The following is a 57,671-nucleotide window of genomic DNA, read 5'->3' on the forward strand; positions in this document are numbered from 1 at the left end:
GGGTTTAAACGGGTTTCTTTAAAATAGCAAAAAAGGAGAAATCAGGAATCAAACTCAATGGCAAAATCCGTCCTTCCACCCCTCAGCCACCACTTACTAAAAAAATTTCGGCAAATTCTTCTAATACCCCCCCCCGAGGAAAAACATGCTTGTTCCTAGGGTGTTTGAAAGCGATTTAAACAATTTGCTTTCAAATGTTGGGTCTGTACCTGGTTTAACTTTAAGAAGCATCGTACTTGTATATCTTGCCCAGCCGGTATCTAAATGAACCATCCCCAAGTTTTTTTCCAACCCCCGGGGCCGGCCATAAGAATTTAAAAAAAACATTCGCTTTATTCAGTTCGAAAAAGGTGATTCGCAGAATCAACAGAAGGGCTGGGTATAAAAAGTTGTGATTGATTAAAATAAATGATAATCATCACTATAACGAACGCGGCTATAAAATATGAAAAGTCTTTTAAGAAGTATCTGAGAAAGGTTTTCGGGAAATGCCGGGTACATACACTATTTTTTATACCGGCACTAATTGAAGGAGGATGCAAAGCACAAATAGCTGTAAAGGAAGATGTTAAAACAAATTAATAAACATAGGACTGTTCGACAACGAACACTGTGTTTTAAATTTGATACAAAAGAACCGGTATTTATTTGATTTTTAAGATTAGCCGGAAGCCAGGAAAAGGTTACTTCTTAACAAATTGAAGCGAAGCCGAATTCATACAATACCTAAGTCCTGTTGGCTTCGGTCCGTCTTCAAAAACGTGGCCTAAGTGACTTCCACAATTACTGCAATGCACTTCTCTTCGAACCATACCAAACGTCATATCTCTGTTCTCTTCAACAGCTTTTTTATGTAATGGCTGGTAAAAGCTTGGCCAACCTGTTCCGCTCTCAAACTTAGTGTTGCTGCTAAATAGCGCTTGTCCACAGCCGATGCAATTGTACAACCCTTTTTCATGGTTACCATGGTAGGCATTATTAAAAGGCGACTCTGTGCCTTCCTTTCGTGCCACCCGGTATTGTTCATCTGTCAATTGCTTTTTCCATTCTTCATCAGTTTTAGTTACAGCAAATTTCTTATGCTGCGCTTGAGAACAGGATGCTATAAATAGCACAAGACTCAATAATTGAAAAAGAGCTTTCATGTGTAGTTTGTTTTAATGTTTATACAAGCCTAACCAATACAGAAAGGTTTTTTTTAAAGGCGAGCTTCATTTAAGCCGCGGTTAAAGCGGTACTTATAGTTTGATTGCTTGAGACTTTTATTAACGAGCCGTCAATCTTAATCAAACTTTCGTTGTGTCACTCCCTTGTACTTCATCTTTCTAATTCAACTTTTTTCACATTTCACTTGCCCCCCTTCCTAAATCTAAGCAAAATTGGCCCAGGCTTCAAGGGCAAATTCTACAGCAAATGATCTATCTGTTACCCTTGCTCAAAAATTCGTAATCGTCGTTCTTTACACTTTATTCTTTTTAAAAAAGCCGACACAAAAATATGTAGTACAAGGGTGTGACACAACCCAGGATGAATGAATACCTACTGTTTAGTTCATTAAGAATAGAAAAGTGCAATGTGAATAACTTTAATTTTTTCAGGTGGCATTTACGGAAAATATTAAATTAGGTTTTTCGTTTTAACCTTAGATTTAGTTCTCTTCTTCAAACCATATGTAGTGAATATATTCCTGGTAGTCTTTCTATTGCTTGCTTTTATATGCTGTGTACCAAAAAAGGTAAAAGCAGGCGACACCCTGCTGTACAACAATAAATACTCGGTTGCGTGCCACAACTGTTATCAAAAAAAATATTCCTCCAGCCTTGAAGAAGCCCTTGCTTATACATCTACGCTGGAACTGGATATTTGGGACTCTCAATACTTCGTTGGTAAAAAAAAGTGCTCGGGCAACGATTGGTTTGTAAAGCATAGTCTTTTTCAAAAAGGCAATAAAAATTGTGCAGGAGGTTCTCTTAGTAAATGCCTGCTGGAAATTGAACAATGGACAAGAAAGAATCCGGAGCATGAAGTGCTTACTATTTATATTGATAAAAAGGAAGATTGGGGAAGCGAAAAGTCTCAAAGGCGCCCACAGGATTTAGACAACCTCATCGCCTCTATTTTTCCATCAGACAAGATTCACTCTCCAAAGGAGGTGTTACAAGAAAATGACAACCTGCGAAATTCGGTGCAGGGTTGCAACTGGCCGTCGACGGACGAGCTAAAGGGAAAAATAGTTTTTGTAATAACGGACGCAACCATACTTACCAGAAAAAATAGAGTGCTTAATAAGTACCTGGACAGACAACAGAATAATTCGTTGTGCTTTGTTGCCCCCCGGATAAAGAAGAAAAGTGAAATAATTAAACCAAGAGGCTTATCTGATGAAAATATCTCAAATGTCATTTTCTATAACCTCGGTTATAAGCACTCAGGGTTGTCTTCTGCCATAAGTTCGAGTAACTATATTAATAGGGTTTACAATTCTCCTGAAACATTAGCCAGCATTAATGCCCTGGCGGACCGGAAGGTAAATTTTATTGCGCTTCACAACTATAAATTGCGTGGCTGCCAAACGGCGGTAACTGAGGGAGCAGGAAAGTGATTAGTGGTGCTTACCTGTCTCTAACAAACCTTTTTACAATAATAGACTGAAACGTTTGGTTCGGTGCTATCAATTTTTCAAAAGCAAAGATGCCAACGATTGCACAGGCAATACCTGCAAGCACATCAAGAATATAATGGTGATTGCTATAAACGGCAGCAAACCATATACCTACTACAACGACAGCAAAGAAAATATTTATAACACCCAGCCTGTTTTTAATTCCATAATATAAAACGATTATATTGTATGCAGAGTGTAACGACGGCATTGCAGCAAATACATTAGAGCTTTTAGCATATAATGCATTAAAAATACCTGCATGAAAGAATTCATCAAAACGGTACAAGCCGGCAGTATTACCTGGAGTATGAGGATTAAACTTAAACCCGTAATGCTGAACATACCACGGCGGTGCAGCAGGGTATAAATAATAGCCCGCAAAACCAACCAGGTTTACCAACAGAAAAGTTAATGCGAAGTACATAAACTGCTCGCGTCGTTTTGTAAAAAAAAGATATCCGGCAAAAAAGAGAGGAACGGGTACCCAACACAAATAGAAAATACCACTTAGTATATCAAGCGAAGTGTAGGTGTTTTGTTGCCAGTATTCGTTGGGCGTAAGCAACTGCCCTTTTACATCAATTCCAAACAGGTTTTTTTCGGCGTTATACAGACTTTCAATATGAACAGTATTGTAGTTATAATTTGGAAATGCCTTCATGTAGTCGAAAACTATCCAAAAAATAATAAAAACAGAAAACCCGGTAATAAACTTCCGGGTTGAAAATGAGAGATAGTACAGTACATTAAAGATTAAAACCAGCACTAACTGCTCTGGCTTATAACCTATCAAAACTTTTGATAACAGCAGATACGATAAAGATATTGTTGAAGTTAGGAGAATATCTTTTTTGGCAAATAACCCTGAATATGTTGCCGCCTTAGCCGGTTGGTACATTATTTCTTCTTTGGAAAATCGGAGTCTAATATTTTATCCCATAATACAGAACTCACCCCGTAACCTTTTGTTGGGTCGTCGTAATGATGAAGCATATGATGTTGCTTTATTTTCTTCCAAAAGGAACTTTTAAAATTAGCATGATGAATGGCATAATGCGTCATATCATATACCAGGTATCCTAAAATAAAACCAGGAAAAAATGCATACAGGTTTACTTTAGCCAGCAACAAAGAAAACAGAAAATAAAAGAGTGCAGCTAAAGGAATACTTACCGAAGGAACCATTACCAACCTTTTGGAATCCCTTGGATAATCATGGTGTACCCCGTGAAAAATAAAATGAAGTCTTAAGCCCCACCCTGATTTTGGAAGATAGTGGAACAGGTAGCGGTGTAAGACGTATTCGGTAGCTGTCCAGACAAAAATTCCTAAAATGAAATATCCGATAAAAGCTGCAGGCGTTATATCATTTAGAATTGCTCGGTAAATAAAAAAAACAACCGCAGGCCCAAAAATAAATAAGGGCACCGAAAAATGAATTTTAGAAAGGCCCTCCAAAAAATCATTTTTAAACATCCTCACAGACTCTCTTGAATTAGACACATAATTCTTCTTCATATAAAACCAATTGATAATACTTATATTTTTCTTCTTTCTGTCACCTCTTTACCATTTGATGGATCTACACCTTTTATCTCAACGTATTCTACATTAGGTGCCCAAAATGAACCGCCATTTATTTTAACAAAGATACGATTGATGATAGCTTGTTTTTGATTAATTGTACCATAGACATTGTATCTATTGTTAGGTCCCTTCATCAGTAACATAGGGAATTTTTTATAAGAAACAAAATTTAGCTCGTACTTATCTTGCGAGATCAGTGTGCTTTTTATGCCGTATGCAAATTTCTTTTGTACGAAATTCAGCTCCTCTTTTTGACCTTTCTCGGTATATCTTATCCAATATACTTGCACCGGCTCCTCGGTATTAAGAACATTGTTATTGTAATTCAACTCGCAAATTATAGTGTTCGTATTAGCGGTTCTCTGTAAATAAAAGAGTTGATTGGGGCCAGCGGCAGGCACAGGAAATCTTTCTTGTGCACCAACGATAAGTGTAGTAGAGCATACAAGAAGTAGTAAAAGAGAAATCGCCTTTTTATACATTACCCTGTTCATTTTTATTTTTATCTTTTAAATCCAACGCTTTTTTGGCAGCATATAATCTTCTGAATGCAGTAATATTTGTAAGAACAGCCATAATAGTTATGGGCAATGTAAAAACGGTCATTGTTTCAAAAACATGAAAAGGAAGGCCTGGCACAAAAAGTTTAAAATTGCCGCCAATGGCATGGGCAGTTAGGCCGCAGGCAATAGCCGAAACACCAATTAAAACAACCCGTTCTGGTCTCTGCATCAGCCCACCCTTGTTTTGAATACCCAACCCCTCACTTCTCGCACGCGTATAACTCACCATCATCGACCCGATGAGGGCTATAAATGCAAATAAAGAACTGATGAAATAATGATGGGCAACAAGATAATAACAGATACCAAGAAACATGATTAGTTCACTATATCTATCTAAGACTGAGTCGAATAATGCGCCAAAGGTCGAGCTCATGTTTCCCAGCCGTGCCACCTGGCCGTCGAGCATGTCAAACAAACCCGCAAAAAGAACCAGGGCGCCGGCCCATCCAACATATCTAAAATCTGCGCGGCCGCCTTCCTCGGCGCCTGATATAAAAATAACTGCTACACCTATGTTCAACACTAATCCAATAGTAGTAACAGCATTTGGCGTAAGGCCTAGTTTTATTAACCTCCTTACCAGGGGATCAATTATTTTATAAATCGTCTTTTGAAGTTTATCCCTTAACTCTTGTTTTGCCATATTTCTAAAAATCAAATTTTACCCTTGTTCTAATTCCCCGACTCTGTTACGTAATGATACTTTGAATAAGTAAGCCTTTTGACGAAATCAAACCTCAAAAGCTTAAAGCTATTTTGCCATCCCTTTGCTCCTCTGATCTAAGGGGATTTGTTTAAAGTGTATAGGGGCGAGCGCACCACCTTTGCCGATAAAAAATTTAATCGTCGATACATTAAGATCGGGATTGTTTTTATCAAGCACCCCTCCGTATAAAACTTTAGCAAGCCCCACTTTCCACCACTTTAATTTTGCAACAAAGGTATTTTATTTAAGAAGAACCCCTTAAAATGCTAGTCAATGCTAACAGCTGCATAATGGTTGCTTGCAAATTGTAAAAAAGCGAGCAGTAGCAACGGCAGCGGGCAAAAACAGCACTAAAGTAATTTTACCAAAAATCTTTTTCCTTATTCAATCAATTATTTTTAAAAACATATTTTTTTTGTAGCACGTAGTTGTAACAAAAACCTACGATCAGCGATACAAAAAGTTTTGCAAATACATAATGAACTTTTAGCAACTTGGTCATAATGTACATACCGCCTGTATTTAAAATCAAGTTACCGGTCCAAACAAGACCGTATCGAAAAGCTTGTTGATGCACCTTTCTTTTTCTTGATTCAAAAACCCAGGTTCTACCTATGAAAAAATTAAGAACGCCGCCGCAGACAGTTCCGGTTGTACTTGCAATAACAACATCAACGCGAAAAAAATTTACTAAAAAAATAGTGATTAGGTAATCAAAAAATGAAGCAATCGAAGAGGAAATATTCGCCTTAAGAAACGTGAGCATTTTTTTATAACAACGTTGCGCCTTCTGACAAAAGCTTTTAAGAAAATTAGTGTTGGTTTAACCGGCCTTTGTTTTTCAAGGCCTCATAGTTGCGACGCTCCGTTTGTATGTCGTACTACTATCGACCTTTCATTTAATTTATACAGCTTTTGATGACTGCAGAAATTGTATACCACCGTAAAGAGCCTTTTAACCAGCTAATTTTGACTCTTTGTGGATGTAAAATGCAAAAAAAAGAATTAGGATCTCAAACAATACATCTACTTTTTAAAACAAAACTAACAGCAGTAGCTTTCATACAACGGGGTATCGTTCTAAACGGTAGAATAACGTTCTAAAAGGTTTAATTGTTTTAAACAGGTTATAGGAAACATAACGGTTTAAGCATTAATTGCACAGAAATAAATAAAACGTACAAGAGTGCGACGCAACAAAAGCCAGAAGTAGCAATGCCGCCCGGTTCAAAAAAAAAACCCTGACGAAAACTATTAAAACAACTTACACTCAACTATTACCATCAGCAAGGCATGTGCATATAAGCCCGCCAATACATCATCTGCCATTACCCCCCACCCTTTCGGCAACGCTTCCATTTTTTTAATAAATAGCGGTTTAGCAATATCAAAGAATCTGAAAAGCACAAGCCCGGTCAACACATATTGAAGTGTTACCGGCAAAAAAATTAAAGTAACTATCATTCCGGCTACTTCGTCAATCACCACTTTGCTACTGTCTTTACCCCAAACCTTGTCAACTACGTTTCCTGACCATACGCCTGCAACGCAGACCACTGTTGCTAAAAAAATCTGAAAAGTAATTGTAAAAGCTTTTTCAGGTATTATAAGCCATATTAGACAAAGTACGACTGAAGCTACTGTTCCTCCGCCCTTTCCTACATACCCAATTCCAAAAAAAGTCGCAATTAGTTTATGTAGTTTAATCATAAAGTATGAAAAAGGTGTGCATCGCGTTATCAGGCGATCTCTGAAATATCAATAGTTTTTCTAACAATTATAACCACTGGTTTTGCTTGTACCACCCAAGCGTTTCTTTAAGCCCCTGTTGCAGGTTGTAAGAAGGATTGTAATGTAAATTGGTTTTTGCTTTTTCTATATCGCAGCACCAGTTTATTGCCGTTAACTCGTTTAACTTTTCGAGGTTTATAGCAGGGGTTTTACCTAACATTCCGTAAGTCTTTTCTAATACCAGTGCAAATCCTTTAACGACCGGCAAAGGCAAATGAACCTTGATTGTCTTTTTATTCAATACACTTTTTGTAATGTTTGCCATTTCGTAACGATTATAACAATTTCCATCTGTAATATTATAGGCACCATTGGCGGCATCCGAAGTAAACAACGCATTAACCGATAGGGCAGCAAGATCTTTTACATATACAAAGCTTAACTGCTGTGGTATGTGTCCAATATATGGTTCGAAGCCTTTGCTAAATGTTCTTAGGATGATAAAGATGTCTTTATCTCGTGATCCATACACGGCTGTTGGTCTTAATATTATTAATGGAAGTGCGAGCTTCTTTAGCTGTTCTTCAGCAAGTAATTTGCTTTGTCCATAAGCTGTAACAGGGTGGGGATTTTTATGTTCGGTAATAAGCTCCTGTGTCTGGTCTGAAGGGCCGAGCGCTGCAAGGCTACTGATAAAAACAATCTTCTTTAGATGGCCAGCATTTGCAGCTGCATTGGCAAGATTAAGCGTATATGTAGCATTGACTGTATTGTATTCTTCCTGGTTTTTAGCTTTAGTAGTTCCGGCCGCATGGATGATGAAGTCGTACTCTTTTTCTTTCAGCTCTTTTTGAAGACTTTCTACGGAGTTGAAGTTGAGATGGATATAGTTGATTTTGTGCGAGGATAAGTGCTTAATATCACTTGTTTTTCTAACTGCGGCATATACATCCAAACCTTTTGCAAGAGCTGCTTCAATTAAATGAAACCCTACAAAACCACTTGCACCAGTTATCAGGACCTTTTGCTTCATAGTGCTTTTTCATAAATACGGTACTTCTTATACACTTTACCATTAATATTCTGCATCGCCTTATTCATCATTTCATTTGTTTCAAGTATCCACGAAGCCTCGCCTCCTTTTATTTTTTTCTCACCCGCCTTTTTTATGATTTGAGCATAAAAGCAAGCTTCGATACCCATTAAACGGTAATCCTCCACTACACCCAGCGTTATTATTCGTACAAAATCAATTTTCTTTAATCCTAAAAGCAGCTTAAAAATACCTGTAGGAAAAAGTCTTCCTTTTTTAATCTTTTTTTGAATTTGATTAACGTCGGGTACAGCAAGGGCAAACCCGATCATTTTATTTTGGTGTTCTGCTACCAGGCAAAAGTCTGGATCTAAAATCATTTTTAGATCTTTTGCGAGGTAATTAAATTCATTTTCGGTGGCGGGTACAAATCCTAGGTTGCTATCCCACGCCGAATTATATATCTCTCTTACTTTGGCTACTTCGTTCTTAAAATCTTTTACATTGATCTTACGTATGGTAATGCCTTTTTGCTCCAGCCTTTTCATTAATGCCTCCTGAAGCCTTACAGCCCTGTCGCTTACCGTATCTGTTCTTAGCTCATAAGCAAACAAATCAACTTGCTTATGCAAACCGTTTTGTTCGTATAGCTTTATGTAATAAGGCTGGTTATAAGTCATCATTGCCACGGCGGGCTTATCAAAACCGTCAATTAAAACACCTACTGTTTCGTTCGTGGATGGATTAACGGGACCGATCATTGTAGAAACCCCTTTCGCCCGCAACCACTTTTCGGCTTCTTCAAATAAAGCCTTCGCAATGGTGATATTATCGACGCAGTCGAAAAATCCAAAGAAACCGTCGTTGGCTTTGTTGAATGTATTATGGTTGTTGTTAAGAATTGCAGCTATTCTTCCCTTCACCTTTTTATCTTCATCTAAGGCTATGAAGCATTGGAGAGAAGAATGTTCATGAAAAGGATGCTTACCCGGCGTTAATATGTCTCTCTGTGCAATAAAAAGTTCAGGAACATAATTTGGATCATTTGCATAGAGATCGTGAGGAAAATCAATAAAAGCAGCAAGCTGTTTTTTTGACGTTACCGGGTCAATTCTTATCATAATTCGAACTTTTGCTTCATCCTTGGTATCTCCAGACGAGCAGCAACTTTAGTTAGTTTTTCTACCGCCTCTTCAATTTGAGAAAATGAATGCGTTGCCATTAAAGAAAAGCGGATAAGAGAAGCATCGGATGGAACCGCAGGAGAAACAACAGGATTTACAAATATTCCGTCTTCCTGCAGCATCTTAGTAAGCATAAAAGTTTTATAATTATCTCTTACATAAACAGGAATAATAGGGCTTTCAGTTGGACCAAGTTCAAAGCCTTCCTCTAATAACAACTGCTTTGCATAGTGTGTATTAGCCCAAAGTTGCTCTATCCGTTCCGGCTCTGCCTGTATTATTTCCAACGCGGCTAACACGCTTGCTACTGAAGCCGGTGTCATACTGGCGCTAAAAATTAAAGAACGGGCTTTATGTTTTAAATAGTCTATGATAACTTCATCGCCAGCAACGAAACCTCCCAATGATGCAAGGGACTTGCTAAAGGTGCCACCTATAAGATCTACTTTATCTGTAACTCCAAAATGCGATGCAGTTCCCGATCCATTTTCACCGATAACACCAAGACTATGTGCGTCATCTACCATTATGTTTGCGCCATACTTTTCTGCGATGTCTACTATTTCAGGCAGCTTTACAAAATCACCTTCCATACTAAATATACCATCAACCACAATTAGCTTTATGGCTTCTGCTGGCAAAGCAGCTAGTTTTTGCTCAAGGTCTCCCATATCGTTGTGGCGATATTTAATGGTTCTTGAAAAAGAAAGCCTGCAACCATCAATTATTGAAGCATGATCATATTCATCAAGAATAAGATAATCGGTTCTTCCGGTAACACAAGACAAAACACCAAGGTTTACCTGGAAGCCCGTACTAAATAGTAGTGCAGATTCTTTATTTACATATTTTGCAAGCTTCTGCTCTAGCTCGATGTGTATATCAAGTGTACCATTTAAAAAACGCGAACCGGCACATCCGGTTCCATATTTATCTATCGCTTTTTTGGCGGCTTCTTCTATCTTAGGATGGTTGGTCAAGCCCAGGTACGAGTTTGAACCAAACATCAGTACTCTTTTGCCGTTCAGCACAACTTCGGTATCCTGTCCACACTGTATCACTCTAAAATAAGGGTAAATACCTTGTTGTTTAATCAAAGCAGCATCTTTAAACTGCTCTATCTTCTTATGTAGTTTTTTCTGCATTATCCAATATTTAAGAAGCCTTGCACATTTTTCTATTAAAGTATAATATTAAACATCGTTTGCCATTTTATTAAAGAATGAAAGAGGGTGTTGTCTTTCATATAACAAGTGGTATAAAACTTAAAACTAATGATTATAACTGTTTATTCCTGCTTTTAAGACTTTAAGTTATTTTCACTCTATCCACACTTTCATCCTTTAATTCCGTCAACCATTATATCTACAAGCAGGTCCGGTCCGTTCTCACAATTTCGTACAAAGCTCGATGCAGTCAATGGTAATTCAATACCTCTAAAAGCTGCTACAAGTGTAAATGAAAACAACTCAATATCTCTTTCTTCCAATTTTTTAAATTCCCCCGTCTGTACCCCGTCTTTTAGAATTTCTCTTATTAAATCTATTTGCGTTTCATCGTGTTTTTGTTTCAGTTTCAAAACCACGCCGATGTGGTTAAAGATATCTTCGTATACTACCGAACTCAAATTATGAAACTTCTCCATTACTCTTGACCGCGTTCTTGAATATGCTTTTAGTTTATCCTTTCCTGTCATAGCCACATTAATGGCCTGCTTTGTAAGACGTAAAAGATTTTTCAATTCTTCCTCCACTACTGCCTCAAAAATTTCAGTTTTCCCCTGGAAATAATAATACAAGCTACTTTTCCCCTTGCCTAAGGAGTTAGCTATATCCTCCATGGTTGTCTTCTTCAATCCATGCTGAGCAAATAAAGTTTTGGCAGTAGAAAGTATTTCCCTGACCATAAACTCATCTTTTGCAACTTGTTCCAGCATTTTCGACTATTTGATAAAAACGGTCCAAAAGTAGAATGAAAAACTTAATTAAAAAATAATTTTGGAAAGGGCGTCACAATAAGAAACAATCGGCAGTACCGGCAATAAAATAACATAGCATTATTGCATGCTGGTAAACGATAGAACTTATGGTACTAAGACTATACAACAAGCACCTGATTGAAAAAAAAGTTCTCTTACTTATTCTTCAACGGCTCTAATAAATAATCCAAACCGTTTATTTTTATTTCATACATTGTTGCCAGCAGCACTCCTAACTTTCCTTTCGGAAATCCTTTTCGCTGAAACCATTCAAGGTATGAAACCGGTAGCCTATGCATAAGTACGTCCTTGTATTTACCAAAAGGCATTTTTACTGTTACAAGTTGCAAAAGTACTTCTCCGTTAGGTTGAGATTCTTCCATTTTTTATAGAGCGAGATGTGTTTGGAGGAGTAAAACAATACCTGGTGTCACCTTCTGGTTTATGAGGGAACTATAAAGTGCTATTCTTCTTCATAAAATTCCATCAGGGAGCCGAAGTACACTTCATCCCAACCTTCAATAATATCTTCAAATGCTGTGTCGGGAATATTTATATGTCGTAACTCTACCGACGTTCCACTTTTATGTGGATGAAGTTTTATGGTTACAATTGACTCTTCCTCCTGGTCTCCAAAGTACCATTCCTGCACAATTTTTTTTCCATCTTCAAATTCCAAATTTCTTCCTGCAATACTTTCGTTCCATAACGAAAACTCCGAGCCAGGCTCGGTTGACATTTCTGCTTTCTGCCCGCTCCATAGTTGTATAGTTGCAGGATTGGTGAGTGCAAGGTAAACTTCTGAAGGCTGAGCGGGAATGAGGTAATATTTCTTAAAGTCTTTCATTTTATATTTAAAAGATGCGAACCTTCGGTCTAATTTTTAAGCCCCGCAATATTACTACTATTTCACTTTTGTTGCGTCGCACGCTTGTACGTTTTATGGTATTGCAACTTTTTCAGCCTAACTTTTATTCCCGTATTTTTAAACAACTAATGCCTACTGAAAGTATGACTAAACTCATTTCTGCAATCTTATTGCTGTTTACATCAGCTTTATCTGCACAGCAAAAAAAACCTGAAGGTATCTCCGCAGAGCGTGCGAAAATAGCACGCGAAATGGATAATTCGATAAGAACAGAACTTTTAAACAAATGGTACCCTCAATCTGTGGATAGCTTACATGGAGGTTTCCTTTCCACATTTACTTATGATTTTAAACCAACCGGCACGCAGGACAAAATGATTGTAAGCCAGGGCCGTCATGTTTGGACAAATGCAAAAGCGGCCGAAGCCTACCCTTCGGTCCCTTATTATAAACCGGCAGCTGCACATGGGTTTAAATTTCTAAGAGATAAGATGTGGGACAAAACGTATGGCGGTTTCTACAACCTGGTTGACCGCCAGGGAAATGATAAAAGTGACCAACGCAAACCAAAAGAAGCTTATGGCAATGCATTTGGCATTTATGCACTTTCAGCCTATTATAAAGTCTCGCGAGATACCAGCGCTCTTAATCTTGTAAAAAAAGCATTTTTGTGGATGGAACAACATAGCCACGATCCAATCTATAAAGGTTATTACCAACATTTGCAAAGAGACGGAACACCGGTAGTGAGAGATAATACAGTGGCCTCCACTGCTGACCTCGGATATAAAGATCAAAATACTTCAATTCATCTGCTCGAAGCGTTCACAGAATTATACAGTGTTTGGCCCGATGAGCTCGTAAAGCAGCGTTTGCAGGAAATGCTTTTTTTGATAAGAGATGTAATTACTACAAAAAAAGGCAACCTTGTACTTTTCTTTAAGCCCGACTGGACCCCTGTTTCTTTCAGCGACTCTACTGAGGCTTCAATATTAAAACACAGAAACCTGGATCATGTATCATTTGGACATGATGTAGAAACTGCCTTTTTGATGCTTGAAGCATCGCATGCGTTAGGGTTAAAGAATGATAAGGCAACTATGAGAGTTGCTAAACGAATGGTAGATCACGCATTACGAAATGGGTGGGACAGTACGGTAGGAGGATTTTACGATGAAGGCTATTATTTTAAAGGGCAGCAGAATATTAAAATAATATTAGACACAAAAAATTGGTGGGCACAAGCGGAAGGATTAAATACTTTACTTCTAATGGCCGATCATTTTCCAAACGATGAAATGCATTATTTCGATAAGTTTAAACAGCTATGGCAATACACGCAAACCTACCTGATAGACCATAAGTATGGCGACTGGTACGAGGGCGGGCTGGACAAACAACCGGCAAAGCAAACCGCATTAAAAGGGCATATATGGAAAGCGACCTATCACCATTACAGGTCTTTGTCTCATTGCATTGAACGTTTAAAGGGAAACGGGGAAAAATTTAATTAGAAGCTTTTGTATGAAATGTGGTAGGAGACGCACGACGTAGAACCCTGGTAGTCCTACTACCTATTTTTTTGCAATCCGATTTACTGTAAATACCTTTTTGAAGGCGCCAAATGCAACCGTTTTGGTATCGTTTTTAAACTTGTATTTAATACGCTTTAAAAATATCCAGTCATCTATTTCTACCAACTTACTTGTCAAATCCATAAACTGCTCGTAATAAATGGGTCTATCAGTTGTAGGAGTTAATGGGCCCCATACAGATTTTACCGCTTCAATAATACAAGTGCGATCGTCAGGCTTTGATGAATAGGCAGCAAAAAGTGTAAAAATTATTAATAGTAAAACGATAATCTTTTTCATCAAGGCTGTTTGAACAAATATCAAACATTATGAGTGTAGCTGAATTTAAAATCTCTGATTTTTGTTTTTCACCTCAGGGAAAATAATTTTAGAAAGTTTGATGTTTATTCGGACACGTATCTTAACCCGACAATAGAAGCTACTAAAGTTGTAATAAAGAATAAGCGCCAGAAGTCTGCAGGTTCTTTAAAAAAGATAATGCCGACAATCACAGTTCCTACTGCACCAATTCCTGTCCAAACAGCATAGGCAGTTCCGATGGGAAGCGTTTGAGTCGCTTTGTATAATAAGAACATACTAATAGAAAGGCTTACAAAAAAACCGGCCATCCATAGGGTTGCTGTAGTTCCGGTAGTCTCTTTAGCCTTGCCGAGGCAGCTTGCAAATGCGGTTTCAAAAAGCCCCCCGAGAATTAATAATATCCAATGCATTAAAACAATTTGTTTGAATTTGTATTATACGAATGATTTTTGACGTAAAATTAAAATAAGTTGCTGAAGTGTTTATTCCTCAAAAAGATAAACAAAGATTTGGCGTACAAGTGAGTGACACAACGATGTTGAGAAGAGTTAAAAAAGTTGGCTTAAGAAATATTAAAAAACTTATTTCAGAAAAAAACTACTTTTTACCCGGCACTTTCTGGGTTGTCTTTACCTCGGTAGCATCGGTTTTTTGAATTGATTGGCCGCCGTTTTCTACTTCTACTAATTTAGTTGTAACAGCGTAGTGATTTGGATGTATTTCGGACCCATACTTTATAGCATAAGCCTTTGTAAACTCGGCTCCAAAATACAAGATGATCGACGAATAGTAAATCCAAAGCAATAAAATAACCATAGAGCCAGCGGTACCATATGTAGTTCCTATGTCGCTTTTGCTGATATAAAAGGATATGGCAAACTTGCCCAGCATAAATAACAAGGAAGTGGCAATAGCGCCGGCGATAACATCCTTCCATTTAATTTTAGCATCGGGTAAAACCTTGAATATGACTCCAAAAATTAAGGTAGTGACTGCAAGCGTGATAGCCACGTTTACAATATAAAATACCACTACTGTAACATCAGGAAAATACGCTCTTAACCTTTCGCTAAAACCGTCGATGATAGCAGTAACCCCTAGTGATACCAGTAACAAAAACCCAAGGCTAACAATTACAGAAAATGAAAGAAAACGGTTTTGTAACATTTTTAGCCACCCTCTTTTTGGTTTGGGCTTTAGCCCCCAAATACCATTAATTGAATCCTGAATTTCTGCAAACACTGTAGTAGCTCCAACAAGAAGTGTAATAGCCCCGATAATAGCAGCTATCTTACTTTTACCGGCAAGGGAAGCATTTTTGATGATTTCCTGTAACTGCCCGGCGGTGTCGGCGCCAACAAAGCCGGTGAGCGTATTGTAGATCTTTCCTTCAACAGCTTCGCGCCCCAGAAAAAGTCCGCATAAAGAGATGATGACTACCAGCAACGGCCCCATTGAGAAAATGGTATAGTATGCTAACGAACCGCTTAGTTTAGTTACCTTATCGTCACCAAAGCCGGTAAATGCATTTTTTAATACTTCAAACAATCCTTTAGCAGTGATTTTTTTCCTCATAATCGTTCTTTGCAGCATTACTGCAAAAAAGCTACCATACAAATATTAAAATAATTAATTTAAAATAGCAGTTGCTTTGAGGAAGAATAGTGGCAAAAAACCTGTAAGTAATGTAAGAAATCTGTTGGTTTGTAAAGCTATCGCTAGTAGAACTCTTTTTCAATATCCTTTTTAATTTCATCTGAACAATGCTCAATGAACTTTCGGGCAATGACATCCATCTCCGAAAAATCAATTGGTTTTGTAAGAAAGCCGGCATTATATTTTGCGGCAAATTCTTTATCGCGCTTTTGAGAAGAAGTGGTAAATAATATAGAAGGAATTTCCTCGAAACGCTTCATCTGCCTGATTTCTACCAGCGCTTCTTTGCCATCCATTCTTGGCATGTTGATGTCGAGTATGATGAGGCAAGGGGCAGGATCGTCTGAGGAAAGATTTTTTAAAAACGATAAAGCTTCAAATCCATCTTCAACTGTTACTAACTCAACATTTCTGGAATATTCAGAAAAGGCCTCTCGTACCAGTTGAATATCATCTGTATCATCATCCGCATACAAAACAATGTTCTTAGCTGACGTTTGAGTTGTCATTTTTTTAAAGTTTAGGGGCAAACAAAAATATAAAAACAATTCCGTTGTTTATTATATAACAGAAAAAACAAATAAGAATTCTTTGACATTGCATTACGTACTTGACCTTATCAATTTCCTGTTAACCCCCCAGGGGTTAGTACTTCCGGCAGCAAGAAGGCATCGCCCACTTCAACCCTAACTGTTATTATAACAGCAAATGCCACTTATTTTTAAAAAATATTAGTAGCAGCTTAATCATCCTTCTAAAATTCCTTTATGGAAATGGGTTCGGAAATAGCAGGTACGGGAATACTGAAACTAAAAATCGGTGAATGATGAATAGTAAAATAAATAAAAACTGGCCTGATAAAATTTAGTTTTCTACAGGTATTTGTATACTTTTCTAACTCGACCCAAAATCAACCCTTACTTCTTAACCAATTCTTTCTATGCTCGTAATTATCAGCGATCTTCATTTAACTGATGGAAGCTCAGGTGAAATAATCAGTGACTCGGCGTTTAGGTTATTTAAAAACAGGATAAGTGATATGGCATACGATGCCTCGTGGAGATGCGATAAAGACAACAGGGAATATTATAAACCAATAGAGCAGTTAGACATTATTTTATTAGGAGATATTCTTGATATGATAAGATCAGAGCAATGGAACGAAGCTTTAGATACATTAATGCCATGGACGAAAGAGAGGCAGGATGATTTTTTTGAAAATGTTGAAAAAATAGGATCTGCTGTTCTTGATTTCAATGCTGCTTCTTTTAGTATCCTAAAAGGTCTTTCAGAAGGTGATTTATTAATTCCAAAGGAAATGGCGAGTGCGAGCGAAGACGAAAAAGCTATAAAAAAAATAAAGTATAAGGCAACCGATGAAAAGGTCTCTATAAGGGTGAATATCTATTACATGATCGGCAATCATGACTGGTTTTTTTATATTAAAGACGATCGTATAAACAGCATACGAAACAAAGTAATAGATGCACTTGGCCTGGCTAATGAAAAAAACAAGCCTTTTCCATATGCTTACAACGATAGTAAAGCAGTACAGGAAATACAGGAAGCCCACAGGGTATTTGCCGAGCACGGTGACCGTTTTGATAAAAGCAATTACCAGCCGCCACATCGTGATGCATCTTCAGTAGGGGATGTAGTTGTTATTAAGATGCTAAATGAAATCCCAAAAAAAATAGAAGAATACATTAGAAAAAGTCCTAAAAGTGCCGGCACTGAGAAAGAAATAACAATCTTTATAAAACAACTGCGGGAAATAGACAACCTAAGACCATACAGTCTTGCACCGGCATGGATAACACAGGTATTAAAAGAAACAAAACTTGATAGCGACGTAGTTAATAAAGCGATAAGTGAAGCCCTGGAGTCGGTAATAGAGGGTTTTTGTCATAACGAAATAATATCAGAAAATTATTGGTTAAGTTTAAAAATGAAACTGGCAGGAATGGTTGCTGATCTCTTCAGCATCGAATCTCTAGGTAATGTAATCGGTCATTTGGGTTTCAGCAGAGACCAGTTTGAGTCTTATAAGCAACATGCAATAGAGATTTCGAAAGATGAAGAAAAAGATTTTTTTGTAATGGGTCATACCCATTATGCTGAAGTTGTTCCTATGAACTCTTATATGGACAATAATAAAGAAAAAAGAAGTAAAATTTATTTGAATACGGGCACGTGGAGATCGGTTCACTTTCAGGGGCAGGCTGACAAAGACAGCTTTGTTAGCTACAAAACGATGTCTATAGCAGGATTTTTTTTACCAGACGAACGTAAAGGGAGAGCTTTCGAATTCTGGACCGGTTATTTAGCCCTATAGTATTATTCTAATAAACGATTATAACATCATCGCGGGAACATGGTCAGGAATGATCAACGTTCCTTTTGTTTTAGCAACTATCTCATCCACAGACACCCCCGGTGCTCTTTCACGTAGCACAAAACCTTCGGTCGTAACATCTACAACAGCCAGGTCAGTAACTATCTTTTTCACGCAACGTACTCCGGTGAGGGGAAGCGTGCAAGCAGGCAACAATTTGCTTTCACCTTTAGGGTTGGTATGTTGCATGGCAACAATTATATTTTTTGCACTTGCTACCAGGTCCATCGCTCCCCCCATGCCCTTAACCATCTTACCTGGAATTTTCCAATTAGCAATGTCTCCTGTTTCACTTACTTCCATAGCACCCAAAACAGTTAGATCCATCTTGCCTGCCCTTATCATTCCAAAGCTCTCTGCGCTGTCAAAAAAAGCGCCTCCGGGTATAACAGTCACCGTCTCCTTTCCTGCGTTTATAAGATCTGCATCAATTTCGTCTTCAATGGGGTAAGGTCCCATGCCCAAAATTCCATTTTCACTTTGAAATATTACCGTCATGCCTGCTGGTATATAATTGCTTACCAAAGTTGGAATGCCTATTCCCAAGTTCACATACATTCCATCCTGCAACTCTTGGGCTATCCGTCGGGCAATACCAAATTTATCTAAACTCACGTGTACTTATTTAGTGTTTAAAAAGCCGTGCTTGTCGAGCAGGTTTTTATGCTGCGCATCTAACTCGGCGGCCATAACAGGATTAACTGTAGCAATTTTTTCTACGTCCTGCTTAACTAACCCGGCTATGCGGCCAATCCCTTCAGCATGTAAACCGCTTTCTATATAGGCATTTTCATCTCCTGTTTCTTTGTCGCTTTCTATATCTTCTGCATCATCCAGCAACAGTAATGCGCTAATGATTGCGAACCATTGTTCTGCTATCCTTTCGAATAAAGAAGGCGAAAAATCCAGGGCACTTAAAGAAAATAAAAAAACATCCCCTCTGTGCAAAGATTTAAAAGGCGTTGCTAGCCTATTGAAAATGTTATCTTTTTTACCTTCAAAATATTCGCTGACACTATTTAACCACAGGGCGTTTACAGAAACCTCTTTTACCAACTCTTCACATTTTCTAATTGCCTCTTCTGCAGAAATCTTTTTTATTTCCTCTAGTGCGCTTACATGGCCAATGCCCTCCATTGTACTTATAAATTCTTCCGAAAGTAACTTTCCCTTATCAAGCCCTAACTTATACAATAAGTCAACAATAAGTGGAATAAACAAATAACCCGGTGCCGGCCTTAAATATAACAGCTTCTCATGCCAGTACAAGTTGTTTGCAGGTGGTTCTCTATCTACAAAAAAACGTGCTATTGTATCATCAACTCCATACTTCGTGACCAAATACTTTGTAGAAATAAACATTGTCTTTACTGTTGATTGTTAAAACGAACTGTTCTTCGCTCTATTCGTTTTTCATAATTCTTACCTTCAAAAATTCGATGCACATATATTCCTGCAACGTGTATTTCGTCTGGGTCCAGTTCTCCCGGAGCAACCAGGTGTTCCACTTCAGCAATGGTTATACTTCCAGCCTTTGCCATAGATGTAGAAAAATTACGGGTAGTTTTACGAAAGACGAGGTTGCCTAAAGTGTCCCCTTTCCACGCTTTTACCATTGCAAAGTCTGCATGTAAAGCATGCTCCATCAAATACATCTTTCCATTAAACTCGCGGCTCTCTTTACCTTCAGCTACTTCAGTACCATAACCAGCGGGTGTAAAAAAAGCAGGTATTCCCATTGCTGCCATTTGTATGCGCGTTGCCAGCGTGCCTTGTGGAATCAATTCCACCTCTAGCTCGCCACTTAAAAGTTGCCTTTCAAATTCCGCATTCTCTCCAACATAGCTGCTCATCATTTTTTTAATCTGCCTTGTCTGCAACAACATTCCGAGGCCGAAGTTATCAATACCGGCGTTATTCGAAATGCATTTCAGCTGTCTTACATTTTTAGTTACCAGTGCGTTTATGCAATTTTCGGGTATCCCGCACAAGCCAAATCCGCCTACCATTATTGTACTTTCATCGCCAACATCTTCAATTGCATCATCAGCATTTTTAAATACTTTATTCATAAATACAATTTATACTGCAGAGTAGTAGCGTGAAGAATTCGTTTTGATTTCAAACAATAATTTTCAATTTAGCTGCGGTTGCGTCGCACCCTTGTACGTTTCCTCTTACTTGAGCTTTAGCCTTGTTTGCTAAAAACACGAACAACTAAAAAAGGCGAAAATCCTATTTTCCTATTTAATTGCTTTCTCTGGTTTAACTCTTTCTTCTATTTTCTTGCGATCCACTTCTGCGTACAACGAATCAAATAACCCCTTTTGAAGATCCGGATGCTGTTGATAGTACTTATAGCTTGAATAAAACTCCTTTCTGGAAGTCTTGTTTACTTTAAACACCTGCTCATACAAAGTACTTCGTTTCTTTTTGACGTCAACTGTAGAGTCTTTGACAACAAAACTATTTACGAATTCGTCAATACGAATGAGATCATACACGATCTTCTGCATTTTTTCGGGCCGAAGTATCTCTTTAGGTACAGGGCTTGATGTACAACCAAAAAAAATAATCAAAAAAGAGATGATCGTAATCTTTCTCATTTTAATTCCTGTTGGTATTTCGATGCGTTTGCTACATCCAGCTTTTGTAAAGCCTCTATTGCCCTTAATTTATCCTGCGGCGAAGCCTTTTTAAATATTTGAATAAGTTCCTGTGATTTGCCAATCATGAAGAATTGCACGATCATCGAATTCGGATTATCCTGGTTAATGCTTTGCAGTTGCGCTAAAGAATTAAGAATTTTAGTTCTTCCCTCCACCTGGTTTTCATACATAAAATCCAAGCCGTGCCTGTAGTAATTATAAATTACATCATGAACCAGGTTGAACCGTGTATTTAATAAATTCTCGGCCAACCAGTACCTGTTCCGTGAGCCGTCGAAGGCCTTCCAGCCACTAATATTTCTATTCTCAGGGGCATTATTAACTATGTTCTGTGCTTTCTGAAAATATACATCGCCTCCCTTCGGTCCAAAAGAGTCATGATCCAATCCAAGAATAATATTAACGTAATAAGCGAAAGTGGCAGTCAGGTTACTTGCCAATGCATCAGATCCTTGCACGCGGCTTTCATTAAATTCTACCGGCTGATACTCTACATATCTAAAGGTAACATCTGCATCTTGAAAATTGATAAGGGCGGTAGAATATGAAGAGTTATAAACAGGCCGTGCCGCTTGTATTGTCAAACTAGCCTTATAAACGTTTGTCTCAACTACACTTTCAATATTTAACAAAAAACTACATTCAATTCTCTCTTGCGGCTGCACAATATCCGACGTCCATTTACGGTTATTGATAAAATTTGTAAGCTGCGATTGAAGAGTCTGAAATACTTTTTTATCTACTGTATTAGGTACACGGCTGGCTACCACTGTTACTTTTGCCTGCAATTCCTGCCCATCGCTTACCAGGTGCAAGACAGCTATAAACAGCAGCAATAAAAGACTATTCTTTTTCATTCAGCTTTTTAATAATTAAATCTACAATATCAATTGCCACCAACTTTTTGCTTTTGGCTTCAAACTCAAAAACATGTCCTGCTTTATCAAACATGGTTACTTTGTTAGTATCTTTTCCAAACCCCGCAGATGCATCTCTCAAGCTATTTAATACTATTAAATCTGCATTTTTAAATAACAGCTTCTTCTTAGCATTCTCGTGTTCGTTTTCTGTTTCCAAGGCAAACCCCACAAGAAACTGGTTATCATTTTTTAAAGCCCCTAGCGATTTTAAAATATCTTTTGTCTTAATCAATTCAAGGTGAAGCTCGTCCTCTTTTTTCTTAATTTTTTCTTTCGCAACTAACTTAGGTGTGTAATCTGCTACTGCAGCAGCCATTACAGTAATATCAGTTGATGGAAATAACGCCTCAACAAACCCATTCATTTCATTTGCTGAAGTAATCCTTGTAATCTCTATACCCTTATAACAAACATCAATACTAACAGGGCCACAAACCATATGAACATCTGCTCCTCTTTCATAAAAAGCCTCCGCTATAGCTACCCCCATTTTCCCACTCGAATAGTTTCCAATGAACCTCACCGGATCAATCGCCTCATAAGTCGGGCCCGCCGTTATCAAAACTTTTTTGCCTCTTAAATCATTACTTCTAAAATACTTTTCACTCAGATAGGTAACAATATTCTCCGGTTCTGCCATCCTTCCCTCACCATATAACCCACTTGCCAACTCACCTTTTCCAACAGAAATAACCGAGTGACCAAATCCCTCCAATGTTTTAATATTTCTAGTAGTAGCAGGATGACGCCACATATCCTCGTCCATTGCCGGGGCTACTACTACCGGGCAAGTGGCAGAGAGATAAGTGGCAAGCAACAAATTATCACAAATTCCGTTAGCCATCTTTGCCAAACTATTACAACTTAAGGGAGCAATCAACATGACATCTGCCCACCTTCCTAACATTACATGATTTGACCAGGTATCTTCATCAGCTATTTCATATAGTACCTTGTTTCTACTTAAAGTAGTTAGTGTAAGAGATGAAACAAACTCTTTTGCCGCAGGCGTCATCACCACTCTTACTTCAGCGCCGGCTATAACCAACAAACGAACAATAAATACAGATTTATAGGCAGCAATACTGCCTGTTATTCCTAAAAGTATTTTTTTGCTGTTGAGCATTTATTAGTTTTAATAAAAAACGACAGTTTAATAACTGCCGTTTTTTATTAAGGTTCGATGAATATTATTAGCTGAAAAGATCTGAGTCATTCTTGCGATAATAGATTTTATTATCCATAAACTCGTGTGTTGCAAGAATGGCAGGGTTTGGCATTTTCTCGTACGCTCTTGAAATCTCAATCTGCTCTTTATTCTCGTGCACTTCCTCCAAACTATCTGTATGAGTGGCAAATTCTTCAAGTTTATTATGCAACTCTTCTTTTAAAGCTATGTTTATTTGATTGGCTCTTTTAGAAATTATAGCAATAGACTCATATAAATTACCTGTTCTACCTTTAATATCAACCAGACTTTTCGTTTCAACAACGCTCGCTGTATTTGTACTAAGCTGCCTTCTTAGTTTGCTCATTTTTTAAATTTATATTATTTAAAGATTGTGTTTTATAAAAATCAACCGTTTTTGCAAGTTTACTTTCAGGAAACCTGTCTATGAAATCGGTGCATTCAGAAACTACTTTATCATACCTCTCTGACTGCCTTTCTTCTATACTGTTATTAGCATAAAGGTAATACGATTTAATTACCATTAATTTATATTCATCACCTTTACCAGTATCAGGGTAATTATCTATCAAAGCACTAAAAGCTATCGCCGCAGCTTTATAAAATCCAAGGTTATAATAAAGCTCAGCACTTTTAAAATCTTTTACTTCCAGTTTCGCCCTCGCCTCGTCTATTATAGACGTAGCTTCAGCTACGCGGGCAGAAAGAGGATGAGTGTTAATAAAGGCCTGCATTTGTCCCATAGCTTTAGTAGTGTTTGTTTGGTCTAATTCAGCTTTAGGAGATTGTTTGTGATAGCAAAAAGCACGCATAAAATCTGCCTCTTCAGCCTTTGTACTGTTTGGAAAAGTCTCGACAAATGTTTTGAACAAATTCTCGGAGGTAACATAGTCTTTCAAATAGTACGCTGAGTAAGCATATTTATAGTAAAGGTCTTCGAAGCGTGCGGTACCCTTAAAAACAGGAAAAAGATCTTCAAATAGAAGTTGCGCGTTATTGTACTTTTTTTGAGCATAATAGTTTTCAGCCATCTTCAACTTATACTCATTATCTGTGCTCTTAAGAGTCTTTGAGAGCTTATTGGAACACGAAGAAAAAATGATGATAAGAAATAGTACGTAAGCGTATTTAGCCATAAATAGATAATAATAAATCGAAAACAGGCAAATTAGACAAGGAAAGATTTAAAGCAATAAAAGCTCTAGTTAATAATTCTATAATAAAAAAACACTCTACAGAGTGTTTTTTTATTATAGTTACTAATTTATTCTTCTACTTAATTTTCTGAAGATTTGGATGAGGTGCAGGAACTGCATTAGGACCTTCTTCAGTTGTTCCCATAAGGTCTACTGTATTTGGATCACCTTCTGTTCCGTATTCAAAAATAATTCTGGTATTAGATATTCCCTGCCTGTCAACCAGGTAACGGATTATTGCACTTACCCTATCCCAGCTTAACTGTTGGGCAGCTTTACTTGAAGCTCCATGACCCGAAACCCTAACCTTACAGGTTGGATTAGCTTTTAATTGATTAGCTACATTACTAAGGATGGATTGTGCTTCGCGCGATAGTTTAACGCCACTTCCATTAAATTGAACACTAGGTAGATCTGTGATCCTACAATCGTTTGGACCACCTGTTTTTACGAGATCTCTAAGTTCTTTACAGCACTCAGGCTCGGGACAATTACCGATGCCATCTTCGTCCACCGGGAAACAGTTTTGAAGAGTAAGCAGCTCCTTATCCCTATAATCAGGCACCCCGTCGCCGTCAGTATCTTTAGAGACGCCATGTGTATCCACCGGTGCACCCGGAGGTGTATTAGGCTCTAAGTCAAATTGATCGGTAACTCCGTCACCATCGGCATCATCCAATCTCACTTTTGGAAGCTTCATATGTTTTGGGTTGTTCAACTCACTATACGCAAACTCCAAAGGATTCATCCACCACAGTGGCGGGATACGTCTTTTCGAATTCCCCAGGTTTTGATTAACACTAAGTGATAAAAAACCTATGTTATCCCATTCGGAAGTAAAAACAGGATTTACCAAATCTCCACTCTGACGAAACCAACCGTCAACATAGTCGTCCCTGGTCATAATACGTTTGTATTCTAAGCCTAAAGACGTCTTTTTAGCAATTCTATACTCTGCACCAAAACCCGCGCTAAAAGAATGCCGAAGATTATAATTCCCGAATGTAGGCCTTCTGTCATTTGTCAATGCAACAGTCTCGTAACTACCGTCTAGCATATTTCTTAACTGATCCCTGATTTCGGTTCTAGGTGCAGAAATACTAACTGTCTGAAAAGGATATGGAGATCCGTTTGCATCAACTACATCCATTTTTGTCTCATACGCAAAAGCAGTATAACCAGCTAACAAGTATGTGTTCCAGCGACTCTGCCGGTTATGAAACATTATGTTGTTCAAAGAAACCAAAGCCTCTAATGAAGGGACGATTGCTGTTGTGTGATAATTGTGAATATACCCACCGGTTTGTGTAAGATAATTTTGCTGAAGAAAAGGATGGTTGTTGAAATTCCTGTTCCGCTGATAATCAAGCCCTTGCATATTATAATAACCAAGTGAAGCCTTTATTGAAACAACATAACCCATCGCCTTTCTAATAGAAATACCTCCCCCCCATGCATAACTACTTAACCCCGAACCTGCACCTTTGAAGGCCATAGGACCGTCACCATCAACATACGGCAATCCTACAAAAACACCTAATTGCCACATGTCACGTGGTTTAGCTGGAAAACTGCTGTTATTGTTTAAAAAGTCAGATTGTTGGGCCTGGTTTCGTGGGGCTATGTAGGAGGTATCTAAGTAGTTGTGGGTTCCGCCAAGTTGCGAAAAACCAATAGCCGTTATCAATAAAAAACCAGTTAATAATGTAGATATTTTTCTCATAGAGTTAAAAATGGTTGCTGTATTAATTTTTTCAGGACTATAACCTACTGACTGAGAGAACAAAGAAACTGAAAAAGTTGCAATAACGTTAAAGATTATTAGAATTTGACAAAAAAATGCCCTTCGTAAACGAAGGGCATTTCTAAATATTGTGCGCGATGAGAATTATCTGCCTTTCAAGTTTGGATGAGGAGCAGGAACTGTGTTTGGTCCTGTCTCTTTAGTACCCATTAGATCAACAGTATTTAGATCACCTTCTTCTCCATAGGAGAAGATAAATCTGTCTTCACTAATACCTTGTCTTTCTACTAAATATCTAATAACACTATTTACTCTATCCCAACTTAATTGCTGCGCACGTTTGTCACTTGCTCCATGTCCTATCACTCTAACTCTACAATCTGGAGTTGCTTTAATTTGTGCAGCCGCACTTGCTAATAATGTCATTGCATCTTTGCTAAGTGTTGCTCTTCCTGCTCTGAACTGAATACTTGGCAAATTACCAATATTACAAGCAGCTCCTACAAGACCGCTATCAATTCTTGCTCTTAATTCTGTGCAACAAGCTGGTTCAGGACAATTACCTACACCATCAGCATCAACAGGGAAACATTTCTGAGCAGTAAGAAGCTCTTTGTCTTTGTAATCCGGAACACCGTCTGCATCCGTATCTTTTGCTACTCCACGTGCATCAACCGGAGCACCTGCTGGAGTGTTAGGCTCCATATCAAATTGGTCAGTCACACCATCGCCATCAGCATCAGGAAGAACAGGCGTTGGCAATTTCATGTGTTGAGGGCGGTTAATTTCGTTATAAACAAAATTATTTGCATTTGACCACCATAAAGGTTGTACTCTTCTTGCAGTACTACCAAGATTTAGATTCAATCTAGCACTGGTAAAACTGTACATATCAAAATTTCTGCTATTGGGGGCTTCATAACCATCTAAGAAATCATAGTTTACAAAAGTAAACCTCTGCTCCAATCCTATATTTACTTTAGGGCTCAACTTAAACGCTATTCCGGCACCTGCACTTCCACCTGGAAGTAATGCCCAACCTTTTCTTCCAGCCACTTCACTTCCTCCAAACGTTCTGAAGATACCTGTTTGATTGCTTGCAAAACCTCTACCATAGAAAGTTCCGTAAGCCCCGTCAATCTGGGTATTAGCAGTACCTCTAGTGAACACCTTAGTAGCTATCAGGTCAAGTCCACCTAATACATATACATTAGTCTTTGGATTCCCACGATAGTGGCTATTAGGATTTAATGATGCGATTACATCCACTGCTGCAGAATGTTTCCAGTTTTGAAACGCACGAACCGCAGGTTGTGTTTGACTTTGAGGAAAATTTGGATACCCTTGAGCATACCCGCCAAAATAACCGAATCGGAATGAAAACGTATGAGAAACAGCCTTTCTTAAAGTTATTGCTCCACCTACATTCATTTTAGGTCTTATATCACCAACCACCATATTGTTACCACCTGCAAAACCTAGTTCCCACATGCTTCTTGGTTTAGCTGGATAAGGATACTGGTTATTCAAAAACTCACTCTGCTGAGGGAGGCTCTTTGTAGGAATTTTGGAAGAGTCTCTCCAATCGTACCCTGCATCGTTTTGCTGTCCAAAGGCTGCAGAGGAAAATAGGCTGATTAAGCCTAGCATTAAAATGTACTTGTTACTTGCCATAGAAGTGTTTTATATTTTTTGTAATAGGATATATTGTTAAGATTCCCGGCAAAAATATGCTTTGAGAATGAATAAACAAATAATTACGATTTCTTTTTAAATTATAAAAAAATTATACCAGTCTTAAAATGAATTCATTAGACGCCATTTATAAAGGAATATTCAGGTTCTCCTGTAGAAGATTTTTCCCATTGGTTAAACAATTACTTTCAGGTTTACTGTTAATAGGAATACAATTAACTTGCGGGCAACTATTGAAATGGAATTAGCTGCAAAAATAATATCTGGGGAGTTAAGAGAGTTTGAACTTCATTTTAAACGGGCCGTTAAGAGCAATGTATCATTACTCGACAAGATCATGCAGTTTATCGTAAAAAGAAAGGGTAAACAACTAAGGCCAATGTTTGTTCTATTAAGCGCAAAATTGGGAGGGGAGATAAATGATAAGTCATATAGAGCAGCTTCATTAGTAGAGTTACTTCATACCGCTACTTTAGTACACGATGATGTGGTAGATGAGTCATTAGAAAGAAGAGGTTTCTTTTCTATCAATGCGTTATGGAAAAACAAAATAGCAGTAATAGTAGGCGACTACCTGCTATCCAAAGGACTTCTACTATCTCTTGACAACGGCGATTTTCAAATGTTGCAAATATTGTCAAACGCCATTAAATTGATGAGTGAAGGAGAGCTTTTACAGCTGGAAAAAGCGCGTAATCTGAATTTAAAAGAAGACGTCTACTTTGAAATAATTAAGAACAAAACAGCATCTTTACTTGCCTCTTCATGTGCTGCCGGAGCTTCCACAACTTTCACTGATGCAGCAGCAATTGAAAAAATGAGAACTTTTGGAGAAAAGGTGGGAATTGCGTTTCAGATAAAAGACGATTTATTCGATTATGGAAATGAAAAGATTGGAAAACCTACGGGCAATGATATAAAAGAAAAAAAACTTACCCTGCCATTAATATACACCCTTAACAACACCAGCTCTTCTATAAGAAGAAAATTAATTTATATAGTTAAAAACGAAAATACAAATAAGGACAAGGTAAAGTTTGTAATTGACGAAGTTCAAAAAGCAGGTGGGATTGAATATGCTAAAGAAAAAATGTTCAATTATAGGGATGAAGCATTGGCAGTTTTGTATAGTTTTCCTGATAATGAGGTAAGGAAAGGATTAGAAGAATTGGTAAGATATACAACGGATCGAAACTATTAGCAAATGCAAAAAAGGTGGAAAATATTAGAGGCGGAAAATGAAAAAGTAATTGCTTTACAAGAAGCCCTAAAAATAAATCAGACGATATGCCAAATACTCGTTCAAAGAGGTTTTGATTCATTTGAGAAAGCAAAAAATTTCTTTAGGCCGCAGCTTTCACACCTTTTAGATCCGTGGTTGATGAAGGACATGGACAAGGCAGTTGATAGAATTTTATTAGCAAAAAGTAAGAACGAAAAGATTTTAGTCTATGGGGACTATGATGTAGATGGAACCACTTCCGTTGCCAGTATGTACCAGTTTTTAAGAGGCATTTATAAAAATGTAGATTTTTATATTCCCCATCGTTACCGTGAAGGTTACGGAGTATCTAAAATAGGGATCGATTTTGCTAAAGAAAAAGGCTTTACCTTAATTATATCTCTCGATTGCGGCATCAAATCCGCTAGCCTGATTTCATACGCAGAAACAATAGGAATTGAATTTATCGTTTGTGATCACCATCTTCCTGACAACGAATTGCCGCCTGCGGTAGCTATACTCAATCCAAAACAAGAAGACTGCAAATATCCATACAAAGAATTATGTGGCTGCGGCGTAGGATTTAAACTGATGACCGCAATAGCAGAAACATTAGGGCTGCCAGATGAAACTTATCTGTGCTATTTAGATCTTCTTGCCACCGCCATTGCGGCTGATATAGTTCCAATGACTGGCGAGAACAGGGTGATGGCCTATTTTGGATTACAAAGAGTAAATAAAAATCCTTGCAATGGAATAAAAGCATTGATGCAATTAGCCGGAGTCCAAAAAGAAATGTTTATCACAAACCTGGTATTTATAATCGCTCCGCGGGTTAATGCTGCCGGAAGAATGGACGATGCAAGAAAAGCCGTGCAGCTTTTTATAGAAAAAGATTGTGACAGGGCATTAGAATTTGCTGAAATGCTTCATATTGATAATACGGAAAGACGTACAGCAGATACTACCATTACAGAGGAGGCTTTGGCGCTTATAGAAGAGAATGCACACATGGCAAACCGCAAATCTACAGTAGTTTACCAGGAGCATTGGCATAAAGGTGTGGTTGGGATAGTTGCATCGAGGTTAATAGAAAGTTACCATCGACCCACGATTGTATTAACCAGGAGTGGCGAAGTAGCTGCAGGAAGTGCGCGAAGTGTTCCCGGGTTTAATTTGTATGAGGCCATTCACGCCTGTAAAGAACACTTACTAGGGTACGGGGGGCACTTTGCTGCGGCAGGAATGACGTTACTGCCAGAAAATATCGAAGCTTTCACTAACAAATTCGAACAGGTAGTAAGTGAAACTATTCACCAGGATTCTCTAACACCTGAAATTGTTATTGATGCGGAAGTATCTTTTAATGAATTAACACACTCTTTTTATAATATCATTAATCAAATGGAACCCTACGGTCCGGAGAACTTACGTCCAGTCTTCGTCGTCAAAAATGTGGTGGATTCTGGAAATTCAAAATTGGTAAAAGATCAGCATATTAGGTTTTGTCTAAAACAACATAATTGCAGCTTTAAAGGTATCGGCTTTAATATGGCTGAAAAATTCACCCTGATTGAAAATAAAAACCCTCTGGATATAGTATTTACTCTAGAAGAAAATGACTGGAATGGGCAGAAATCTTTGCAATTGAAAGTCATAGATTTAAGGCCTGCTGCAGATACTGCGGTCGAACCTTATATGGAAAAAGATGTCAACTTTAAATAACTTCCCATGCTTTATAAGATGCATCATCTTTTAAACTAAATGTATGCCGCTGCTCGAAAAAGGAACGCTTTTTTGGTTACTGACGTTCACGTTTTTTGCCTCTTGTCAAAAAGAACTAACCTGTGTAGATTGTTACAGCGCCAACTCCACCAGGATTAATAGACCACCTATTGCCAATGCTGGTACTGATCAAACGGTTTCCATAACAACCCATCAATTTAATCTTGATGGAAGTCTTTCAACTGACCCCGATAACAATATAACTGGTTACACCTGGACAAGTGTTGGCAGTTCACCAGTAGCGACGATGGCCGATGCTAGTGCGGTACAAACGGGGGTAACCGGATTTGTGGAGGGCACGTACCAATTTGAATTGAAAGTAACAGATTCTGAAGGGTTATTTGCAAAAGATACCATTGCAGTTATCATAAATAATTTCAATCAAGCTACTCCAGGTTGGACAAAGCTTCGCCCTGTACCACCAGACGATTTCTTCGTTGGTGGCAATCGCATAAATTTTTTAATTGGTATCCAGGACAAAGTATTTGCTGTAAGCAAGATTGGAACGTTTTGGTACTATAATCTACAGGAAAACACATGGTCAAAAAAGGGCCAGCTACCAACCGAAAATGCCAGTTTAAATTTTTCGGTTGTATTTAGTATTAATAACGTCGGCTATGTTATCGGAAACGGCACTTCACGCCAATACGATGTGTTAACGAATCAATGGACAACAAAAAATAACGCCCCCGTTGGTCCTAACCACGTAGACTATTCAAGTCCGTTGATCATTGGTAACAAAGCTTATTTGGTAGGCAGCACCAACAGCCAGGTTACTGAGTATGATCCTTTGACCGATACGTATACACTTAAAAATAGATTTCCAGGTGTAGCGCCTGAAACAGGTTTTGTTATTGACGGCGAAGGCTATTGCATTCAGAAAGACGGCAAGTGTTGGAAATACGACCTGCTTGCAGACACCTGGCAGCAGAAAAGCGGCTTACCAACATCGCTGTTTAACAAGAGTGGGTTTTCTCTAAACGGCTTTGGGTATATTATCACCGACTCTAATCACACCGCTTCCAATCAAAATTTGCGCATGAAGGTTTGGCGCTATAGCCCTTCAGCTGACAAATGGAAGCAAATGGATGACGACTATCCGGGACAGGCGGCTTACGAGGTAAGAACAGTTTCGGTGAATGGAACCGTTTATGCAGGTTTAGGTTATACCAGCGAAAATAAGGATGCCCTGGATTTTTGGAGCTTCAAATAGCCCATGGCGCATCTAAATCAATTCCATATGAATTGGCTTGCTACTTATTACTGGCCGATACGTGATGCTCCATCGTGTCGTAACAGTCTTTCATAACTTCGTCACGTTTAAAATCTTCCCACACTTTTATTTTTCTTGAATTAGATGGTCTGTCTACCCAGGTATTAACTGTTTTCCACTAAAAAGCAGGTAGGCCTATGCATGTTGGTCATCTAACTCATTGTTTGCATCCAAATTAAAAATCACCCTGGTCTTTAGTACTTGTTTGTTTACCAGTTACTGCCTTTCACTTATACCAATCCTGCATAACTTCGTTGGCTTTAAACTACGCTTACTATGATAGACCTTGATGAAAGTCTGCTGAAAAAATATGCACAGGTAATGGTGCACTATGCCCTTAATAACGGCAATGGCATTAATAAAGGTGATACGGTTTTCCTGGTGGGGCAGGAATGTACTAAAGCACTTTTTGTGGCTATTGCAAAAGAGATTTATGAAACCGGCGGAAACGTAATAACTCATTATTTACCGAACAACACCAAAGACACTAGCCTTCCCCGCTTTCTACTTGAGAACGGAACCCAAGAACAAATAAGTTTTTTTGCGAAACCCTACTGGCAAGGTATTGTTGATGCCACAGACCACATTTTGTTTATTATTTCAGAGCCTGACATTCATTACCTGGAAGGACTGCCTTCTACTAGGATCAGTATGATGAACAGTGCCAGGGCACCTTATATGAAGATGCGGGAGGAGAAAGAGCAGGCAGGAAAGCTTTCGTGGTCGCTTTGCTTGTACGGAACTCATTCAATGGCTAACGAAGCAGGGCTAACATTAGAGGAATACTGGGAGCAGATTATTGAGGCATGTTACCTGGGGGAAGATGATCCCGTAATGAAATGGAAGGCGGTGCAAAAAGAGATCGAAGACATAAAAGATAAGCTGGATTTGTTGGAAATTGAGAAATTGCACATAAAGGGTGACGATGTAGATCTTGAAGTGCAGATAGGTCGGCATAGGAAGTGGCTAAGCGGTGGCGGAAAAAACATTCCCAGCTTTGAAATATTTACATCCCCTGACTGGAGAGGCACCAACGGGTCTATCAGTTTTAATCAGCCTCTATACTATTCAGGCAAACGTATTGCAGGTGTGTCACTGACTTTTGAAAATGGCGTTGTCGTTGCTTCGTCTGCAACAGAGAACGAAGACGCATTGAAAGAAATGATAGCACAGGAGAATGCCGACAAGGTGGGAGAATTTTCATTGACAGACAAAAGGCACTCACGCATTACAAAATTTATGGCTACTACCCTTTTTGATGAAAACATGGGTGGAGAATTTGGCAATACACACATAGCCCTGGGTAACGCGTATAAGGATACATTTACAGGCGACATGTCAACGGTTGCTGATAAACAGTGGTACGATATGGGCTATAACAGTTGCCCTAAAGTGCACACAGATATTATAAGCACCAGCAACAGGACTGTTACTGCCACGCTTCGCGATAACACTGAAAGAGTGATTTATAAAGATGGGCAGTTTATGTTGGACTAGATCTGTATTAAATGCCTCGTTATTATAAGGAACAGAGCAATCTCTTTTCAATAGAAAGCACGTTTCCGCAACTATCAGGCTTAAACTTAAATAAACTTTCTGTTCTTTAACGGTTGTACCATACCCGAAAAAGAGTTCGAAAACGGTAACTAGGTAAAGAGTTCGAAGTGGTTTCAGTAACAAGCATGAAATTACAAATGCCGAAGCCACAGTAGCACAACCATTACATTAAGGCACGGCGGAAAATTCAAGAAAGTATTCGTTCCTTTCTTGAATTTTTTTGCATAACAAGGAACTGTATTAGGCCATTCTCGCTGTGGCTCTTAAAAAGACCTTTTATTGATATATTGATAATATGGCACTATACCAAAAAGCCCGTCAGTAAAACGGGCTCCAAAACTAGTTTTTCCATTCTTCATGCCATTAGCAATTCTGCCTCCCTCGGTTTACTCATAATCATTGTGTCTTCGTAAAACTCAACCTGGCCCGATGCCACATCATACATTGCGCCTCCAATTCCAATTTTGCCTTCTTCCACCAACTCCCGTAGTATATTGCTTCTGTTCAAAATCTCCTCAACATTTCTTAGTACATTAATCCTTGCCACATTCTCTACAAAGTCAGGGTTGCCCGATGTTCTATTTTCTATCGTAGTTTTTTCGGCCTGTACTGCCGGCTGTATTTTAGAAAGCAATTTAGATAAATGCCCCATTTCTACATGGTCGCATGCACCTTTTACCGCACCACACTTTGTATGACCCAATACTAAAATAAATTTTGAACCGGCAATTTTGCAGGCAAACTCCATGCTACCCAAAATATCATCATTAACAACATTGCCTGCTATCCTAACACTAAAAATATCCCCGAGACCCTGATCGAAAATCAACTCGGCAGAGGTTCGGCTGTCTATGCAGCTCAAGATTACTGCAAAGGGCCATTGCCCGTCGCGGGTGGTGTTTACCTGCTCAAGTAAATCGCGGTGCATTTTAATGTTTTGTACAAAACGCTTGTTTCCTTCTTCTAATATTTTCAACGCCTCCTGCGGAGTAATTTTTTCCTGCAACTCTTTACTTAAAGTTCTCATAGCTTAAAGATTTAAAGGTTAACTATGGCAACACAGACTTTTTTTAAAATTTACTCATTAAGGTTTTGATTGACGAATAGAACTGAAGCGGCTTAATTTTTTTTATCGGCGGCCGATACCTGCAGCATCACCCGTTGCGACGCTCCGTTCATCTGTAACTCATTGTGCCACTTTGCGGTTCATTCCCCGTAATTAAAAAACAATTTCGAACTCCTTCTACGAGTAATAGAAATAAATCTCGGGTTAAGCCCAGTCGGGAGGAGGTGTATTAGGCGAGTTAAAAAAACTGTAATAGAGTTGATGATGCCGTAAAAGTACTGGAGCAATTTCTTCGACATTTATTGCCTCGAAATGAACAGCGAACGCAAGAGGGAAGGTATCATCAGCAGGTTTTTCGGTTTGCTTTTTCTCGCCTTTTCCTTTCCCGTCTTCTTTGTCTTGAAAACAAGTCTTTTCAAAATCCGGCTTAAACATCCATGCACCATTTCCGGTAACAATTCTTATTCCTGCGCTAATAAGTAATATCGTTAGCAGAAACTTCAGCATAAAGCATTTTTACAAAAAAATAATCAGCAAATTTTATGCGATTTCAAATGACTATTGCCTAAAGTGCTTAAATAGATAAAAAATGTCTTGCTTGTAATATTTTAAAATGAAATATTGGCAGCGCTTTTCGTTCGTTTGAAAGTTCGTCATTTATTATATTTTGCAGGCAAAGAAAAAATATGGGTACTTATGGAGCTATACCGCTCACTTATCACTGTACTGCTATTTCTGTTAACATTTTTAAATAGTATTAAAAGCAGCTCAATTTGAAATTGAGGTCTTACAAAGAATGGCTTTTAATACTCCCGCAACGTGTTGCTGTATCGGGCTAACCAGTCCGATTTTTTCTACTGCTTTTAAACATGTCTTTATCTTTAATACCTAAACCGTTTCTGATATAGTCTTACATGGAAAATGAAAATGAAAAAAGGTGGAGGATAAGGCTCCATGAGATCATTTACGAATCAAATACCAATGCGGGTAAGGCGTTCGACGTGTCGCTATTAATATTAATTGTGGCAAGCATTGTAATCGTAATGCTGGATAGTATTGAGCGATGGCATAATATGTATGGCGTCTTGTTCTATAACCTCGAGTGGCTCTTTACCATCTTGTTTACCCTCGAGTATATCTTACGTTTACTAAGTATAAAAAGACCTTTGAGTTACGTCTTTAGCTTCCTTGGCATGATTGATCTGCTTGCGATTATTCCAGGTTACTTAAGTATAATCTATTCGGGTGCTCAATCCTTATTGGTATTTAGAGGACTTCGACTTCTAAGGATATTTAGAATATTTAAGCTCACCCACTTCCTTTCCGAGATGAAGTTTTTGGGAGGCGCCATAAAAGGAAGCCTTACGAAGATCAGTATATTTATGCTTGTTGTGTTAACACTGGTAATTATACTAGGCTCGCTGATGTATTTAATTGAGCGGGGAGAGAATGGCTTTACCAGTATACCAGAAAGCATTTACTGGGCAATTGTTACCATTACTACCGTTGGCTATGGGGACATTTCACCTGTAACGCCTTTGGGTAAGTTTGTTGCAAGTATTATTATGCTGATGGGTTATGGCATTATAGCCGTACCAACAGGTATCGTTACTACCGAAATGGCCCGGGCAGCAAGCAAAAAGGAACAAAAAAACGAGGTTTGCCCCAATTGCAGTAAAGAAGGTCATGACCTGGACGCAAAGTATTGTAAGAATTGTGGAGCGTTACTTTAAGAGGGGGTATACCAATAGCAGTCGCTGGCGGTATACCCGTTAGCCCAACAAAAGATGATTGGCAAGAGACCGAAGGAAGCGCTGTTTTTGCAGGTTGTATTGCCTATAGCTTAACAAGTATTCATCTTATTATAGCAGGAAGGCGAAATAAGCAAAAAGCTATTTCAGTAAGCTTAATAAAAAACAAAATTCCTGTAGCTGCTCTAAATGCAATAAGCTTTAAATACAACCAGGCGTCGCTTTAAAAATGCTTTTGAATTAGTTTAAGTTGGTAGATGATGCCCTTTAATTTTTAATGAGCTTTTTACTTGAAATTGTTTTGTAGCGAGTTAGCAATAATGCAACCAAAACTGACAAGTGCTGTTGTTAAAGAAGACCTTAACGCATAAAAGCCTTACTACTGTTGTTAGTCGGGCACACAACGACCGCTGCTCGCACTCATCTCACCCCATCCCAAAAATCACTTTTATAATACAAAACTTACTTGCGAAGCCGCATGGTATGTCTCTTGCAGATTTGCACAGGATAAAACACGACATGTACGAAACGAAAATTAATAAAGACCTTGTATTAAGAGAAAAGCTGGCAATTGAAAGAACCGTAATGGCGAACCAGAGAACACTACTTTCATTTTTGCGTACCTCTCTTTATTTTTCCATTGCTGGTTTAAGTATTAGTGAGCTGCTTGTTTTTAAATACGCAACTGTTGTAGTTGTTGTATTTTTTATTATTTCTTTTCTGCTGTTAATTGCAGGTGTTGCAACCTATTTAAGCCAGAAAAAGAAGATTGCCAACAGCAGAAAGCAGGTGGGCGGCAATATAGACACAGAAGAAACATAAAGGCTCTTTTTGCCTTTTAAGCCTTTGCAACAGTTAAAATGCTACGCTATTAATCCGCCCAGTAGTCTACTACCATAACCTCAGCCAAAAGCGGATCAACTGATTTGCTGAACGCTTTATGAATTGGGTGTGCACCATAAGTAGCTAAATCTTGTTCGTTGTGTACGGTAACGATAAAGCAATGAGTATACTTACCATTCTTTTTTTGGAAGGCTACATCGGCCCCGCCCTCAAAGTCTATTATTTGTGGAATTTGGGCTTTCAGGCTATAAAAATCTGTAGTTGCTTTTTGCATCTGTTCGGTTGTTATTTCAGGCTTAAACTTAAACGCCACTACATGGCGTAGCTTCTTTGCTTTAGGAGCATTAGCCTTTGACAAGGAACACGAACTAATGGTAGCAAGCATTATTAATAGAATGGCAAACTTCAGGCTCTTCATGCTTTGATTTTTATATTTCTAGAATGTTTGTTGGTGGGCATGCGCCAAATATAACCTTTATAAGATCTTATTCTGTCTCCTTTGCAGACGTTCTTCCCCGCAAACCAGGATGCACGTATGCTGTTGGTGAAGTACACTCAACAGTGGCAGAATGAGGCATAATTGCAATCATGAAGAAAGCCACATACATATTCTACCGATAAACGAAATGCGACGCAACGATGATTCATTAGGATTACCTCAGCTTGTACCAAAAAAATAATCATCTCCCCTACCACGGTGTTTTTACCTTTATTGTTGTTGCTTTCACCTATCTCAGTTAGAATTGTTACAACTTGCAGCCCGATGGTTTAATATTTGTACCCGACAAACCACGTAAACAATGTCAACTTGGAATGTAAAGATTTGGTAAGGTCAGTGGTATACAGTAGCAAACCGGCAAAGCAACTTTCTCAATTATTGCGAGGCTCGCTATTTCCCTTCATTCTATTTATCCATATTAATGCCTTTTCGCAGGTAAAACTTCCTGTTGATACCTTGAAAACAGATTCTAGTCGTTTTCAAATACCGGCGACGTCAACCGAAAACCTGGATGAGCAATACGATGTAGGGGATTTAGTCACCGGCATTTTACATCCAAACAGGCCACCAGGTCCGGCTCGTACAAAATCGGGTATAACCATTATACCCAATATTGCTTCTAATCCCACTATCGGATCGCAGATTGGCATTAAGGCAGTAGCGGGCAGAAAATTGGGTACAGACCCCACTACTTACATGTCTGTTGCGGCTACATCGGCTTCGATAACTACAAAAGGGATTATTCTTTTTTATGTGAACCACAACATTTTTACCAATAGTAACAGGTGGAATGTGCAAGGCAACCTGGTAGTAGCTAAAACCGTGACACCCGATTTTGGATTAGGCATTGGTCGTGCAGGCGGCTCTACTGAAGAAGACAGAGTGCTTACCAATCCGGACCGGGTAGAACGGGTACTTCAATCTTTGCTTTTCAATTTCAGAGAGAAGATTTATAAGGAGATTTTTAAAAGTGTTTTTATTGGAGCTGGTGTTTCCTTTGATATCAGGGATAAAATTCAACAAAGGGAAGTGGCAGAAAATGCACTCACCCCTTACAACATTTACAATAACAAATACGGTTTTGATCCTGGCAATTATATGTCTAACGGTTTACTGTTCAGCATACAATATACATCGCGCGACAACCAGAACAGGGCTTATAAAGGCATTTATGCTGATGCCGGTATTCGTGTTAACCAAAAATGGATGGGTAGTACAAAAGGCGCTTTACAAGTGACCTCTGATTTCAGAAAATACCTCAGTCTTTCTACAAATCGACCTGAACATGTTATTGCCTTCTGGAACTGGGGTTCGTATTTAATTAGTGGCGCACTTCCCTATCTTGAATTACCCGGAACCGGCAGAGATGCTGGCGGACATAGCGGCAGAGGTTATACTGTTGGCTACTTTAATGGTACCAGGTATAATCACTCAGAAGTAGAATACCGTTTCCCGATTACCCGAAATAAGTTTTTAAGTGGTGTTACTTTTTTTCACTTGCAAACCGCCAACAATGATTTGGGAACAAAGCTTTTTGAACAATGGCAACCGGGGGGTGGCGCGGGTTTACGTGTGCTCTTCAATAAAGCAACCCGCACCAACTTATGCCTCGATTATGGTTTCGGCAGGTACGGCAGAAGAGGATTTTTCCTGGGTTTAAACGAAGCTTTTTAGAAAGCTTTCCTTATCGTTTAGTAACCTCTATCGCAAAGCGATAAATTGAACTATATTGTTGTATAAACAAAAAAATAATGAGAACCGCCTTGCTTCTTTTGCTTGTTGTTATAAGCGCCTCATCTTTTAGAGATCCCGCTCCTGCAAGTGAAAAGTTATTTAAAGAGATGATCGTAAACAGACCAAACCATTTAAGTCAGCCAGGATCAAACCGCACGATAACGTTTCAGGAGTTCACCATCTCCAGGCCAGTTGCGCGGACGATGGAGTATGGAAACAGTACGGCCCAGGATAAAAATACAATGGTATATAAAGTGATCGCCAAATTTACCTTAACCACCGAAAATTATAATACCGCCACCCAACAAAAGTATTCTTCCAGCTCTAAAGAGTATAGACGCGCCTACGATTTTTATATTGATAAAAACAACAAGTGGGTATGTATGGCTTTAGGATTAGAGAAAGGTTTGTATTAAGACGTAAGATAAGTTGTGTTACTCACAAGTTTTGGTGGGAGATAGTGGCCGCCCTGATATGATGCACCTTTATACATATGCTGCGGAATGAGAACCCGGCTTTTTTACTGTTACTGCAACAGTAGAAATATTTAAATAAACAAATCGTATTTTTAAAAGAGCAATTTAGCGGCATGATAAACGAACTACCACCGAAGTTGTTAAAGCCGACTTTTTTCGAACCCCAAATGGCTTTTCTTTCTTTGACAAAACTTATGAATAAAAAGTTCCTTGCAATCCTGTTTACCGCCCTGGTAAGTATTGGGGCACGTGCACAACAAAATACCGGCTTTCGCCCCGGCAGTATCATTTCTCCGCAGGTAAATGAAGGAAACACGGTGACCTTTAGATTGAAAGCGCCGGTTGCAAAATTTGTGACCGTAAAAGGTGATTGGGAGGCCGACGGCGGCAAGGGGGCAATGACAAAAGACGCCAATGGGGTGTGGAGCTTTACGACCGGGGGCTTGCCATCAGACATGTATTTGTATACGTTTAATGTTGATAGTGTTCAGCTGCTCGATCCCACCAACGCATTTGTGGTGCGCGACGTTGGTAACCTTTTCAGTGTATTCTTCACTAACAAGGGAAACGGTGATTATTACAGCGTAAAGGAGGTTCCTCATGGCAGCGTTTCGCGTAGCTGGTACACGTCGGCTACGTTTAACACCAGCAGGCGTATGACTGTGTATACACCACCCGGCTACGAGGAAAGCAAGACGAGCTACCCTGTTCTGTACCTGCTACACGGAAGTGGCGGCGACGAAGAGGCATGGGTGAGCCTGGGCGCTGTGCCAAGAATTATGGACAACCTGATTGCTGAAGGAAAAGCTGAACCGATGATCGTAGTAATGCCAAATGGAAATCCTTCGAAGCAGGCTGCACCGGGAGAGACAAAAGAAAACCTGGCTTATCGTCCTGTTATGAGTAACACGCTTCCCGGCTACAAAGAAGGAAGCTATGAATTGTCTTTTAAAGAGATTGTTGATTTTGTAGATAAACGGTATCGAACCCAAGCTAAAAAGTCTAAAAGAGCTGTTGCCGGCTTGTCGATGGGTGGATTTCATTCGTTGTTTATCTCTGCCAACCATCCTGATATGTTCGATTATATAGGCCTTTTTTCGCCCGGCATTAATTTTAAGACTGTAAACATGACAATTCCCGCTTACAACAACTTAGAGGAGAAACTGGCTTTACAGATGAAAAAAGGCTTTCAACTATACTGGATGGGAGTAGGTACAACTGACGGCTTATATGACCCACTGCAGGACTATAAAAAGAGGCTCGACCATTTACGTTTCCCTTATAAATACGTGGAATCAACAAGGGGTCATATCTGGAGCAATTGGAGAAGTTACCTGCTTCAGTTTACGCCGCTTTTGTTTAAGAAATAAATGCTGTTACTAATTATAGCCTTCGATGTAGGTGAGCCGAAAGGCTGACTTTTAGATCGTGCAGGAAAGTGCTTGCAAGAGGTGCAAAAGCATTTAAATACTACCCTCTTTACAATTGATGTCAATGAAGTTCGGTCAATTAATACAAGCCATTAACCAGGCACACTTAAGCTTTTATGCCAATTTGGTGAAAGCGGTAAACAGGCCCATAACTTTTAGAAACTGGCTCGTTTGACTATCACATTGTTGAGTTTAAACAAAATGGTGAAGACAGGGCTGCTTATGGGTGAAGGCTGAGAGAAACAATTGCCGAAAAAATCACTATAAAAGGATTGAGGGCACCTGAATTACTAAGGTGATTGTAAGCAGACAGAGCAGTTGCATGTAAAGAGGCACAACAGAAAATTGATCCTGGCACGACAATAGGATCCGATAAAAACTCATTATTTTTTTGATTTCCTAAATATTCCTTCAGCACCTGGTTAGCGAGGGCCAGCTGGAACATGCACTACTGGATCACTTGCAGGCATTTATTATTGAACCGGGTCCGTTACTACATCAAGAACGATGAAAATTTGTATCTGCGGTATTCAACTATTATGAAGGGGTACGTGTTTTGTAATTTCAAAACAAACCGTACAATTATGCTCCGTAAACTTCTAGCCCCCGCTGTTTTTTTGATTTTTTTTGGTATCAGCTGTAAAAACGAACCGTCAAAAAAAGAACAAAATACTGACAAGGAGGCTTCTGTTAAAACAACACAGGGACAACAGGTTGAGTTACCCGCTCCTTTTGCTACCGAAGCAAAGACAAAATTTAGCAATGTTATAGGATGGCCGGAAGGCAAAACTCCCATCGCGCCCGAAGGGTTTACGGTAACAAAATTTGCTGAGGATCTAAACAATCCCCGAAATATTTATATAGCCCCAAATGGCGACATTCTTGTTGCTGAAGCAAGCACCGATGCAAATGCAATCAAAAAAGTTAAGGGAGCTATCAGTGGTAGAAACAAATCACAGAATTTAGGAAATAGTGGTAACAAAGTGCTTTTGTTTAGAGACAAAGATGGAGATGGCAAAACAGAATATGCAGGCATTTTTGTTGAAAATCTCAACAAGCCTTATGGTATGCTGATTATTGGTAATAATTTTTATGTTGCCAATACCGACGGTTTAATGCGGTTTCCTTATCAACCCGGTTCAGATAAAATTACCGCTGCCGGTAAAAAAATTTTAGAGCTACCTGCTGGTGGCTACAACAACCATTGGACAAGAAACTTAATTGCAGGTAAAGACAATTCAAAGATTTATATTTCTGTAGGATCAGGAAGCAATGTTGGTGAAAATGGAATGGAGCATGAAGTACGAAGGGCAAATATATTAGAGGTTAATCCTGATGGTACGGGAGAAAGAATTTTTGCTGCCGGGTTGCGTAATCCCGTTGGTATGGGTTGGGCACCCGGCGCTAATACTTTATGGACGGCGGTTAATGAAAGAGACGGCTTGGGTGACGACCTGGTACCGGATTATATTACAGGCGTAAAGGAAGGCGCTTTCTATGGCTGGCCCTACGCTTATTTCGGGCAGCACGAAGACCCGCGAATGAAAGATCAGCAAAAACCTGAGTTAGTTAGAAAGACCCTTGTTCCTGATGTTGACCTTGGCTCACATACTGCCTCTTTAGGTTTGGCTTTCGACGAAAAAAATATACTGCCGGGAAAGTTTAAAGGTGCAGCATTTGTCGGGCAACATGGTTCATGGAATCGTTCACAATTTGCAGGTTATAAAGTTGTCTATGTACCTTTTAGTAATGGAAAGCCTTCCGGTACGCCGCAGGATTTTTTAACCGGTTTCTTAACCGGCGAAGACAATAAAGTTTATGGTCGTCCTGTTGGCATAGCCTTTACGCAAAATGCCATGTTGGTGGCAGATGATGCCTCTAACACTATATGGAGAATAACCGCCAACAACAAATAAGAAAGAATGAACAAGGCGATTATTAGTATCATCTTTCTTATTGTTGCCCCAAATAGCTTTGGGCAAACAAATGAAAATAACGCCTGGTTTTTCCTTTCTCATGCACAGGAGGTTTCAAAGAAATGGAATATTCTGGCCGATGTACAGGTACGCTCTTCAGATAAAGTGAAACGGCTTAAAAGCCTATTGCTGCGCAGTGCTTTGTCTTATAACTTCAATGATAAACATTCGGTCGCATTGGGATACGCTTACAAGGGAGACTGGGAAGAAGAACTTTCAGTGTTGAATTACCAGCTTGAGCACAGGATATACCAACAATATCTTTACAACCACAACCTAAAGCGTACGGAGTTATCCTTGCGCTTCAGGTTAGAGCAGCGCTTTGTAAAAGAAGAAAACACTTTTGATTTTTCTCAACGTCTTCGCAGCTTCCTGAGTTTTCAAATTCCTGTTGTAGCAAACAAAGACTTTAGCAAAGGGCTTTACACCGCGGTGCAAAACGAAGTGTTTATGAATATCCTCCACAAAGAAAGGGTGAACAACCATTTTCTTAGCCAGAACAGGGCTTATATTGGCTTAGGCTACCGTTGGAGTAAAAAGATTGATACGGAGATTGGTTATTACAACTGGCGGCAAAAAGATAAAGCCGGAGCTACTGTTAGCAATGTACTTCAGCTTATGTTTACCACAACACTCTAAAAAAGGAAATGGGGTTCTACTCATTTCCACCTCATCAGCCAGTTAGAATACTAAAGAAAGGCACTGTAAGATCGATTTACAGTGCCTTTTATGTTTTATAAACCCAGGCCACAAAGTACCGGTAAACACCCTGTGTTAACACTTTTAGTACTCCGCGTTCCTCAGCGGAAAACCTCCGGGTAACGCTGCCTTAAAAAAAACAACAAACCGGGGAGAGTAACTGCGAGAAATACGCAAAGTGTTACAGAGATTACCTTACCCCCGGTCCGCCTACACATTAAGGTTGTCCACTTCCTCCTGCGGCACCGTACACTTGCCCTGTTGAATAACTTGCATCATTAGCAGCAAGTTGTACATAAATAGATGCAAGCTCAACGGGTTGACCAGGACGACCAAGAGGGGTGTCTCCTCCAAATTGTTTAAGATTTTCCTGTGTTGATCCCCCGCTTACTTGTAACGGCGTCCAGATAGGGCCCGGTGCAACACCGTTTACGCGGATGCCTTTTGGCCCCAATTGCTTTGCGAGCGACTTTACATAACTCATATTGGCCGCTTTAGTTTGCGCATAGTCATGTAATTCACCCGACGGATCGTAAGCCTGTACCGAAGTAGTGGCAATAATCGAAGATCCTGCAGGCATATGTGGCAATGCAGCTTTCGTGATCCAGAAGGGAGCATAAACATTGGTTTTCATTGTAGCGTCGAAATCCTCAGACGAAATGTCGAGAATAGTGGGACGTGTCTGTTGTCTCGCAGCATTATTCACCAAAATATCAAGTCCTCCAAGTGCGCTGACAGCTTCTGCTACCAATCTTTTACAAAAAGTCTCCTCCCTTATGTCTCCCGGGATAGCTACTGCTTTACGACCTTCTGCTTTTATAAGCGCAATTACTTCCTTAGCATCTGGTTCCTCAGCAGGAAGATAGTTTATGGCTACATCTGCACCTTCCCTTGCGTAAGCAATTGCAGCAGCTCTTCCCATCCCGGAGTCACCCCCGGTTACCAGGGCTTTTCTACCTTTTAAACGCCCTGAACCCTTATAACTTGTCTCCCCATGATCAGGACGAGGATTCATTTTACTTGCCAAACCGGGCCAGGGCTGCGACTGACCACTAAAGGGTGGTTTAGGATATTTGCTCGTAGGATCAACGAGATTTTCTGCATCAGCGGCCCCATTTGCAGGACTTCCTTTAGCCAACATTCCCGGCGCTACAACTGCAGCCGCCATACCTGCACCTAATCCTATCACCTGCCGGCGGCTCAGTTTATTTTCTTCTTCTGACATTGTTCGAATTTTAAATTTGAATATTGATTACAACTTAAAAATTACCTGTCCTCTTCCGATTTAGGACCTTGCATTTGGTTCATTTGATCTGCCACCTTATCGTCCGGAATTACATTGCTCATGCCTACCATTATCTTATTTTTAAGGCCCGAAACTACCTTGTCATCACCCTTCATTAAAGCCTGGTACCCGTCTTTTGCAACCTTTGCGGGGTCTGATAGTCCACTGTCTAATATTTTAGAATTCAGCATATTGGCTTTGTTAAAAAAGTCTGTATCTGTGGCTCCCGGTTGTAACGACGTAAGAGTAACGCCTGTATCTTTTAATTCACTTATCAACCCTTCCGTAAGCTGTAGCACGTAGGCTTTTGTGGCGTGATACACAGCCTGGTAAGGACCCGGAAGCTCCGATGCGATAGATGCCAGTTGCAAAATTTTTCCTTTATTTCTTGCTACCATGTCTTTTAGAAACAGGTGTGTCAAACTGGTAAGTGATACCACGTTTAATTGTATTATTTCCAGTAGCCGTTGAAGGTCCTGCTCCACAAACAACCCGTATTGACCTTGTCCTGCATCATTCACCAAAACATCTATTGTAAGGCTTTTACCCTTTACTTCATCGTACAATTCAGACGGTGCATTCTGTTGAAACAAGTCTTTAGCAATGGCTGTAACCTGCACCCCGAATTGTCTTGACAATTCAGAAGAACTGCGTTGCAGGTCTTCCTCCGTTCGGGCTACAAGTACAAGGTTATAGCCATCTTCGGCAAAACATTTTGCGAGTTCGTAGCCAATACCGCTGGTGCCGCCAGTTATAAGCGCATAACCTTTCTGGCCGTTGTTATTTGTCGACATTTGTTTTCTAGTTTATATTGATAGTTGAAAGTTATAGGCTATGATATTTGCTGCTTAAAGAACAGAAAATACAAGGGAGTGACACAACGATGTTGAATAAACAAACAAAGCTTGTAACGAACTTACCCCACTATACATTCCCCTGTTAATTACCTCAATAGAGATACCAGTAATTTTTGTTGAACTCTTACAGCATAAAAGCAAATAATAATAAATTACAAATTGTGCTTTAACTTATTTGGGGCACATATGTGAAATTTTTGCACCATAAAACGGGATAAAAATTTTTGAGGTGATAAAAGGACCTTCTGCTTTTTTTTTGATGGTTTCCCGCAGCAGTCTTAATGCTTCATAGTTGCGACGCTCCATTCATCTGTATCTTTCTGTGCAGCATGTATTAACGCCAGCCGAGGCCATTGCTAATCCATTTTGTACATTGCTTTGCGGGCATTGTACTTGCATAAACTCTTTTGCAAACACCAATGGGCTGAGCAACCCGAATTAGCATTACCAGCCACACACATGAGAAGCACCTCTGTATTTTTAGTTCACTCTTAATCTCTCCATCGATTTAAATTAAAACTCTAATGAAAGCTATTATTTTACTTGCCACCTTAAAGAAAGAAGGATTATCAAATACCGAAGTCCTATCGGAGTTTTTGGCAGAACAACTTAAAAAGAATGGGGTTGACAGCGAAATTATTAAACTTGTAAATCATCATATTCTACCCGGAACTTATGATAATATGGGCCCCGGAGATGAATGGCCTCCCATCCTGTCTAAAATTATTGCATCAGACATCATCATATTTGCAACACCTATCTGGTGGAGCAACATGTCTTCAGAAATGCAACGTGTAATTGAACGACTTGATCATGTTCACGATGGAATATTGGAAGGAAAACCATCAAGGCTTGAAAACAAAGTTGGCGGAATTGTGATTACCGGCGACAGCGATGGTGCACAACATATTATTGCTGATGTAGCTAATTTCTATAACGCTATAGGAATAGTGCTTCCACCGTATGCAACACTTTCCGTTATGTACGAAGGGCAGGCAAAAGGAGCTAAAACAACAAGAGAAGAACTTTGGAAAAAGTATGAAGAAGAATATCTTTCAACGGCCCAAAAGATGGTTGGGCAAATGCTGAAGTATGCCAACCGGTAACACGTGTTTAACAAACTTGACCGTTACCATGTTTAGGAGTAACATTCTTCCCCCACGCCATTGCTCATAAACCCATTTCTACCTGCAGCCTGTATCTTAATCCCGCAGATATTTCTCCGTAGTCATTTATATAACTGACATCGGTTTGCATTTTCAAATTATGGCCTTTAAAATACCTGGACATACCAATGGTGTATTCTTTTACTTTTTCAGCTTGCCTAAATGTTTTGATTATAGCTGTAGGATTTACTATTGTAAATCTGCCTGCCAGCTCTAAATTATTTTTAAACAAGAAACCACTTTGAATATTCCACCCATATCCTGTTCGAAAGAAACCGGAGGTATCTTTTAAAACGGGCGATTTGTCACTTGTTTTATTCATGTACTCACTTGTTACCGACCACCCTCTATACTTAAGCATAACATCTGCAAAAAACGTTTTTAAGTTTCGGGTTTCTTTTAGAAAAGAACCCAGTTCCCCGTTTTCCCGACGGGCATTATTGTTATAACTATAGCCTGCCCCTATTGAAAGTTTAGGTTTAGGCTCTCTTTCAAAGTCAGAATCAAAGTAATCCCCCTTATTTGTAAATTCTCCGAATGGCAATATTTCAAATCTTCCTGTATAGCTTAATCCACCTGTATCGGCGGCTGTCACATTTCTACCCTGACCTAACGCTATAGCATAAATATCCTTTAAAACAACCTCACCTATTTTTGCCTTGTGATGAAATTGAATGCCTACATCTCTATCAAGATTGTAAGTAGAATTTACGAGGCTTCTATCAACAAATTGAAGATCCTGCGACGAAATAACACGTTCCCTGTTTCCTGGCAGTTTGGTTTGTCCAAACCATAATTCACTGTTTTTAAATAAGCGGTATTTTAAAACTGCATCTAAAACAATATTCGCTGCACTGCCGGTTTGTCTCATCACAGGACCAACATCCTGGTTACTTAAAGCCAATTCAATTTTGTAATCTAATTTTGGAGTAAAAGCAAATCCTTCAAACTTTACCCTAAATCTCCGAATCATCATTTCTTTTTCTATCGCTGCATTTTTCGATAAAGGTTTTTGGGCAATGAACAAAGTCTGGAACCTTGTACTAAAATTTATTTTCATCGAACTATCAGGGGCAGTATAAGAAAGCCCCTCTCCAAAACGTGCTATAAAATTTTCTTTATTTTCAGATTTTATAATATTGGTTTTGTTAGGGTAAGTCTGGCCATTCCCCTTTACATTTAGTAAACACAGTAACACAGTAAAAAATAGAAACCTTCCCATTATATTATTTTACATCCTCCAAATTTGCTCCAGTCTTGCTCAATTATATTTTACTCCAGTCTTTCAAAGTGAAACAGCCTTACCAATAAAAACTGGCAGTTGTATTCTTTGTTAAAGCGTCTGTTCAATAATATTCCACAATATTTTCTGTTTTAATTAATTCTTCATTTAGCAAAACAAATTGTCTTTCAGTGCCCCTAACCTTCAGGATGGCAAATAATTGCCCCTTGCTTTTATTCATCATTATTCTTTTACTTTTCATTCTTCTATCCAATAAATACTTCTCAATAATTTTTATGTTACTAATATCAGCATCCTTGAAAGTGATATTGATTGTTCTGGTATGATTTAGCCTGTCTATTAAATATTCGATTCTACCAAAGAGTGATAACACTATTATAGTAAAGATGGTCAAGGAGAATGCTAAAAAATGATACCCAATACCCGTAGCCATGCCAATGCCTGCAGTGGTCCAAATTACTGCCGCTGTCGTTAACCCTAAAACTGATAGCTTATCCTTAAATATCACCCCTGCCCCTATAAATCCAATGCCTGTTATAATATTTGCCGAAATTCTATCATCACTACCTGATCCATGTTTTGACACTATTGTGAAAATAGTTGAACCAAGACAAATGAGGATTATAGTACGAAAGCCGGCTGACTTGTTATTATATTCCCTCTCAAACCCGATTATGGCTCCGCATAAAATAGATAGACCAATGCTTATCAAATCTTCCCGCTCCAGTAAAAATTCCATATAGTAGCTAAGTATTTTTGGGGTGCAGTAAAAACTAAAAGTTTTACGACCTGCAAAATTACAAAGGTAATTAGGTAAAATAATGGTGCCTCTAATTGTAACGGAATAGAATGGAATGATATTTTATACTTTACGTAGGGTAATATTGCATGGTCTAATATTGAAAAAACAGTAAAAGGGTGCGACGCAACGATGCCAAACAGTAATAATACTGTTACACCCCAAAAAATTGTTGACTACTTGTACCGTCTATAGATTTTATGTGGCGTGAAGTATACCAACATTAAAAAGTAAACGTATTGTTATGAAAATTCTGGTTATTGTCCTCCTTATTATTACCATGTTGGCATTAGGACTTATGGCATATAAACTTACCACGAACCGGATGCCTGATTTAGCCTTTTGGAATAGCAACAAACCGGAAGACAAGAAGGATAAAAAGGATAAAAAGAAAGATAAGCCGGGGGAATTAAGCAGTTCTACTTCTTACGAGATTGTTGAGAAATACGATTTGCCGCAAGTGCTGTCTGAAGTATCGGACATTGCGCATTTTAGAGATAACTTATTTGCTTGTGTGCAAGATGAATTAGGAACTATTTTTATTTATAACACTGATAATAAAAAGATTGAAAGGGAAATACCATTTGCAGGCAGAGGCGATTATGAAGGTATTGCTTTAGCTGGCTCTACTGCTTATGTAGTAAATAGCGGCGGAGTAATTTACGAAGTATTGGATATTGAAGACGCCGAACCTAAAGTAAAAAAGTATGAAACTTACCTGAATGCTCAAAACGATGTAGAAGCGCTATGCTATGATAAGGCTAACAATAGACTACTATTAGCATATAAAGAAGAGGAAGCAGGCGGAAGCAGGAAGGGAATATATTTGTTTGACCTAAGGAATAAACAATTGTCGAAAAAAGCTGTTTTTTCCATAGACCTCAATAACGCTTTGTTTGAGAAAGCGGGTAAAAAGAAAAAACAAGGTTTTAAGCCGTCTGCAATAGCAATACACCCTACAGAAGGCAATTATTATATGATAGAGGGAACAAATCCTAAACTTTTAATCTTGAATAAGCAGGGAGAGATTACGTTTTTTGCGTCGTTAAGTGGTAAAGATTTTGCACAGCCTGAAGGAATAACTTTCAACCCGGCAGGAGAACTTTTTATTTCTAACGAGGGCAAAAAAGGCGAGGGAAATATTTTGAAAGTGAAATTTTAGTACTTGTTTAAGGAAGACAAGGGCACCCAAAATTTATATTTCAATTTTTTCCTTTTAATAATTAAACACTTTAAAACTTTTTACAATTATGGAATGGATTGTACCATTAATCACGTTAGTGTTGTTGGAGGTAGTGTTAGGATTGGATAATGTGATATTCATATCTATTGTAGCAGCAAGACTTCCTAAAAATCAACAGAACAAAGCGAGGAGACTGGGGCTAATATTAGCGATGTTTCTGCGGCTTGCGCTGCTTGGCATTATCTCCTTAATATTAAAACTTGAGGGGAATTTATTTACCGTTTTTTCGGTTGACATTTCCGGCAAAGACCTTATCCTTATTCTAGGGGGCTTGTTTCTTATTTACAAAAGCGCTTCCGAAATTAATCATAAGATGGAAGGCGAAGCAGGTGATACACAAAAAGACCTTAAAGTAACCTCTTTTAAAGGTGTGATATTCCAAATTCTACTTCTTGACCTGGTGTTTTCCATCGACAGTATCATTACTGCAATAGGCATGGCAAATGAACTTTGGATAATGTATGTAGCAGTGATAATTTCAGTAGGTATCATGTTTTTTGCCTCCGGTCCTATCAGTCGATTTGTAAACGATCATCCTGCTTTTAAAATGCTTGCCCTAAGTTTTCTTCTATTAATTGGAGTATCATTAATAGGCGATGGACTGGGCATGCACATACCGAAAGGATATATCTATTTTTCTATGGGTTTCTCTTTATTGGTTAATATTATTCAAATGCGCTCAACGAAAAGAACTGCACTACCAGTTGAAACTAAAGAGCATTATTTACGCGAAGAAGTGCGGAAAACAGAATAAGAAGCATTGGCTATGCTTCTTATTACTGCTACCATAAAATACACAGATCAAAGTCCATCCTTCCTACTATGCGCCTCAAAATATTGCTCTAACGCCTTCTTCCCAAACCTCTTGAATACTACCGGTGTAACAATCATGTCTAAGAGGGTTGAACTGATTAAACCGCCCAGTATGACTGTTGCTACTGGATACAATATTTCCTTACCTGGTGCTGATGCATCCATTGTTAGAGGGATAAGTGCAAGGGCTGCCACTAATGCGGTCATTAGTACTGGTACCATTCTCTCTAATGAGCCTTTGATGATCATGCTGTCGCTAAATGTTTCCCCTTCATGTTCTACCAGGTGTATGTAATGCGAAATCATCATGATGCCGTTTCTGCTGGCTATACCTGTTAGTGTAATAAAACCTACCATTGTTGCTATTGAAAATGTGCCTCCTGTAAGCATAACAGCTACTACGCTACCTATTAATGCTAACGGTATATTCAACATGATCTGTAAAACAATCCTGTTGGATTTGAAGTGACTAAATAGAACCAGGTAGATACCGGCAAATGAAAAGAGGCTAAGTATTAAAATTAACTTTGATGCTGACTGCTGGCTTTCAAACTGGCCACCGTATTCTAAATAATACCCTTGGGGCAACTTTAAATCTTTCGCAACTCTTTGCTGCATTTCCTCTACTGCACTTCCTAAATCTCTGCCTTGTACATTACTGCTTACTACTATTCTTCGTTGTGTATTTTCATGTACTATTGAATTGACACCATTTTCAATTTCGATCGTTGCTATTTGTGACAGTGGAATTAGGGAACCATTAGGAAGTTCTATTTGTGTGTTACCTACATTCTGTATATCGTTTCTTTCTGCATCTGTTGAACGTACTAACACATCAAAGGATTTCTGTCCCTCTATGATCTGGCTCACTACTCTGCCATTGTAAAATATCTCTAAATCGTCTGCTACTTTTCCTGCCTGTAAACCATATTGTTTTAATGCCTGCCTGTCTACCTTTATTTTTAATTGTGGTACTAATACCTGTGCTTCTACCTGTACATCTACTACACCTGGAACATCCGTTATTATTGTACTAAGTCTTTCTGCATTGCTTCTTAGTTCTGCAAGGTCGTTGCCATATATTTTAATTGCCACCTGTGCTCTTACTCCGCTTAACAAATGATCTAATCTATGTGAAATGGGTTGACCAATGTTTACGCTGCTGCCTTTTATGATGTCGAGGTTTGCTCTGATGTCATTTAGTATTTCCTCCATGTCACGCCTTTCGTCTTTAAGACTTACATCTATCTCTGTATAGCTTGGTGGTTCGGCGTGTTCATCTAATTCTGCTCTACCTGTTCTACGTGATGTAAGTAATACATCAGGTACTTTAAGAATTTGCTTTTCTGCTATGCTTCCTATTTTATTTGCTTCTTCTAATGATGTACCGGCTGGTGCAACAACGTTTACTGTAAAGCTGCCTTCATTGAAGGGTGGAAGAAATTCAGTACCGAAAAAAGGTACTATTGCCATAGCTGCAATTATCATTGCAATTGCAACAGCAATGATTGGCTTAGTATGTTTTAAACCCCAGTGTAAAACTTTCGTGTCCTGCTTTTTTAACCATCTTACTAATGGGCTGTCATCGTCATTATCAGCAATAGGCAATGGGCGATTGGCAATAGGCAAGGAAGAACTTTCTGCAATTGGCAATGGGCAATTGGCAATAGGCAAGGAAGAAAGCTTTTCGTCAGTCATTCCTTCCTCATTGCTCATTGCTGATTGCCTATTGCCCATTAAATCATTGCCCATTGACTCTCCCTCATTGCCCCTTGCCCCTTGCCTATTGCCTATTGACTTCCCCCAGAACTTTAAGTTGATGTGATTTAAGTGCTTTCTCTTGCTTAATAAGTAACTACATAGCGCAGGGGTAACGGTTAATGAAACTACCAATGATGCTATGATTGAAGTAATGTACGCAATGCCTAATGGTGCAAATATTCTCCCCTCTATTCCTTGCAAATAGAATAACGGCAAGAATACTAATACAACAATAATTGTTGCATAAACAATCGAGTTTCTTACCTCGCTACTTGCATCATAAATAACTTTCAGTAAAGGCTTTGGTTCTTTGCTTGCAAAGTTTTCTTTTAATCTCCTGTATACATTTTCTACATCCACAATTGCATCATCGACTAATTCGCCAACGGCTATTGCCAAACCACCTAAAGTAAGTGTGTTAATAGAAATGTTGAAGAACTTAAAAATAATTGCAGTAATGATAATTGATAATGGAATAGCAGTTAACGTTATTATGGTTGTTCTAAAGTTTAAGAGGAACAAGAACAAGATTATTATTACTAAAATAAATCCATCTCTTAATGCATGTTCAACATTAGTTAGGGAGTTAGTTATAAAGCTGCTCTGATTAAATACTTCAGTATTAATCTTTACATCTGGTGGCAATGAAATTTGCATTTCTTTTATGGCTTCCCTAATGTCTTCTGTTAGTTCAACCGTACTTGCTGTAGGTTGTTTCTCTATACTTAATATAACTGCCGGTCGTCCATTTAATGAACCATCACCTCTCTTTACTGCACCTCCAAACTTAACTTCTGCAACCTGGCTTAATAATACGCTTGCATTGTCTTTACTTGTTACAACAGTACTTGCCAAGTCTTCTAAAGTATTTGCTCTTGCAATGTTTCTTACCAGTACTTCTGAACCTTTGTTGTTTATAAAACCACCCGTTGTATTTTGATTGGTTGCCGATAATGCCTTATCAATATCATCTATTGAAACATTGTATTGTCTAAGTTTTTCGGATGATATTAGGACCTGGTATTGTAAGCGTTCTCCGCCTATAGGTATCACCTGCGATACCCCTTTAATGCTCATTAATCTTCTTCTGATTGTAAAGTCTGATAGTGTTCTTAAATCAGCTGGTGATGTTGTATCTCCCGTAACTGCTACCATCATTATCTGCCCCATGATGGAGCTAATAGGACCTAATTGTGGTGTAATGCCTTCAGGCATTTCAATAGACTGTATTCTTTCTGATGTTAATTGCCTTGCCCTGTATACATCTGTGTCCCAGTCGAATTCAACGAACACCATGCCTAAGCCTGGTGATGCAACTGACCTTACTGCTTCAACACCCGGAGCACCGTTTAAAGATGTTTCAATGGGCAGGTTTACCTGTGCTTCAATTTCTTCAGGAGCCATACCATTTGCTTCCAAAAATATGGTTACTCTCGGCCTGTTTAAATCGGGCAATACATCTACCGGTAAACTTACTAATGTAAATACACCGTATACCATTACTAGGGCTGCTGTTGCAAGAACAAACAACCTGTTTCGTAATGAAAATTGAATTAATTTATTAAGCATATCTTTTAAAATTGGCGATGGGCGATGGGCAATTAGCAATAGGCAAATGGCAATTAGCAATAGGCAATTAGCAAAGAAGAACAATTGGCAATTGGCAAGGAAGCAAAATGGTGCAATTAGCAATTGAAGAAGAATAGACAATTGGCAAAAAAGAACAATAACAATAAGCAACTTCAAACGATGCCAATCGCAATACACAAGAAGTCCTTTTCATCCTAAAGTGTGCCTTGTTTCCATTAATTATTGCTTATTGCTCATTGCCCATTGTCCATTGCCCATTGCCCATTGCTCATTGCTCATTGCTCATTGCCATTGTCCCTTGCCTATTGCCTATTGTCTATTTCCTATTAATGCCCCGCATGTTCTTCACCGCCTCCATTGCCTGTTCCTTCCCCAACATTGATAACAAAATCAGCCGTGTGTAATTCACCTTCTGTACGAAACTGTATCCATCCTCTGTATGTACCGGCTTTTTCAAACGTTGTATGTAGATCAAACTTTCCATTTTCAACACCCGGATGAACGTGTAAATATTCTTTCTCCTTTAGGCTTACTACTACCATGTGTGCTTTCGCTCCTAAATAATTTTCCATTGTGTTAGGGTCAACAGCTTTACCGTTTTGTGTTACAGTCCCTGTAATGTGCATTGGAGTTTTTGTAACGAACCGGCCACCTGTAGGCGTAAGTGCTACTGTATAGCCGTTAACATTCGTTTGTAGTTTGTCTGCACCGTAATTTTTAGCAGCGGGTGCAGAGCCTGTTACCGTTACATCTATTTTGTCTAGTGTATGATTGCTACCACTTGGTTTATAATCAGCAAATAGTTTGTACTTGCCGCCGGCAGGAAACTTTGTTTTTACTAAATAAGCTCCATCAGCATTCATCTCGGGATGGATGTGATTAAAGTAAGAAAGATCATCGCTTACAACGATAAGATGAATTTTCTTTTCATGCTCTACATCTAAAGGAACTTGTTCCTTATCGTTGTCTTTTAACTTAGGGATAAGCGATAGGGTAACTTCCTGATTAGGATTAACTGTTTCAGGTATAGTAGTGAACTGCATTTTTACATTACTTGGTCCACCTGCATTATCGTTATGTTCAAGTTTCATCCCACATTTAGGACAATTGTCACCTTCTTTACCTGTTACCTCAGGATGCATTGGACAAGCAAAAGTATGGTCGCCACTGTGTGCTGCTGTTGCACTGTCTGTTGTCGAAGCTTTCATCTTATTTGCTTCATTATTACCGCAAGCTGTAAATGTTAGAGCGCCTGCTATTGCAAGAACTGTTGTACTGATTTTAAAATACATCTTCATCTTTTATTTTTTTAAGACCTTATTAAACCTGACAGGTTTTGGCTAATTAATTATGGTTATGATCTCCGTGTCCACCAGATACATTCTTAGTATCTGCCTTTACCAAATTCATTTTGCAAACCGGACATTTATCTGCCTTAGTGTATGTTTTGTCTCCTTCACACATCATAGGACATTTATATGCTGCTATTTCTTTTTGAACCTTGGCTAATGCCATCTTACAAGTTGGGCATTTACCAGCTTTTGCATAGGTTTTATCGCCTTCGCATTTCATTGGACATTGATACTTTGCCGCTTGTTCAGATGCCTTAGTCGTGGTTGTTTTTGTAGTTGTTGCCGTTTTAACTGACATCTTTTTTGTTTGTGCATCCACAGCACTAAAAGTGAAAACAGCCATTGTAATCAGGAAGAGAAATTTTAGTTTGTTCATTCTGTTTGTTTTATTGTTTAAAAGTTTATTGTGTGTTGTTATAACTAAGTCTATTGTTAGTATGTCTCGTCTTTTTGTTGCTGCCCTAAGCACAAATAGTACAAGAGTGCGACGCAAGAATGCTTAATTATTTACCAATGCTTGCCCCACAAAACCTCCCATTGCCCCTTGCCTATTGCCCCATTGCCCCTTGCCTATTGATTCAAAAACATTGTTTTCATTTGATATACTCCATTCGTAACTACTCTTTCTCCTTCCTCAACACCTTTGATTATGTTTACCTGCTTACCATTTGAAGTGCCTTTATTGACATAGCTTATTGAGTATTGTTCTGCAAGGTCTTTTATGAAAACAGCAGGCTTTCCGTTTACATCTGCTATTGCTTCATCAGGTATTATAACGGCCTTTGAGTAATCGCTTGAAAAGATGCTGATATTAATGTTCTCGCCAATTTTGAAACGACCATTTGCATTAGTCACCTCGAACAATACTACCTGTGATTGATTTTCAGGATTAACCTGTTGTGCGGTGGAAACAATCCTTAATGAATAGGAAGTAGTATCAGCCGGGTTGTTAGAAGCAGCTGTTATTTTTTGGATGCCTTTAAGATTTGCTACGTCTTTACTGAATACCTGTGCTTCTACAAAAACCTTATGAAGGTTTGTGATTTCAAAAAGGGTTTGACCTGCACTTACCACTGCACCAATTGAATAATTGAAAGTGCCCACAATACCACTGATAGGAGCAGTTAACGTAATCATCCTGGTACTACTAACATTGCCTGCTGCATTAGCATTAAACAGTCTTTTGTTTTTGAATGCCGTTTCGATCCTTGCCTTTGCCTCCGTCAGATCTTTCTTTGCAACTATATCTGCAATGCCGTTCAATCTATCGTACTGTGCCTTTGCAGCATTGTATTCCGCATCTACACTATTTCTTTGAGTAAGAATGCTCACTTGTGTTCCGGCATCGACCTGCTGCTCTATAACAGCCAATACCTGCCCTGCTAAAACACGTTGACCTACAGTTGTTTTGATGGATACTATTTTACCTGTTTGTGGTGTTTGTATTACTGCTACACCTTTAGGTGATGGCACCACTGTACCAAGCACCCCCGTTGACCGGTTGAAGTTTGCGGTAACCACTCTGGCAGTAAGAATGTCAAAAAGAAATTGTGTTTCTTTCTCAACTATAAACG

The 57,671-nt window shown here is 38.8% G+C and carries 56 protein-coding genes (1 of these 56 running past the window's edge); 18 read left to right on the top strand and 38 right to left on the bottom strand.

Translation table 11 applies throughout. The features are described 5' to 3' along the window. Nucleotides 1-683: 683 nt before the first annotated feature. Nucleotides 684-1,145 (bottom strand): peptide-methionine (R)-S-oxide reductase MsrB, encoded by a 462-nt coding sequence (msrB, locus tag JWR87_RS04045; RefSeq protein ID WP_297815891.1) that lies wholly within the window; start codon nucleotides 1,143-1,145, stop codon nucleotides 684-686. A 530-nt stretch (nucleotides 1,146-1,675) separates the two neighbouring features. On the opposite strand from msrB, the gene JWR87_RS04050 reads away from it, so the two are divergent. After that, a complete protein-coding gene (locus JWR87_RS04050) occupies nucleotides 1,676-2,602 on the top strand; it encodes a Ca2+-dependent phosphoinositide-specific phospholipase C (RefSeq protein ID WP_297815894.1) in 927 nt (308 codons plus the stop codon). Nucleotides 2,603-2,612: 10 nt separating this feature from the next. On the opposite strand, the gene JWR87_RS04055 is transcribed toward JWR87_RS04050, so the two are convergent. The 12 genes from JWR87_RS04055 to JWR87_RS04105 all read right to left on the bottom strand — a co-directional run bounded on the left by JWR87_RS04055 (nucleotide 2,613) and on the right by JWR87_RS04105 (nucleotide 12,297). Continuing rightward, entirely contained in the window at nucleotides 2,613-3,563 is a 951-nt protein-coding gene (locus JWR87_RS04055; protein ID WP_297815895.1) for a phosphatase PAP2 family protein, read from the bottom strand. After that, nucleotides 3,563-4,183, bottom strand: a complete 621-nt coding sequence (locus JWR87_RS04060) for a sterol desaturase family protein (protein WP_297815896.1) — start codon at nucleotides 4,181-4,183, stop codon at nucleotides 3,563-3,565. The genes JWR87_RS04055 and JWR87_RS04060 overlap by 1 nt, the downstream gene beginning before the upstream one ends. Before the next feature lie 20 nt (nucleotides 4,184-4,203). Further along, entirely contained in the window at nucleotides 4,204-4,746 is a 543-nt protein-coding gene (locus JWR87_RS04065) for a DUF4833 domain-containing protein (RefSeq protein ID WP_297815898.1), read from the bottom strand. Beyond that, nucleotides 4,727-5,461: a CDP-alcohol phosphatidyltransferase family protein gene (locus JWR87_RS04070; RefSeq protein WP_297815901.1), complete on the bottom strand. Its 735-nt coding sequence runs from the start codon at nucleotides 5,459-5,461 to the stop codon at nucleotides 4,727-4,729. Before JWR87_RS04070 ends, JWR87_RS04065 begins: the two co-directional genes overlap by 20 nt. A gap of 451 nt (nucleotides 5,462-5,912) precedes the next feature. Then, nucleotides 5,913-6,290, bottom strand: a complete 378-nt coding sequence (locus JWR87_RS20235) for a GtrA family protein (RefSeq protein ID WP_366090111.1) — start codon at nucleotides 6,288-6,290, stop codon at nucleotides 5,913-5,915. A gap of 488 nt (nucleotides 6,291-6,778) precedes the next feature. Beyond that, on the bottom strand, nucleotides 6,779-7,234 hold the full coding sequence (locus JWR87_RS04075; protein WP_297815905.1) for a phosphatidylglycerophosphatase A: 456 nt from the start codon (nucleotides 7,232-7,234) through the stop codon (nucleotides 6,779-6,781). 67 nt (nucleotides 7,235-7,301) lie between these two features. Next, a complete protein-coding gene (locus tag JWR87_RS04080; RefSeq protein WP_297815908.1) occupies nucleotides 7,302-8,288 on the bottom strand; it encodes an NAD(P)-dependent oxidoreductase in 987 nt (328 codons plus the stop codon). After that, nucleotides 8,285-9,409 carry a hypothetical protein gene (locus JWR87_RS04085; RefSeq protein WP_297815910.1) on the bottom strand — a complete coding sequence of 375 codons (1,125 nt, stop codon included), beginning with the start codon at nucleotides 9,407-9,409 and terminating at the stop codon, nucleotides 8,285-8,287. The genes JWR87_RS04080 and JWR87_RS04085 overlap by 4 nt, the downstream gene beginning before the upstream one ends. Further along, entirely contained in the window at nucleotides 9,406-10,617 is a 1,212-nt protein-coding gene (locus JWR87_RS04090; protein WP_297815913.1) for a pyridoxal phosphate-dependent aminotransferase family protein, read from the bottom strand. Before JWR87_RS04090 ends, JWR87_RS04085 begins: the two co-directional genes overlap by 4 nt. Before the next feature lie 191 nt (nucleotides 10,618-10,808). Further along, the gene (locus tag JWR87_RS04095) at nucleotides 10,809-11,408 is read right to left on the bottom strand and encodes a TetR/AcrR family transcriptional regulator (protein ID WP_297815915.1); all 600 of its coding nucleotides are present in this window, start codon (nucleotides 11,406-11,408) and stop codon (nucleotides 10,809-10,811) included. Nucleotides 11,409-11,605: 197 nt separating this feature from the next. Then, nucleotides 11,606-11,833 carry a DUF3820 family protein gene (locus JWR87_RS04100; RefSeq protein WP_297815918.1) on the bottom strand — a complete coding sequence of 76 codons (228 nt, stop codon included), beginning with the start codon at nucleotides 11,831-11,833 and terminating at the stop codon, nucleotides 11,606-11,608. Nucleotides 11,834-11,913: 80 nt separating this feature from the next. Beyond that, nucleotides 11,914-12,297: an SRPBCC domain-containing protein gene (locus JWR87_RS04105; RefSeq protein ID WP_297815921.1), complete on the bottom strand. Its 384-nt coding sequence runs from the start codon at nucleotides 12,295-12,297 to the stop codon at nucleotides 11,914-11,916. Nucleotides 12,298-12,461: 164 nt separating this feature from the next. Between JWR87_RS04105 and JWR87_RS04110 the strand changes: the two genes are divergently transcribed. Next, nucleotides 12,462-13,832 (top strand): AGE family epimerase/isomerase, encoded by a 1,371-nt coding sequence (locus JWR87_RS04110; RefSeq protein ID WP_297815924.1) that lies wholly within the window; start codon nucleotides 12,462-12,464, stop codon nucleotides 13,830-13,832. A 60-nt stretch (nucleotides 13,833-13,892) separates the two neighbouring features. Here the strand turns inward: JWR87_RS04110 and JWR87_RS04115 are convergent, their stop codons facing one another. The 4 genes from JWR87_RS04115 to JWR87_RS04130 form a co-directional block, all read right to left on the bottom strand. Next, complete coding sequence (locus JWR87_RS04115; RefSeq protein ID WP_297815927.1) at nucleotides 13,893-14,192, bottom strand: hypothetical protein; 300 nt, start codon at nucleotides 14,190-14,192, stop codon at nucleotides 13,893-13,895. Between the two features lie 104 nt (nucleotides 14,193-14,296). Further along, the gene (locus tag JWR87_RS04120) at nucleotides 14,297-14,623 is read right to left on the bottom strand and encodes a multidrug efflux SMR transporter (protein WP_297815929.1); all 327 of its coding nucleotides are present in this window, start codon (nucleotides 14,621-14,623) and stop codon (nucleotides 14,297-14,299) included. A 187-nt stretch (nucleotides 14,624-14,810) separates the two neighbouring features. Next, nucleotides 14,811-15,788 carry a YihY/virulence factor BrkB family protein gene (locus JWR87_RS04125; protein ID WP_297815932.1) on the bottom strand — a complete coding sequence of 326 codons (978 nt, stop codon included), beginning with the start codon at nucleotides 15,786-15,788 and terminating at the stop codon, nucleotides 14,811-14,813. Between the two features lie 143 nt (nucleotides 15,789-15,931). Then, a complete protein-coding gene (locus JWR87_RS04130; protein WP_297815936.1) occupies nucleotides 15,932-16,378 on the bottom strand; it encodes a response regulator in 447 nt (148 codons plus the stop codon). A 431-nt stretch (nucleotides 16,379-16,809) separates the two neighbouring features. On the opposite strand from JWR87_RS04130, the gene JWR87_RS04135 reads away from it, so the two are divergent. Continuing rightward, complete coding sequence (locus JWR87_RS04135) at nucleotides 16,810-18,204, top strand: hypothetical protein (RefSeq protein WP_297815938.1); 1,395 nt, start codon at nucleotides 16,810-16,812, stop codon at nucleotides 18,202-18,204. Between the two features lie 18 nt (nucleotides 18,205-18,222). Here the strand turns inward: JWR87_RS04135 and JWR87_RS04140 are convergent, their stop codons facing one another. From JWR87_RS04140 to JWR87_RS04185, 10 genes are all read right to left on the bottom strand, one after another. Then, nucleotides 18,223-18,879: a CoA transferase subunit B gene (locus tag JWR87_RS04140; RefSeq protein WP_297815943.1), complete on the bottom strand. Its 657-nt coding sequence runs from the start codon at nucleotides 18,877-18,879 to the stop codon at nucleotides 18,223-18,225. 6 nt (nucleotides 18,880-18,885) lie between these two features. Then, the gene (locus JWR87_RS04145; RefSeq protein ID WP_297815946.1) at nucleotides 18,886-19,626 is read right to left on the bottom strand and encodes a hypothetical protein; all 741 of its coding nucleotides are present in this window, start codon (nucleotides 19,624-19,626) and stop codon (nucleotides 18,886-18,888) included. Nucleotides 19,627-19,631: 5 nt separating this feature from the next. Continuing rightward, nucleotides 19,632-20,336, bottom strand: coding sequence for a CoA transferase subunit A (locus JWR87_RS04150; RefSeq protein WP_297815948.1), 705 nt, complete (start codon nucleotides 20,334-20,336; stop codon nucleotides 19,632-19,634). A 171-nt stretch (nucleotides 20,337-20,507) separates the two neighbouring features. Further along, a complete protein-coding gene (locus JWR87_RS04155) occupies nucleotides 20,508-20,870 on the bottom strand; it encodes a DUF4296 domain-containing protein (RefSeq protein WP_297815950.1) in 363 nt (120 codons plus the stop codon). Next, the gene (locus JWR87_RS04160; protein ID WP_297815951.1) at nucleotides 20,867-21,790 is read right to left on the bottom strand and encodes a DUF4835 family protein; all 924 of its coding nucleotides are present in this window, start codon (nucleotides 21,788-21,790) and stop codon (nucleotides 20,867-20,869) included. The genes JWR87_RS04155 and JWR87_RS04160 overlap by 4 nt, the downstream gene beginning before the upstream one ends. After that, nucleotides 21,777-22,979: a bifunctional phosphopantothenoylcysteine decarboxylase/phosphopantothenate--cysteine ligase CoaBC gene (gene coaBC / locus JWR87_RS04165; protein ID WP_297815953.1), complete on the bottom strand. Its 1,203-nt coding sequence runs from the start codon at nucleotides 22,977-22,979 to the stop codon at nucleotides 21,777-21,779. The genes JWR87_RS04160 and coaBC overlap by 14 nt, the downstream gene beginning before the upstream one ends. A gap of 67 nt (nucleotides 22,980-23,046) precedes the next feature. Beyond that, the gene (locus JWR87_RS04170) at nucleotides 23,047-23,388 is read right to left on the bottom strand and encodes a DNA-directed RNA polymerase subunit omega (protein WP_297815954.1); all 342 of its coding nucleotides are present in this window, start codon (nucleotides 23,386-23,388) and stop codon (nucleotides 23,047-23,049) included. After that, nucleotides 23,363-24,178 (bottom strand): outer membrane protein assembly factor BamD, encoded by an 816-nt coding sequence (bamD, locus tag JWR87_RS04175; protein WP_297815956.1) that lies wholly within the window; start codon nucleotides 24,176-24,178, stop codon nucleotides 23,363-23,365. The genes JWR87_RS04170 and bamD overlap by 26 nt, the downstream gene beginning before the upstream one ends. Before the next feature lie 136 nt (nucleotides 24,179-24,314). Then, complete coding sequence (locus JWR87_RS04180; protein ID WP_297815959.1) at nucleotides 24,315-25,961, bottom strand: OmpA family protein; 1,647 nt, start codon at nucleotides 25,959-25,961, stop codon at nucleotides 24,315-24,317. Between the two features lie 165 nt (nucleotides 25,962-26,126). Next, a complete protein-coding gene (locus tag JWR87_RS04185) occupies nucleotides 26,127-27,656 on the bottom strand; it encodes an OmpA family protein (protein WP_297815961.1) in 1,530 nt (509 codons plus the stop codon). Nucleotides 27,657-27,915: 259 nt separating this feature from the next. Between JWR87_RS04185 and JWR87_RS04190 the strand changes: the two genes are divergently transcribed. From JWR87_RS04190 to JWR87_RS04205, 4 genes are all read left to right on the top strand, one after another. Continuing rightward, on the top strand, nucleotides 27,916-28,878 hold the full coding sequence (locus JWR87_RS04190; RefSeq protein WP_297815963.1) for a polyprenyl synthetase family protein: 963 nt from the start codon (nucleotides 27,916-27,918) through the stop codon (nucleotides 28,876-28,878). Between the two features lie 3 nt (nucleotides 28,879-28,881). Continuing rightward, nucleotides 28,882-30,624 (top strand): single-stranded-DNA-specific exonuclease RecJ, encoded by a 1,743-nt coding sequence (recJ, locus tag JWR87_RS04195; protein ID WP_297815965.1) that lies wholly within the window; start codon nucleotides 28,882-28,884, stop codon nucleotides 30,622-30,624. A 43-nt stretch (nucleotides 30,625-30,667) separates the two neighbouring features. Beyond that, nucleotides 30,668-31,897: a PKD domain-containing protein gene (locus JWR87_RS04200; protein ID WP_297815967.1), complete on the top strand. Its 1,230-nt coding sequence runs from the start codon at nucleotides 30,668-30,670 to the stop codon at nucleotides 31,895-31,897. Nucleotides 31,898-32,233: 336 nt separating this feature from the next. Continuing rightward, nucleotides 32,234-33,454 carry an aminopeptidase gene (locus tag JWR87_RS04205; RefSeq protein WP_297815969.1) on the top strand — a complete coding sequence of 407 codons (1,221 nt, stop codon included), beginning with the start codon at nucleotides 32,234-32,236 and terminating at the stop codon, nucleotides 33,452-33,454. Between the two features lie 415 nt (nucleotides 33,455-33,869). Here the strand turns inward: JWR87_RS04205 and JWR87_RS04210 are convergent, their stop codons facing one another. Further along, nucleotides 33,870-34,541, bottom strand: coding sequence for a carbonic anhydrase family protein (locus JWR87_RS04210; RefSeq protein WP_297815971.1), 672 nt, complete (start codon nucleotides 34,539-34,541; stop codon nucleotides 33,870-33,872). A gap of 243 nt (nucleotides 34,542-34,784) precedes the next feature. Further along, nucleotides 34,785-35,087, bottom strand: coding sequence for a hypothetical protein (locus tag JWR87_RS04215; protein ID WP_297815973.1), 303 nt, complete (start codon nucleotides 35,085-35,087; stop codon nucleotides 34,785-34,787). Between the two features lie 407 nt (nucleotides 35,088-35,494). Here JWR87_RS04215 and JWR87_RS04220 point away from each other — a divergent pair, with 407 nt between their 5' ends. The 3 genes from JWR87_RS04220 (at nucleotide 35,495) to JWR87_RS04230 (ending at nucleotide 37,153) form a co-directional block, all read left to right on the top strand. After that, on the top strand, nucleotides 35,495-36,313 hold the full coding sequence (locus JWR87_RS04220; RefSeq protein ID WP_297815976.1) for an ion transporter: 819 nt from the start codon (nucleotides 35,495-35,497) through the stop codon (nucleotides 36,311-36,313). Beyond that, nucleotides 36,295-36,558, top strand: a complete 264-nt coding sequence (locus JWR87_RS04225; protein ID WP_297815979.1) for a hypothetical protein — start codon at nucleotides 36,295-36,297, stop codon at nucleotides 36,556-36,558. The genes JWR87_RS04220 and JWR87_RS04225 overlap by 19 nt, the downstream gene beginning before the upstream one ends. Nucleotides 36,559-36,814: 256 nt before the next feature. Beyond that, entirely contained in the window at nucleotides 36,815-37,153 is a 339-nt protein-coding gene (locus tag JWR87_RS04230; protein ID WP_297815981.1) for a DUF202 domain-containing protein, read from the top strand. 49 nt (nucleotides 37,154-37,202) lie between these two features. Here JWR87_RS04230 and JWR87_RS04235 read toward each other — a convergent pair whose 3' ends face one another. Then, nucleotides 37,203-37,592, bottom strand: coding sequence for a Dabb family protein (locus tag JWR87_RS04235; protein WP_297815986.1), 390 nt, complete (start codon nucleotides 37,590-37,592; stop codon nucleotides 37,203-37,205). 537 nt (nucleotides 37,593-38,129) lie between these two features. Between JWR87_RS04235 and JWR87_RS04240 the strand changes: the two genes are divergently transcribed. The 5 genes from JWR87_RS04240 (at nucleotide 38,130) to JWR87_RS04260 (ending at nucleotide 43,928) form a co-directional block, all read left to right on the top strand. Beyond that, the gene (locus tag JWR87_RS04240; protein WP_297815989.1) at nucleotides 38,130-39,347 is read left to right on the top strand and encodes a hypothetical protein; all 1,218 of its coding nucleotides are present in this window, start codon (nucleotides 38,130-38,132) and stop codon (nucleotides 39,345-39,347) included. Nucleotides 39,348-39,424: 77 nt separating this feature from the next. Further along, the gene (locus tag JWR87_RS04245; protein ID WP_297815991.1) at nucleotides 39,425-39,823 is read left to right on the top strand and encodes a hypothetical protein; all 399 of its coding nucleotides are present in this window, start codon (nucleotides 39,425-39,427) and stop codon (nucleotides 39,821-39,823) included. 254 nt (nucleotides 39,824-40,077) lie between these two features. After that, entirely contained in the window at nucleotides 40,078-41,253 is a 1,176-nt protein-coding gene (locus tag JWR87_RS04250) for an esterase (protein WP_297815995.1), read from the top strand. A gap of 644 nt (nucleotides 41,254-41,897) precedes the next feature. After that, nucleotides 41,898-43,229 (top strand): sorbosone dehydrogenase family protein, encoded by a 1,332-nt coding sequence (locus JWR87_RS04255; protein WP_297815998.1) that lies wholly within the window; start codon nucleotides 41,898-41,900, stop codon nucleotides 43,227-43,229. Nucleotides 43,230-43,235: 6 nt separating this feature from the next. Then, nucleotides 43,236-43,928 carry a DUF2490 domain-containing protein gene (locus JWR87_RS04260; protein WP_297816001.1) on the top strand — a complete coding sequence of 231 codons (693 nt, stop codon included), beginning with the start codon at nucleotides 43,236-43,238 and terminating at the stop codon, nucleotides 43,926-43,928. 277 nt (nucleotides 43,929-44,205) lie between these two features. On the opposite strand, the gene JWR87_RS04265 is transcribed toward JWR87_RS04260, so the two are convergent. Both JWR87_RS04265 and JWR87_RS04270 read right to left on the bottom strand, forming a co-directional pair. Continuing rightward, complete coding sequence (locus tag JWR87_RS04265) at nucleotides 44,206-45,213, bottom strand: SDR family oxidoreductase (RefSeq protein WP_297816004.1); 1,008 nt, start codon at nucleotides 45,211-45,213, stop codon at nucleotides 44,206-44,208. Between the two features lie 41 nt (nucleotides 45,214-45,254). Then, on the bottom strand, nucleotides 45,255-46,067 hold the full coding sequence (locus tag JWR87_RS04270; protein ID WP_297816007.1) for an SDR family oxidoreductase: 813 nt from the start codon (nucleotides 46,065-46,067) through the stop codon (nucleotides 45,255-45,257). Between the two features lie 587 nt (nucleotides 46,068-46,654). Between JWR87_RS04270 and JWR87_RS04275 the strand changes: the two genes are divergently transcribed. Next, a complete protein-coding gene (locus tag JWR87_RS04275; protein WP_297816011.1) occupies nucleotides 46,655-47,236 on the top strand; it encodes a flavodoxin family protein in 582 nt (193 codons plus the stop codon). 64 nt (nucleotides 47,237-47,300) lie between these two features. On the opposite strand, the gene JWR87_RS04280 is transcribed toward JWR87_RS04275, so the two are convergent. Beyond that, on the bottom strand, nucleotides 47,301-48,518 hold the full coding sequence (locus tag JWR87_RS04280) for a porin (protein ID WP_297816014.1): 1,218 nt from the start codon (nucleotides 48,516-48,518) through the stop codon (nucleotides 47,301-47,303). A 124-nt stretch (nucleotides 48,519-48,642) separates the two neighbouring features. Then, the gene (locus tag JWR87_RS04285) at nucleotides 48,643-49,278 is read right to left on the bottom strand and encodes an MgtC/SapB family protein (protein ID WP_297816018.1); all 636 of its coding nucleotides are present in this window, start codon (nucleotides 49,276-49,278) and stop codon (nucleotides 48,643-48,645) included. Nucleotides 49,279-49,582: 304 nt separating this feature from the next. On the opposite strand from JWR87_RS04285, the gene JWR87_RS04290 reads away from it, so the two are divergent. Further along, the gene (locus JWR87_RS04290) at nucleotides 49,583-50,500 is read left to right on the top strand and encodes an SdiA-regulated domain-containing protein (protein WP_297816021.1); all 918 of its coding nucleotides are present in this window, start codon (nucleotides 49,583-49,585) and stop codon (nucleotides 50,498-50,500) included. Nucleotides 50,501-50,588: 88 nt separating this feature from the next. After that, a complete protein-coding gene (locus JWR87_RS04295) occupies nucleotides 50,589-51,335 on the top strand; it encodes a TerC family protein (protein ID WP_297816024.1) in 747 nt (248 codons plus the stop codon). A 47-nt stretch (nucleotides 51,336-51,382) separates the two neighbouring features. On the opposite strand, the gene JWR87_RS04300 is transcribed toward JWR87_RS04295, so the two are convergent. The 4 genes from JWR87_RS04300 to JWR87_RS04315 form a co-directional block, all read right to left on the bottom strand. Beyond that, complete coding sequence (locus tag JWR87_RS04300; RefSeq protein ID WP_297816027.1) at nucleotides 51,383-54,724, bottom strand: efflux RND transporter permease subunit; 3,342 nt, start codon at nucleotides 54,722-54,724, stop codon at nucleotides 51,383-51,385. Between the two features lie 347 nt (nucleotides 54,725-55,071). Next, on the bottom strand, nucleotides 55,072-56,043 hold the full coding sequence (locus JWR87_RS04305) for a heavy metal-binding domain-containing protein (protein ID WP_297816030.1): 972 nt from the start codon (nucleotides 56,041-56,043) through the stop codon (nucleotides 55,072-55,074). 46 nt (nucleotides 56,044-56,089) lie between these two features. Next, on the bottom strand, nucleotides 56,090-56,473 hold the full coding sequence (locus JWR87_RS04310) for a heavy metal-binding domain-containing protein (protein WP_297816032.1): 384 nt from the start codon (nucleotides 56,471-56,473) through the stop codon (nucleotides 56,090-56,092). Nucleotides 56,474-56,667: 194 nt separating this feature from the next. Then, a protein-coding gene (locus JWR87_RS04315) for an efflux RND transporter periplasmic adaptor subunit (protein ID WP_297816034.1) crosses the window boundary here: on the bottom strand, nucleotides 56,668-57,671 show its 3' portion. 658 nt of this gene lie beyond the right edge of the window; only the last 1,004 of its 1,662 coding nucleotides appear in the window; its start codon lies off the right edge, out of view — the gene reads right to left on this strand; its stop codon occupies nucleotides 56,668-56,670.

The organism is Segetibacter sp. (assembly GCF_025963695.1).
Taxonomy (GTDB): Bacteria; Bacteroidota; Bacteroidia; order Chitinophagales; family Chitinophagaceae; genus Segetibacter.

Coding starts and splice junctions, on each gene's coding strand:
- msrB (WP_297815891.1), bottom strand. CDS start 1,145: ATGAAAGCTCTTTTTCAATTATTGAGTCTTGTGCTATTTATAGCATCC.
- JWR87_RS04055 (WP_297815895.1), bottom strand. CDS start 3,563: ATGTACCAACCGGCTAAGGCGGCAACATATTCAGGGTTATTTGCCAAA.
- JWR87_RS04060 (WP_297815896.1), bottom strand. CDS start 4,183: ATGAAGAAGAATTATGTGTCTAATTCAAGAGAGTCTGTGAGGATGTTT.
- JWR87_RS04065 (WP_297815898.1), bottom strand. CDS start 4,746: ATGAACAGGGTAATGTATAAAAAGGCGATTTCTCTTTTACTACTTCTT.
- JWR87_RS04070 (WP_297815901.1), bottom strand. CDS start 5,461: ATGGCAAAACAAGAGTTAAGGGATAAACTTCAAAAGACGATTTATAAA.
- JWR87_RS20235 (WP_366090111.1), bottom strand. CDS start 6,290: ATGCTCACGTTTCTTAAGGCGAATATTTCCTCTTCGATTGCTTCATTT.
- JWR87_RS04075 (WP_297815905.1), bottom strand. CDS start 7,234: ATGATTAAACTACATAAACTAATTGCGACTTTTTTTGGAATTGGGTAT.
- JWR87_RS04080 (WP_297815908.1), bottom strand. CDS start 8,288: ATGAAGCAAAAGGTCCTGATAACTGGTGCAAGTGGTTTTGTAGGGTTT.
- JWR87_RS04085 (WP_297815910.1), bottom strand. CDS start 9,409: ATGATAAGAATTGACCCGGTAACGTCAAAAAAACAGCTTGCTGCTTTT.
- JWR87_RS04090 (WP_297815913.1), bottom strand. CDS start 10,617: ATGCAGAAAAAACTACATAAGAAGATAGAGCAGTTTAAAGATGCTGCT.
- JWR87_RS04095 (WP_297815915.1), bottom strand. CDS start 11,408: ATGCTGGAACAAGTTGCAAAAGATGAGTTTATGGTCAGGGAAATACTT.
- JWR87_RS04100 (WP_297815918.1), bottom strand. CDS start 11,833: ATGGAAGAATCTCAACCTAACGGAGAAGTACTTTTGCAACTTGTAACA.
- JWR87_RS04105 (WP_297815921.1), bottom strand. CDS start 12,297: ATGAAAGACTTTAAGAAATATTACCTCATTCCCGCTCAGCCTTCAGAA.
- JWR87_RS04110 (WP_297815924.1), top strand. CDS start 12,462: ATGACTAAACTCATTTCTGCAATCTTATTGCTGTTTACATCAGCTTTA.
- JWR87_RS04115 (WP_297815927.1), bottom strand. CDS start 14,192: ATGAAAAAGATTATCGTTTTACTATTAATAATTTTTACACTTTTTGCT.
- JWR87_RS04120 (WP_297815929.1), bottom strand. CDS start 14,623: ATGCATTGGATATTATTAATTCTCGGGGGGCTTTTTGAAACCGCATTT.
- JWR87_RS04125 (WP_297815932.1), bottom strand. CDS start 15,788: ATGAGGAAAAAAATCACTGCTAAAGGATTGTTTGAAGTATTAAAAAAT.
- JWR87_RS04130 (WP_297815936.1), bottom strand. CDS start 16,378: ATGACAACTCAAACGTCAGCTAAGAACATTGTTTTGTATGCGGATGAT.
- JWR87_RS04135 (WP_297815938.1), top strand. CDS start 16,810: ATGCTCGTAATTATCAGCGATCTTCATTTAACTGATGGAAGCTCAGGT.
- JWR87_RS04145 (WP_297815946.1), bottom strand. CDS start 19,626: ATGTTTATTTCTACAAAGTATTTGGTCACGAAGTATGGAGTTGATGAT.
- JWR87_RS04150 (WP_297815948.1), bottom strand. CDS start 20,336: ATGAATAAAGTATTTAAAAATGCTGATGATGCAATTGAAGATGTTGGC.
- JWR87_RS04155 (WP_297815950.1), bottom strand. CDS start 20,870: ATGAGAAAGATTACGATCATCTCTTTTTTGATTATTTTTTTTGGTTGT.
- JWR87_RS04160 (WP_297815951.1), bottom strand. CDS start 21,790: ATGAAAAAGAATAGTCTTTTATTGCTGCTGTTTATAGCTGTCTTGCAC.
- coaBC (WP_297815953.1), bottom strand. CDS start 22,979: ATGCTCAACAGCAAAAAAATACTTTTAGGAATAACAGGCAGTATTGCT.
- JWR87_RS04170 (WP_297815954.1), bottom strand. CDS start 23,388: ATGAGCAAACTAAGAAGGCAGCTTAGTACAAATACAGCGAGCGTTGTT.
- bamD (WP_297815956.1), bottom strand. CDS start 24,178: ATGGCTAAATACGCTTACGTACTATTTCTTATCATCATTTTTTCTTCG.
- JWR87_RS04180 (WP_297815959.1), bottom strand. CDS start 25,961: ATGAGAAAAATATCTACATTATTAACTGGTTTTTTATTGATAACGGCT.
- JWR87_RS04185 (WP_297815961.1), bottom strand. CDS start 27,656: ATGGCAAGTAACAAGTACATTTTAATGCTAGGCTTAATCAGCCTATTT.
- JWR87_RS04190 (WP_297815963.1), top strand. CDS start 27,916: ATGGAATTAGCTGCAAAAATAATATCTGGGGAGTTAAGAGAGTTTGAA.
- recJ (WP_297815965.1), top strand. CDS start 28,882: ATGCAAAAAAGGTGGAAAATATTAGAGGCGGAAAATGAAAAAGTAATT.
- JWR87_RS04200 (WP_297815967.1), top strand. CDS start 30,668: ATGCCGCTGCTCGAAAAAGGAACGCTTTTTTGGTTACTGACGTTCACG.
- JWR87_RS04205 (WP_297815969.1), top strand. CDS start 32,234: ATGATAGACCTTGATGAAAGTCTGCTGAAAAAATATGCACAGGTAATG.
- JWR87_RS04210 (WP_297815971.1), bottom strand. CDS start 34,541: ATGAGAACTTTAAGTAAAGAGTTGCAGGAAAAAATTACTCCGCAGGAG.
- JWR87_RS04215 (WP_297815973.1), bottom strand. CDS start 35,087: ATGCTGAAGTTTCTGCTAACGATATTACTTATTAGCGCAGGAATAAGA.
- JWR87_RS04220 (WP_297815976.1), top strand. CDS start 35,495: ATGGAAAATGAAAATGAAAAAAGGTGGAGGATAAGGCTCCATGAGATC.
- JWR87_RS04230 (WP_297815981.1), top strand. CDS start 36,815: ATGTCTCTTGCAGATTTGCACAGGATAAAACACGACATGTACGAAACG.
- JWR87_RS04235 (WP_297815986.1), bottom strand. CDS start 37,592: ATGAAGAGCCTGAAGTTTGCCATTCTATTAATAATGCTTGCTACCATT.
- JWR87_RS04245 (WP_297815991.1), top strand. CDS start 39,425: ATGAGAACCGCCTTGCTTCTTTTGCTTGTTGTTATAAGCGCCTCATCT.
- JWR87_RS04250 (WP_297815995.1), top strand. CDS start 40,078: ATGAATAAAAAGTTCCTTGCAATCCTGTTTACCGCCCTGGTAAGTATT.
- JWR87_RS04255 (WP_297815998.1), top strand. CDS start 41,898: ATGCTCCGTAAACTTCTAGCCCCCGCTGTTTTTTTGATTTTTTTTGGT.
- JWR87_RS04260 (WP_297816001.1), top strand. CDS start 43,236: ATGAACAAGGCGATTATTAGTATCATCTTTCTTATTGTTGCCCCAAAT.
- JWR87_RS04265 (WP_297816004.1), bottom strand. CDS start 45,213: ATGTCAGAAGAAGAAAATAAACTGAGCCGCCGGCAGGTGATAGGATTA.
- JWR87_RS04270 (WP_297816007.1), bottom strand. CDS start 46,067: ATGTCGACAAATAACAACGGCCAGAAAGGTTATGCGCTTATAACTGGC.
- JWR87_RS04275 (WP_297816011.1), top strand. CDS start 46,655: ATGAAAGCTATTATTTTACTTGCCACCTTAAAGAAAGAAGGATTATCA.
- JWR87_RS04280 (WP_297816014.1), bottom strand. CDS start 48,518: ATGGGAAGGTTTCTATTTTTTACTGTGTTACTGTGTTTACTAAATGTA.
- JWR87_RS04285 (WP_297816018.1), bottom strand. CDS start 49,278: ATGGAATTTTTACTGGAGCGGGAAGATTTGATAAGCATTGGTCTATCT.
- JWR87_RS04290 (WP_297816021.1), top strand. CDS start 49,583: ATGAAAATTCTGGTTATTGTCCTCCTTATTATTACCATGTTGGCATTA.
- JWR87_RS04295 (WP_297816024.1), top strand. CDS start 50,589: ATGGAATGGATTGTACCATTAATCACGTTAGTGTTGTTGGAGGTAGTG.
- JWR87_RS04300 (WP_297816027.1), bottom strand. CDS start 54,724: ATGCTTAATAAATTAATTCAATTTTCATTACGAAACAGGTTGTTTGTT.
- JWR87_RS04305 (WP_297816030.1), bottom strand. CDS start 56,043: ATGAAGATGTATTTTAAAATCAGTACAACAGTTCTTGCAATAGCAGGC.
- JWR87_RS04310 (WP_297816032.1), bottom strand. CDS start 56,473: ATGAACAAACTAAAATTTCTCTTCCTGATTACAATGGCTGTTTTCACT.